This is a genomic window from Asticcacaulis sp. YBE204 (genome assembly GCF_000495855.1).
Lineage (GTDB): Bacteria > Pseudomonadota > Alphaproteobacteria > Caulobacterales > Caulobacteraceae > Asticcacaulis.
Genome location: NZ_AWGF01000010.1, coordinates 1 through 57671 on the forward strand (window position 1 = coordinate 1; position 57671 = coordinate 57671).

The following is a 57671-nucleotide window of genomic DNA, read 5'->3' on the forward strand; positions in this document are numbered from 1 at the left end:
CCGGGATTTTGAGGGAGTCCAATTCGATCTGCCCGAAACGGACGGAAGTCTTTCCTACCTCGATGCTATCGCAGCGTTGGAAGCCGCGCAAAATCGAGCGACTAGTTGACGGCATCTGCGATAGAAGCCAATTCGAAGTTGCAACCGATCTTAAGTCGTTAGGCTCAACGGTATGCGCAACCTTGCACTGTTTTTAGGGCAAGTGCTTTATCTAAAAGCTGGAATACGGCACACATATTCGAGAAATGTTTTACCCTCTTCTTAGGGAGACCTGAGAATCGTGCCGTCCATTTTTGATAGACATAAACCGATCCGCAACAAATTGAAGACGCTGGAACCAACCGCGTTTCTGGATGTGGCATTGTCTCGTTTACATCAATTTGTCGGTGCCGAAGAAGATGCTCGGAAATGGAACGGTCAGTGGCCTTGGGTGATCATGCTGTTGGTCAGGTGGGCATTATATTATTCCGAGCCTGCGCTTGGACTAAAAGTCGTAAATCAGGATGACTTCACGACCCTCCTCAACGATGCTTATCGCTTGAGCAACAATGGCTTAAAGCTAGAAGGGCAACTGGATGAAAATGTGGCACCAATCTTTATACGTAGGTTGTACGGGTTCCAGATGCCGTACCAAGTCCAAACCTATCGACTACGTGGTAGCTCGGGTCGGCAGCTCATTCTTTTTCAGGAGATGGGCGCAGCCTATGGTATGGACGAAATATTCATCAAGTTCTCCGGCCTCACGCTAAAGGAATATTTTGACATCTACCACGCGTGCCTGACCGCCGTCCTTGTAGGCGACTCTCAACGAATTTCGATAGCTTACTTTGGGCCGCAGTTTGCACGTGACAAACTTGAGTCTTTTTTTTCGCTACTATCGCTCGATTTGGATCAGGCGAAGCGGTTCATCCGCGACAATACGCATCCAAAGTCTGACATCGAATTTCAGGTAAACGAGCACACGCCGCTTGAGCGGAGGCCATTCTTCAGATCCGGTCACCGGTTCATCCCGTATTGCGGGCAATTGCTAAAATGCGCCTTTATGAACAATGTCTATGACCTGTTCAGGGAGAAAGACGATGAGTTCGCCGGCGATAGGTTTGGTCCTGTGTTTGAAGCTTACGTCGACAGGGGGCTTGTTTATGCGAAGCACGGTGATTTGTTGCGCGGCCCCCAAGTGCAGGCGCTGCTACCTTTAGGGTCAAAAGGTCCAGATTTTCTACTGCGTCATGAAAAAGATGCGGTTTTTATCGAAGCTAAATGCACTGAATTGCACCCAATTGCCCGTGTCATTCAAAGCCGCCAAACAATCCTGCGAAATACGCGCGATACAATCTTGAAAGCTGTGATTCAGATTATGACCGCCGCAGCTCATCTTCGGGCGAGCGGTGAGATTGCAGACGACGTCGAAGTATATGGGATCGTAGTTACCTATAGAGATCACCTGATTGGTGGAGGCGAAGAATTTTGGGATAATGTCTGCGGAGATTATGTGACACAGGCCCTGAAAGAGGTGGGGTTAGAACCGTCAGTGAAGCCGGCATATATTCTGTATCTTAGTATTGATGATTTTGATTGGCTAATGGCTGCGGTACGTGAAACGAGAATGTCCATTGCGTCGATCATTCGATCCATAGCAGACGCAGATGCAGACTTTTCAAGCAGATGCTTGGTTGCAGAAACTCACTTTACTAAAATTTTCGGAAAATATTATCAGCCAGACTACGTAATTAAGGCCTCAGAGGATTGCTTTGACGGTCTTGTTCAAAAGCTGGTGAAAAGTGGCCGTTAGGCGACATTATGTTTTTACCGTTCAGGACAGATCATTGAATAAAATGAATTGGGCAGGTGTTTTTCAACGCGCGGGTCCGACCATGATGTACTCTCCGAACCGACGCGAACCGTAGTTTGACTGCGAACGGGTGCTAAGAGGTTTGTCGCCGTTATTTTAATACTGACATTAAATTCACGCGCAGTCGTTCCGAAAAAAGTGATCAGAAATTGCTGCGGCACTCTCTCGTTTGCTCGAAACTCTTCGCAGATTAAACTTGCCGTTTTGTGACCGAACGAAGGTTTGACCTGCCAATAAAATCTAGTGGGATCTCGTGGTGGGGAATTCCGGTGTAGGTTGGCGAGCGACAAAGCTGGTCCGCGCGCAGTGAAATCAAACCGATCTCCTTCATAGGGTGACGTTGGTCGTTCAGGAGGCTGTGGTAAGTCAAGGCTGCCGCGATATCGTTTAGCTTCGGCTTTGTCCTTCAGAAATGAAACGCCGTTGTCGACAGATAGTTCAAGGAGCAGCTTATGGGCTGTATGCGGGGAATTGTTGAACAGCCGGATTGGAAAAGTAATTGTGTTCAAATAAGTCGCCGCCGCCGTGTGAGCATCGTCGAAAAAGCCCCTGACGCGCGAGCGGTAGGTTTCGTAGCTGGCGTTGTAAGCGTCGATGTCAGTTTGGAAAAATCCGTTATTAATTAGCCCTTTGAACCCCTGAGCTTCATTGCGTTTCGATGGCAAATAGGCTTGAGGATTATCCCTTATAACGTTCAGGGCAAGGTCGGCGGCGAACTCAGGCGCGAGGGGCGCCAGTTCAGGCACCAACCAATTGATTTCGGTTGGATGTTCGACTTCGATAATCGGTCTTTCGGATTTTAGTTGATTGAGTTGAAAGGTTAATTCGTTCAGCTTTTGAGCTTCAATGTCAGGTTCTTCCTTTAGGCGCCATTCGACAAGGGGTTCGATTACGTCGTGGATGTGCCCCATGTCGTAAGCGGTGAGGCGAGGGCCAGAATCGTCCGACATCAGCTTACAGGGACCGCGAGCCAAACCTTCAATGAAGGACGCGACCAGCCGATCATCGTTGTTCGATAGATCGAGTCCTTCGAATTTAGCTGCCTGCTTTGCACCACTCACAAATCGAAGGGTCAACTTGGGATTTTTCGCGCGTAGTTCAAGTGCTCCGTTCGCCGTTCGCGGTGCCTCGTTTATTCGCTTCAGGGCTGCCCTAGCCCGGTCCCTGCGTCGGCGGACCGAGCTATTTTTGTGGTTGTCGAGTTCTTCAACGACAACCTTTGCCACTATAATTTCTAGCCAGGTAACGCCAGGCAGTACGTCGTGCCATGGAAGATCCTTTAGGTCTCGATATTGAAGGAAAAGGTTTGTGTCGACGAAAACCGACATCTGGGGGCCGTCTTGGGGTGGTAGCGGCACAGGACTAGCCAGGGGTTCCAAGTCTAGGCCAGCTTTGCGAAAAACCCGCTTTAACCGTTGCGACGCATCAGTAGATGCAGCCGTCTCAGCCCTCATCACACCGTCGGCAAGAATGGATGCAACGTGACCGTCATCAAGGTTGCCCTGCCTGTGAAATGGTTCGTAGTATCGATATAATTCGTTACGGACGAACCCTATGGAATCTCGCAACGTTAATTGGTAAACGTCCCGGATCGTCAAAAGATCACCCTCTTTCAATGAGGGGATATGGTCAGTCATTTCGGTTGAAAGCGCCTCATAGATTTCATCAGCGCGCTCAAGAATTTCAACTGACGTGATATCCTTTGCAGTATTTGCAGTTATCACATCGTTTCTGTAATCGGCCACTTGAAGCAATTGGCCTAGTTTTGCCCGAATTTTAATGTTGCGTTTTAAATTTATCGCGTTTGCAGCGTCGCGAAAATTAGTAATTATATATTGGATCTTGGGCATAATGGTGTGGTGTCTCGAAGTATGATTAAAAGTAATGGCTGGTTATACATTTATTCCTTGCTAGTGTGATAACTTAATAATTGACTACGCTAAGAAGTTCCTCGTTTTTCATTCGAACGAAAGCCGATTGTGCGTCGACCAGCGCTCGATATCGGGCGTAGGCCTCAACGATATGATCATACTGCTTTCTCAATTCCGGTAGAAAGTCCGAAATTAGCAACGGGGCGTCACCGCCTATACCGATACAGGTTTTGCCAGTGAGGGGATGCTTTACCCTTTTTGCGGTCGAAGTAATGCCGAGTTCAATTCGCTGTGGGAATTGGTGCATAAACTTGTTTCTGAAATTATGCGTCGCCGCCCGATGCGCCGGACCGGCGATGGGATCTAAGGCCTGTCTGAACCGAGTGTAAGATTTCTTCCAGGGCTTACCAGCTTTGTCAGCGTGTAATTGCTGTATCTTGTCATCTTCGGGAAGATCGTCAATCCAGGCTGCGACCTTGTTCCTATTCGCCTCGTGGCAGAGATGCGCTGACGCAAACAAGAAGCGGTTTTGAATCACGTAGGGCGCGGTTAGGGCCGCATTGGCTATTGGTTCGACAAATTCGACGATCGCATGAAATTTTTCTGAAATCTCCAGTGGCAAGATGACGGTTTCCCATGCTTCGAGATTATCAATGTACCGGCGAAACTGGTTTCCGGCATTTGACAGTTCCATCGAAAACCCATCGACCATCTCGTTGTAAGGGATGAAGGCGGGATGGAGTTTCGATGGGAGATCAATCCAGCCATACGGTAACGGCGGTAGAATGCGGCCTGCGTGTGATCGCGCGCGAATGAACTTCTGAAAAAGATCTATCGAAAGTTGGTCGTAGTTCATTCCCCCCCCCTTGGTTGCGTCGGATATTGCAGAATTCTTAGGTGATCGCCTAGTGGAAGTTTCGAGATTTGCTAAACGACTGCGATCCACGCCGGTCGCTGCCTTTTGGCCCACTAGAGAATTCGTCCGCTCGACTGAGGCGGGGGTGTAACGGCCCTTCCATGCAGTCTATCTGGGATAGTTCCGGCGTCAGGTCGTGCAGGCTCCGGGCAATGAGGTGAACGACCTCGCCCTCTCGCTGGATAGTGCCGGACACTTGAAGGAAGCTTGCGCCCATAATTATGCGCCGATGCAGATCGAAAACTTTGGGCCAGACGATGACGTTGATAACGCCGGTTTCGTCCTCCATGGTGATGAACACGACGCCTGAAGCCGACCCTGGACGTTGGCGCACGAGAACGATGCCGGCCACTACCGCGTATTTTTCGTCTTTTTGATTATTGCCATCCGCACACGACAGAATTCTCCGTTCCGACAGGGCGGGGCGCAGGAAGGAAACCGGATGAGCGCGTAGGCTCAGGCCCAAGTGGTTGTAGTCCTGAACCACTTCGCCTCCCTTGGTCATGGCCTTGAGTTGAACCGGCGCTTCTTCGAATTCAGGGATATATTCGTCGTGTTGGGCGCGCGCCGCGGCCGCGAATAGCGGAAGTTCTTCGTCTCTGAGGCCCTTAATGGCCCACAACGCATCCCGCCGTGACAGACCGAGCGCACGGAAGACATCACCGTCGGCGAAGGTAGTGAGGATAGTGATGGGAAGTTTGGCCCGACGCCAGACATCGTCGACGGTGGTGAAGGGTGTGTTCATGCGACTGGCGACCAATGTCGCGGCCTGAGCGTTCTGCATACTTTTGATATTGCGGAAGCCCAGCCGGACGGCGAACCGGTCTTCGTTCTCGGTTGGCTCCAGCGTGTTGTCCCATCGCGACGCATTGATGCAGACCGGCCGAATTTCAACGCCGTGTTCTCGGGCATCTCTGACGATCTGCGCCGGCTGGTAGAACCCCATGGGGAGGCTGTTCAAAAGCGCTGCGCAGAACACATCGGGGTGCCAGCATTTGAGCCAGCAAGAGGCATAGGTGATCAGAGCGAAACTCGCGGCGTGGCTCTCAGGGAAACCGTAGGCGCCGAACCCCTCTAACTGGCCAAAGGTCTGTTCGGCGAAGTCAAGATCGTAGCCATTGGCCAACATGCCGTTGATCAGCTTTTCCTTGAATTTCGAGACGCCGCCGGTGTGTTTAAAGGTGGCCATCGCGCGTCTGAGCTGGTCGGCTTCGCCGGGGGTGAAGTTGGCGCAGACGACAGCCACCTTCATGGCCTGTTCTTGGAACAACGGCACACCGAGGGTTTTGCCGAGAACCTTTTCCAGTTCCGGCGACGGGTACTCGACCTTTTCCTTGCCTTCCCGGCGACGCAGATAGGGGTGGACCATATCTCCCTGGATCGGCCCGGGTCGAACAATAGCCACCTCAATGACGAGGTCGTAAAAGCTCCGTGGCTTCAGGCGCGGCAGCATGTTCATCTGCGCCCGGCTTTCGATCTGGAAGGTACCGAGCGTATCGGCCTTCCGGATCATGGCATAGGTCCGGGGGTCTTCCGCCGGGATGCTGGCCATGTTCAGGTCGATGTCTTTGGCCTTACAAAGAAGGTCGAGCGCTTTTTGGACACAGGTCAGCATGCCCAATGCGAGGATATCTACCTTCATAAATTTTAGAGCGTCGATATCATCCTTGTCCCATTCGACTACCTGCCGGTCTTCCATGGCGGCGGGCTCGATCGGGACCATTTCGTCCAGCCGGTCCTGAGTGAGGACGAAACCGCCCGGATGCTGGGACAGATGGCGCGGCGCGCCTTCCAGTTCCTGAGCCAGTTGGATCGTAAGCTTAACGCGCCGGTCGTTCAAATTAATGCCGAGGCCCTGCGTGTGTTTGGCCTCCAAGCCTTCGCTCGACCAGCCCCAAACCTGAGACGTCAAGGTTTCAATCAGGTCACGCGGTAAACCCAATGCCTTGCCAACATCATTGATAGCGCCTTTGGTGCGATAGCGGGAGACGACACAGCAGAGCGCCGCGCGGTCGCGGGCATAGGTCTCATAGATCCACTGGATGACCTCTTCTCGGCGCTCGTGTTCAAAATCAATATCGATATCAGGAGGTTCATTCCTTTCTGCGCTGATGAACCGCTCGAATAGAAGGTCGTTTCGCTCCGGGTCAATCGAGGTAACGCCAAGTACGTAGCAGACCGCGCTGTTGGCGGCGGAGCCTCGACCTTGGCAGAGGATACCCTGACTGCGGGCATAGCGGACGATCGCGTGGACGGTGAGAAAATAGGGGGCGTATTCCAGGTCTTCGATCAGCTTCAGTTCATGCCGCAGGCTATCCATAACTTTTTCCGGCACACCCTCCGGATAGCGCTGGCGAGCACCCTGCCATGTGTACCGCTTCAGCGCTTCAATCGCCGACATGTCCGTCAGCACCTTTTCCTCGGGGTATTGATAGACAAGTTCTGACATCGAGAATTTGCAACGGTCGACGATTTCCAGCGTCCGGCGCAGAGCCGCGGCATAGCCGGGGAACAGGCGCGTCATTTCTTCGGGCGGCTTCAGGTATCTGTCCGCAAAACGCTCCCGGTTAAAGCCCACATCATCGATGGTAGTCTTGTTCCGGATGCAACTGAGGACATCCTGAAGCTTCCGGCGGCTCCGATCATGAAACAGAACGTCGTTGGTGACGACGGTATCGACGCCGGCGCGGCTGGCGAGGTTTGATAGGTCCAGCAGCCTTACCTGATCATTTTGCCGGCGACGTAGTGTTAGCGCCATATAGGCGCGATCGCCAAAGATAGACTTCATTTTGCGCAGATTGGCAGCCGTGATCTCGTCGGGGGCATCAGGCACCAGCACCGCAATCAAGCCCTCATTCCAAAGGCGCACATCGTCCCATGTCAGGTCGCACGCCCCTTTGCCTGCGCGGCTTTTGCCAATCGTGAGCAAACGGCACATGCGGCCGTACCCCGCCCGATCAATCGGGTAGACGAGGAGGGAGGAACCGTCCCGCAGATCGAGCCGGCAACCCACAATTAGCCGGATACCGTGGGCCTGGGCTGCGACGTGAGCCCGTACGATGCCGGCGACGCTATGTCTATCGGCCACCCCCAGCGCTTCGATACCGAGGGCTTTGGCTGTGGCGAACAACTCATCAGCCGAAGACGCGCCGCGGAGGAACGAGAAATGCGTTGTCACCTGAAGCTCAGCATATTTCATGCGAACAGGCCGTGCATATACCACCCTTGTTTGCCGGTATCGTCGAACTCGCCGTCACCGTCACGAAAGACCCAGTACCTTTTACCGGTTTCGTCCACGAGGTAGAAATAGTCACGAACGCTTTCCAGTTCAGGATCGCGCTTCCACCACTCTCCGAACACCCGTTCAGGGCCATCGGCCTGCACAACGCGCCGACGCTGGCCGCGCCATTTGAACGTACGCGGTGGGCTATCCGGCAAGAGGGCCATAACCTCAATAGTTTCCGGCCGGGGGAGGAGGCGCGTCGGTCGCTTCCAATCATTCGACCACGGCGTCTTGACTTCAGTTTCCGGCGCGACCCATTGCACGCTGCGTTCCGGCAGATCGGACGCCGCCGGGCAGGGCCGGTCTATCGCCTTCTCACCAAGGCGGTTCGAGAGGATGTCGACCAAGGAACCAATCTCCGGCGTCTCTGCACCGATGAGGCCCGAAGCGAATTGCCGCGCTTCGAGTGGTTCCGCCAAGGTGGCCGACAGCGTAATGATCTCGATACCGAAGCCGGGGTTTATGGCATTGAATTTGTCTCCGACGAGCCGCATCAGTTGCTTGACGTCCCGCACGGGGCGAGCGGTGGCGATGCGTACACTTTCGATTTGATTGTCGACGCGGTGAAATAAGAGGTCCGCCAGACGCACGCCGAGCCCCGCCACTTCCAACGCGTCGCACAATTGGCCCAGCAGTTTGAGCGTATACCGACGAATGGTCTCGTCCGCCGATATCGGTTCGGCGAACACGCGCTGAACGCTGATCGTTTCCGGTTCGCGTGCGGCTTCAATCGGTTCGCGATCCTTGCCAAAAGCCTGATCCAGCCGACGGCCCAATTCCGGCCCGAAGCGCAGGATTAACGGCGCACGCGGTTGGTGGGCGATGTCGCGGATACGATCAAAGCCAAGGGTACGCAGGCTATCGACCAGTTTTTCCGGCAGCCGCAAGGCGGCAATGGGCAGATCGAGGAGTGTGGTTTCGGTTTCGCCGGCGGGGATGATGCCGCCAAACCGACCACCGAACCGGGCCAGCGCATGAGCACCACCCCACGTATCGGCGAGGGAGCCGATCGCCGTAAGGCCCGTTTCCTCCAGCCGTTGTAGAATGGTGTTCAACATGTTCGCCTCGCCGCCATGCAAATGGTCGGCGCCGGTGGTGTCGATCACTAGCCCATCAGGCGCGTCGGCGGCCACGATGGGGGACATGCGAAGTGCCCATATAGCCAGACGCTCCAGCGCGCGAGTATCCTCGACTGGATCGGCATCCATGAGAAAGAGGTCGTTGTAAAGCGCCTGGGCCTTCGTCACCGGCATGCCAGGCCGAACGCCCATTTTCAAAGCGAGGTCATCGACCGCGGTCACGATGCGCTTGCCGCGTTCAACGCCTTTCAGAACGAGTGGCACCTCACGCCCGGGCGCGCCAGATCCCGGTGTCCGGCGAAGCCGCTCCGTCGCCCAGAACGGCAGGTAAAGAGACAAGACCCTGCTCATCGCACGCTTCCAATACGAAATCAGCGCATTCGGCGCCTTGTACGCGTAGTAATTCCACCGCCCAGCGTGCCCGGGCGACCCCTGCCACGCTCAGCTTTTCCGGCAAGACTTCCGAGACACGCCACTTCGTGCGCGCCGCCGTCGGCTGTCCAAAATCTCCCGCTTCGGTTTCCCGTCGCCATCGTCGTAACGCCAGTGCCAGCGTGCCTGTGCTTTCGGCTGCAAGTTGGAGGCGTCGGGATGCAGTCATATCGAGTCTACCGACTTCAGCGACGACGGCGCTCAGACTGCCGTGCCGTAGGCCCTCTTCGAATGCCAACAGCACTGACTTTTCGTCATCTGCGGTGACGCGCATCAAGCGGTCCGGAGGTAATCCCGCCTGCGCAACGCCGGGCGGAAAGAGATCGCTGCGTGTTAAGCACCACAACACCTGACCGCCGGTACGTCCGGCAATTCCGGCGCAAAAGGCGGCAGCGGCGGCGCCGTCGATAGCTCCGGAACCGCCTCCTGCGACCTCATGCAGTGAGCCTAAAGCCAGGCCGCCCCCCGGCAGGCGTTGATCAACTTCCCGCACACCAAAGGGGAGATAGGTCCGTTCGCGACCGTCAACGGTCTCCAAGCGGCGGATGCGCGCCCTGAGATCGGCAAGGGTGGAGCGGGTAGGGGCGGGCACGGGGTGGGGTCCTTCTGACGCATCGGCTCTCAGTGAAAAATGATTATGTTCGCTTTTTGTTCTTAACTTCAGAAAAGAGTCAATAGGGCAAGTTTGGTCGGGCGAGGGAGTTGAAGGCACATGCTTGTGCGTAGCCTAGATCGAAATCCATGCTTGGACAGTGAGTTGCCAAGAAATTCTCATCCAATCTTGGTGTTTCGAAAATCGAGAATCTTTTTTGCCGCTAGTAAGTCACGCCCGCGCTGCGGGCAATTTTTGGCGTGTGACATTTTCACAACCATTAAGGGTATTTGTGGATAAGAGGGGCGGCCTGTGGATAAAATCATTTCGCAAATGCGGAAACGGCATTATCGTACTCATGGTAAATAAATTACCTTAACGCGGTCAATGCAGTAGGCATGGAGTTGCGGATGATAACGCACGCCGATCACTGGAGAGATGCGAGCAATTACCAATCGCTCGTGGAAATGGACAGGGTTGGCTGGGCGTGGGCTTGGCTCAGGCGCAACGCTCGTTATCGGGAACGACCGAGAGGCGAGAGCCCCCTGATTATTTCCCCCCAGCAGCGCGAGGTAAAGGTGGTCCAAGCGCGGTCGGCGTTAGATGCCGGCCATTGGGGGGTATCCTTTCGCACTGGATGAAGTTTCCTTGGGAGACAGAGCGCGTGTATTCTGGCGACCGGACTGGGATAAGTCGGTACTTTTGGTACGTACATTGCCAGCCTATAGCGTAGAGAATGCCTTTGACCTGCACCGGTACGGCGGCTTAGCGAACGTCCTTATCCTTGAAGAAGGTTTCGAGGTGGTGTTGTTGACCGATGGCGTTCGCCATCTTCAGCTATTTGTTCTCGAAGGATCGGTTTTATCAGGGCCCGTATACCTTCGCTACGCCCTTTCCGGGTTCAAGCATTTGGAAAGCCGGATAATGAGCTTGCGTCGATTGGTAGGATTACATCAGCAAGGCAGGTTCGTTCAGAAGCTATACCCCATAGAAACCAAGGCCGAGAGGTGGGTCTACGCTTTGCGCGCTTACGATGGATACGCCGCAGGTGCCAGTCAGCGGGATATCGCCATTGCTCTTTTCGGAGAAAGGGCCGCAGAAGAGTGGGCGGATGGTTCGGATTTCATGCGGCTAAAGGTGCGGCGATTGCTAGGCTATGCTCGGAGAATGGTTGAAGGAGCTTATGGCGATTTGATAAGTTAGCCCCTACGGAAAAATGTGCCGAGACGAAGGTGTGGCGAGTACACGAATGGCAATATCTAACCAAGAACTACAGAAAATAAGACATCTTGACGTGGAAAATATTAATGGGCGGGTGATCGCCACTTTAATGTTTTACATTGAAGATAGCTGGGAATGGTGGGTCGAAACGGAAATCGGCCTAATGAAGTTGCAGGGATGGCCAGCAGAAAGCGGTTACTTCGGAAATAAAGCTGAAAAGCAAACCGACATGAGCTTTTTGTTTTTAGATTTTTTAGTTCAACGCGCCAGTATTCCATCTATTTCCACGTACATCACCGGAATAACCGATGATATATTCAATTTGTCAGCTTCTCTTAAGAAAGTTGCGTTTCTACATCACAAACGAGACGAAATCGGTTACGGTTTAAGCCGAATGATAATTGGCGAAATTGAATATTTGATTTCGACATGCCGTGCCATTTATGATTTGCTTCAAGAATTGATCGCAAAGGTTTGGCATACGATAAAGTTACACGACGAAACCGCTCCCAAAAAGAAGCAATTGGTTGATCGTTTTTTCAAGATGGTTGCTAAGGGGACGCCTGCGATACCGTTGTCAGTTAATGAAATTGCTGAAACATATAAGATTCCAGCGCAACTCGCAGAATTTTATGTACGGCAATCGTCATATTTTTTGGCACTGAGGGATTTCCGTGATCGGATAATTCACAGCGGTAAAAGCGTCGATACAGTGTTTGTCGCAGATGACGATTTCCTTGTAAGAGAAGCTTTTGTTCCCTTGTAGGTTTTGGGCGAATATTTAGATTCTGATCGCCGTGACAATGGGTTGGTGGCATTGACGCCAACTCTAAATTCAATCGTTTGTCGGACAATACTTTCATTGAATGACTTCGCGGAGACTATCCAGTCATTCGTCGAGTTCCCTCCCCCGTTGGCACCCGGTATGCAGTATTACCTGCGCGGATATTTCGACGAGCATTTTTCTAATGCGATTGCAGAGTTTGAAGGGCGAATGAAACGGTAGTGGCGTCGAGAAGGCGTCGACGCGCTTTAGCCAGACTGCCTAGCGCTTTCGTTTCCCATGAACCGAAACCGACGTCTCGACTACATCCGGATCGCCCACGATATCGTTCGGTGCGCCATCTAATGAGAACAATTCACCTGGGTTGACGCCCAACACTCTTGCAAGGCGATAGATAGTACGACCAGTTGGATTTCGCCCGCCAGACTCTAGTTGGCTAATGTAGGCTTGGTCTACGCTTCCAAGTCGAAGGGCCATCTCCTCTTGCGAAAGGTTTTGCAACATCCGCAGCCTTCGAAAGTTCCAACCAATCAGTCTCTCAACATCCATGCCCTACAGCATGCCGGGGCGCCGGAAGCGCGCCATGGATCATGATCCAAGGTCTGCTGCTTAACCGCATTAGCTCCCATATTTTTCTTTGAGTTCATCAACAAGAGCTTGATACTCAGGCGGAAGGTTATCCGTATCAAATAATTCGCGCGGGTTGACGCCCACAGCAGCCGCCAATCTAAACGCTGTTCTCGACGTGATATTTTGAGCGCCATTCTCAATAAAGCTAATGTATTTTTGGTCGGCTGTGCCCATACGTAGGGCTATTTCTTGCTGCGTCAGGTTTTTTTCCTGCCGAATTCTCTTTAAATTCCAACCTAATATTGCTTCCGGTTTCATGCGTTAAGCGTCGAACATATGAGAGTTCGTCGCCATGGATCATGATCCATTTTTCACGTGAGTTTCATGGATCGTGATCCATACTTTGTTCCTTCTGACCTGCCGGTAACGAGCAATGGACAAAGTACCATTTAGTGAAAAATCCACATTGTTGAGGCGACGTATAGCGGGACGTCGGCAGGTATTGACGCGCCCGACTGAAACTCCTTGGGTTCGTGATGTTGACCGCTGGTTTGCCGACTATGTTGTTCCGTACGAGCGGCAGTATTTGTGGTTGGCGCGTCGGCTCACAGGGGAAGGTGACGCGGCCCGCGATCTGGTGCACGACGTCTATGCAGAATTGCTTGCCGGGGACGCATGGCGCTCGATAAAGACGCCGCACACTTGGGTCATGCGGGGAATAATGTCTCGTGGGGTGGACCGAATTCGGCGGTCCAAAGTGGTGTCTATGCGCGCCTTGCCTGACGTTGAAAGCTTGGAATTTGCAACACAGGAACTGAATGGGTTCGAAGCTGTGTCTGTCCGAGAACAGATGCGCGTGGGCCTGACTGCCATTAATGCCATGCCAGACATGACGCGGCGCGTGCTGATTATGCGGCGTCTCGACGGTCTGTCGATAAAAGAGATCGCATATCGTTTGAATATGACGGTCAAAGGCGTCGACTACCACATCGCTCGCGGAGCATTCCTCTTTAATCAGGCGATGGTAGAATCTGGCCTGGAAGGTGTGGAGGCCATGGGGGGAGGAGGCGTAGCCCTAAACGCCGCACGCCGAAAGGGCGTACGCGACGTTGATTAGACTACCGCTTTAAATTGAATTATGCTTCGGTGTACACACGGGAGCGTGTCCTTGGGCTGAGCGGGATGACGATCGCATGACATCGGAAGCTACCACGACGATCGACGAACTTTCGGAGATCGCCGCGCAGTGGTTTGCGCGGATGGACAGTGGTGAAGGAAATCACGCCGAATTTGAAGCGTGGCGCGCGGCCGATCCGCGCCATGCTGCCGCCTTCGCGCGCGTCTACGCCTCCATGCGTCAGATGGAGAAGCTTCGGGGATTGACCGCTCCTGTGGAGCCCTTGCCTAAACCCACGCGCCGGTCGTTTCTCACAACCGGGCGGTTGGCAGCGGGGGTCATCGCCGCCGTCGCCGTGGGCGCTATCGGCTATAATTTCGGCGGTGGCCGCGTTCGCGCGGAAACGGCCGTCGGAGAGCGTAAATCGGTCCGTTTCTCAGATGGCAGCCAACTCGAACTGAACACAAACACAAAGGCCGCTTGGCACGTAGAAGGCAACCACCGCGAGTTATGGCTGGAGCGCGGCGAAGTGGCGGTGCGTGTGGCGACCAACTCAGCCCCTCTACATCTACAGGCTGGCAAACATACGGCCGAACTGGCGCCGGGCGAATATATTGCGCGGTTACGTGACACCTCATTAGACCTAATCAGCCTGTCCGGTACAGCCACGGTTGGCAGTGGCCAATCAAATCCGATGACTGTTGCGCCCAATCAGGCGGCCATCCTAACGCAAGGTGCGGGGAGGGTGCGTTCGGTATCGTCGAATGACCTACACTTCCTTACCGGTTGGCGAAGCGACGAATTGGTGCTGAGCGGTCAGGTCCTGAGCGAGGTCATCGAGGAGTATAATCGATACCTCGACAAGAAAATCATCATTGCCGATCCCGACATTGGAGCTATTCCGATAGGAGGGCGATTTGCCAATCACGATCCGTCGAAGCTTTTGGCAGGATTGGAGTCCTCCTTTGATATTCACGTGGCACATGAAAGCAACAGCATCATTTTATCCCGATAATTCGGGTTTGTCCGACTAGGGATTAAATCTTACCCTCTCAACTATCGATGTAACGCCCCCGTTCGCCTAACGGCCGCCTGTCACGAAAGTGACGTACATCTGAGGGGATAATTTCATGTTTGTAAAACCGCGTTCCTATTGGGCCACCCGCACCTCGGCCTGGGCACTTGCCGCTGGAATGGTTGTGCTATCTGTGTCGTGCGTGGGAGCCGACGACGGCAAACGCGCCTATTATATCGAAGCCAGATCGACGGCAGCGGCATTAAATGAATATGCGCGTCAATCCGGCGTCGCCATTATGTTCGACTATGGTGAGGCAGCCAAAACCACCGCTCCGGCCTTGAACGGCGCTTTTACGCGCAAGGAAGCCTTGGCGGTTCTGTTGGCCAATACCCGGTTTGTGGTAGCCTCCGAGGGTAATGGTGCCATTTATCTAAAGGTGTCGGAGAGGCAAGGGGGACAAGGTAGCGCCAGCGCCGTCAACGAAGTCGAACCCACGGAAGTAGTCATCACGGGCACCCGCTTGCGTGAGGCGACCGCTTCCCCTGTCAAGCAGATCGGTCGCGCCGAAATCGAAGGATCGGGGTACGGCCAGACGGGCGACCTACTTCGTGCACAGCCGGAAATCTTCGCGGGCGGCCCGAACCCCGGCATCCAAGCGGGCAACTCCCGACAGGGGCAATCGAACATAACCAACGGGTCAACGATCGACCTGCGAGGCCTTGGCCCCGATGCAACCCTCGTCCTCCTTAACGGCAAACGCTTGCCCGCCAACGCCTATACACAGGCTCCCGATATCTCCGCCATTCCGCTGGCGGCTCTGTCACGCATCGAAATCCTGACCGACGGTGCCTCGGCCGTTTATGGCGCAGACGCCGTGGCAGGCGTCGTCAACTTCAAACTTCGCAAGGATTTCGACGGCGTGGAAACCGCGGTTCGCGTCGGTGGCGCGACCCAAGGCGGGGGCGGTGAGGAAGCTGCTGATATAACCGCCGGGAAGACCTGGTCTGCGGGGTACGGTCTCATCGGGGTCAGCTACCGGACCCAAGACCCGATCTTAGCCGGTCAGCGGGATTTCACGTCCGGCGTCGTGTCGGGCAACAGCCTCATTCGTGAAGATGAACGCAAGTCCGTGTTTCTGGCGGGCGAACATACCTTATCCGATAAGGTGACGGTGCGAACCCAAGGGCTTTTCTCTAAAGCGCAGTCGGCATCCTCCCAACGCAACAATCCGACGGCGATCCTCTACACCGATCGGACCGCCGTGCGGACAGCCAGTCTCGGTGTCGGCGCCGATTACAAGCTGACATCCGACTGGACCCTGGCGCTCGATTTGAACTATTCCGACGCCGCCGACGACCGTCAAACCTATTCGGCTACGAGCGCCTCACGTAACAACTGGACCAATCGCAGCGAGTCCGCCGAATTCGGGGCGACCGGCATTCTGTTCACTCTGCCCAGCGGCCCGGTCCGGGTGGCGACGGGACTTGGTTATCGCCGCGACACCTACGGCTTTGTGGGCAGCGTGCGAGAAGGGGCCAAGCGCCATATTCGTTTCGCCTATGTCGAAGCTGTCGCGCCGCTGGTGACGCCGTCGGATCGCCCCGGTATGAACCGTCTTGATCTCAATATCGCCGTCCGCACCGAAGCCTACAGCGATTTCGGCGACACCACGACGCCCAAGGTCGGCCTGCGCTACGTTCCCTTGCCGAACCTAACCCTGCGGGCGACCTGGGGCAAATCCTTCAAAGCCCCGAATTTCAACCAGACGGCCGCCGCCGGGAATATCTACTATTACCGCGCCACCAGCGTCGGCGGCACGGATGCCAATCAGGCGGCTCTCGTCGAATATGGCGGCAATCCCAATCTGAAACCGGAAAAAGCCACATCATGGACAGCCGGTCTCGACTGGACTGAGACAATCACGGGGATCAAGGTTACCTCGACCTATTTCCACATCGACTACACTGATCGGGTAGTGGTGCCGATCGCCGTCTTTGGCGCGGCCTTGTCGAACCCCGCCTATGCGGCCTTCGTCATCCGCAATCCGACCTCAGCCCAGCAGGCTGAGACCATGTCTTCGCTCTATAACGGTGGGCAGTTTTATAACTTCACGGGTGGGGCCTATTCGGAAGCCAAGACCATCGCCATCCTCAAGGACCGCTGGGTCAACGCCACAGCGCAGGAAATTTCGGGTGTGGACCTGCGGCTATCCAGACGCTTTATACTCCAAACGGGTAGTCTTGACGCTAGTCTGTCGGTGACCGACCTGACCATCAAGCAACAGACCATCCCCGGTGCGGCCGAACAGACCCTCACAGGGACCTTGTTCTATCCCGCCTCGACGCGTCTGGTGTCGGGCGTGGCCTGGCAAGGGGCGCGTCTACGCCTGAGCGGGACTGTGAACTATGTCTCCGGCGGCAGCGACACCGGTGTTACCCCGCGCGAACATATAGCGTCGTGGACGACGGCCGACCTGACCGCCAGTTGGAAACTGACCGCGAAGGGAAACAGCGAGTTACAACTGGCCGTCACCAACCTGTTCGACCGCGATCCGCCCTATGCGCGTGGGGCCGGCGCCACTTATCCGGGGCTATATTTCGACAGCTCGACGGCCTCGCCGGTCGGACGATTTACGGCCCTGACCCTGCGGCACCGCTTCTAAAGTCCAATGTCACCTTTAAACGTGACGCTGCACCGGCGGGCCTGGCTCGCCGGTGCAGGTGCGGCCCTATGCTTGCGTGATGCGGCCTGGGCAGCGGGTGCGGCCGGGCGTCCTTTCGATATCGACGACTATCTCAAGCGCGAATCCCTGATCGATATCGTTTTCAATTTGAAGGGTGATGTTTGGGCCGCACTGATTCAACGCCCTTTGACCGCCCGGGGTTTTTTCACGCAGAGCGACACGCAGGTAACGCCGCGGTGCGACGTCTGGCTGGCGAAGGCCGATGACCGTTTTGAGCGTGTGACCCATGGACCTGATTGGGCGCTGACACCTGTCTTTTCACCTTCCGGCGCGCGTCTGGCCGTGCCGCGCGTCGATCGGTCCGGTCGCGTTCGACTTGAGGTTTATAATGTCAAAACCCGTGCAAAAATATGGGGGTCCGATTTGCCCCAAAGCCTGGACGTCACAGCGCACCTTTTCCCTCATCAAGGGCGTGCAGCGTGCCTGTGCTGGCGGGATGACAATCGTATCCTGATCGTCGTGAACGGTGGCGCCTATCGCCCCCGTTCGCTTAATGGGCTCGACAGTTCTACCCGCAACGCAGCTTTATCCGAAAGAGCGATAGAGGGCGACTTATCTGTGCGCCGATGGCGCAGTGACGATACCGCAACCTGTGGCGCGGGTGCACAATTGGTCGAATTGAATCTGACGAGTTCGGCGCATCGCGTTCGGGCGACCGGCGATATTCGCGCGGTAGCCTTCGCGCCAGATCATAAGCGGCTGGCGGTCGTTCGCGCCGAAGGCAGGCCACCTTTACCGGCGGGGCGACCGATGCCCGCGCCGTTGGGTGAAACGGCGGGAGGTTATGAAGACACGCGGGTTGAGTTGCGCCTTGATCTGGTTTCGCTTGAAGATGGTGCCGTGCAAGGGACCAATTTTCGGGGGGTGGGGGGGCAGCCCGCAGCCTTTGCGCCCCTCTGGTCGTATGATGGGAAACGTCTCGCCGTGCCGCATCGCACGCGTTATTCGGATCAGCCGGGCGATAGTGCCGTGTGGTGTCGTGGTGCCGATGGTAATGTGAGAATTGAGGCGGCTCCGTCACCTCTCGACGCGATCGTGCGCGCCCATGCCTATGTGGCGGAGAGCGATGAGATGTTGTCGGGAGGACTTCCAGTCAATCGACCGACATTCGGAGACGCCCGTCGCCCCTTGGGCCGGTCGATTGGCGGACGGGTCGAGCGAAGCGGGGAGAAGGTGCTGGTGCTGGTCGGCACCCGTCTGACGGTGTGGTCACAGGCTTCGCCAGAGGTCATTACCGTCGATATGGTGGAACCTGATACCCTGGCCACCGGCGGCGGTGCCGTAGTGTTTGTAAGTGGCCACGGGGGCGCGCGCAAACGGTACTGCGTGACAGCGGGCGGTATGACGACTCAGCCGGAGCCGACCGCAGCGCGGCCTCTGGATATGACCTTTCGGCATCCGGCGTACGTCGGACTGCTTGGCTTCGAGGATGCGCACGACGCCACGCGCCTCATCGAATGGCCATCTTGTCGAGCGTTGCCCCGCACGCGCTATCTTTGCAATCAGCATGTGGCGGAGGTTCGGGAAGCGCGCCCGGAAGTCGTGTCTTATTCGGCTGTGGCGGGGTACGCTCGAACCGGCGTCCTTTATTGGCCGACCCATCCGGAGCTTCAGACGAAGCCGCCCGTTGTCGTTTACGCCTATCCGCAATATGCCCCCGACGTGCGATCCCGGCTCGGTCGCGTCAATAGTCGCTCGGCCTGGATGATACAGGCGCTGCTGGCCGAAGGCTTTGCGGTGTTTCACGCGGCGTTCCCGATCGAGAGCGCAGTTGAGTATAACGCGCCCTTCCGGCGGGTGGCTGACGAGGTGCTGCCGGCGCTGGACGCGCTTGACCGCCGCGAAGATATCAAGGCCGGGACTTACGGGTTTTATGGCCATTCCAATGGCGGCTATGCCGCCTTGGCGCTAGGGGCGCAGACCGATCGCTTCAAAGCGATTGTCGCCGCTGCGCCGTTTCCCGACAGCTTTGACACTGACCTTTCAGTAACCTCTGAAATCCAACGGCTAGACTGCGCGCCCGCCATAGTGCAGGCGCGACGGCATTATCTCGAAGCGCCGAATGTGCCATACGCCTATGGGGCTGATCCGATCAGTGGCGTCGGGCGCTTTACCGCCGACAGCCCCCTCTACAATCTGGCTAATTATAAGACACCGACCTTGATACTGTATGGTGAAAACGACGTTTCCCTTCCGGCAGTGGAGAAGATGTTCCTGGCCAAGCAGGCAGCGGGGGTGCCAACGGAACTCGACACCTATTGGGGCGACAGTCACGTCCTATCGAGCCCCGGCAATATCCGCGACGCCACCCGCCGTCAGGTGGCATGGTTCAAGCGCTGGCTGTGAAACTCACCACTGTCGGCACCAGGTCTCAACGCCCGCCAAATCGAGCAGTACGCAGAAGCCAATGTCGCGCGCGGGCGTGGGTGCAGTGAGATAAGCTTCTATGGCTTGGGTATCGATGAGGCGATGTTCCGCCAGCAATCCGCCCAGCAGGTAATGGCGCAGGAAGGGCTTATGGGTCTCGTAAACCTCACCACAGAAGCCGGTGAACTCCCCCTTCGTGCGTCTCCCGGCCACCAGAGGTGGGAGGCGATCAGCAAAGGCGTCGCGCGCCAGCGACCGGTTGCGGCCCTGATCGATCCACATCCAACTCGGTACCGCCAAACAGGCCTCCATCACAGGCTGCGACAAAAGGGGATAGCGGATCGGTCCGAGTTGCGTTCGCTCCTGAAGGTCGTACAGGTTCTGTGCGCGGATCAGCGCCAAGACGTGTTCAAACTTGCCTGGTAAAGCCGCTTTTGGAGCATCCATCCAAGGATGAACCTGAAACGCCGGCACTTCATCGGTGGCGAGAAAGCGTCCATTCGATTTCGGTACGCGCCGTGAGGATTTCAGGTGCTTTTTTGCCGCCAGACGCAGGGCCGTCCAGTAGGAACATTCGTGCAGGTGCGACAGATTCCGAACCGCTTGGAAGAAGGGGGCGCTTAGGCCGAAGGTGCGAAGGGCGTCGGTGGCGGGGGCCGCCGTATGCAGATAGCAAAACACGTTGTCGCCCCCACCGCCGGAGAAAAAGTCAGTCGCCCCAATACGCCGCGCCTCTGCTGCCAGCACGACGTCGACCGCTGATTGCAGTACGCCGACGCCCGGCAGTGGCAGCTTCACAGCCAAGGCATGTGGCAATTCCACTGGTTCCGATAAGAGTGGAAGCGTATGAAGCGCGACGCCAAGTGTATCGGCCATCGGTTGCGCATATCGCCGCTCATCAGCACCCCCGCCGGGGGTGACGAGGTTGGCGCAGTGCGGCTGGGGCTTCCGACCGATCAGGGACGCCGCTACGATCGAGGAGTCCAACCCTCCGGACAACTCAATAAGTATATTCTGACTGACGCGAGACCAGGCAGTGACGCTATGATCGACTGCCCGGCGGACCTGGGATTTCAGGCTGTCCGATGGATAGCTAGGTTGAAAACCCGTATAGTCCCAAGGGGTCCAAGCGGTGTGTGTGACGGATCGTTCCATCTCATGCTGGACGGCGCAACCCGGCAGAACTTCTTCGACGTCGGCTAGGGCCGTTCGTCGCGTGCGTACGCCGGAAAAATGCAGGCGATGGCAAAGTTGAGACCAGTCGATCCGAGGAGCGGTCGCCGTCGCGCCTGTCAATTCGTCAACACACGAAGCGTAGTAGAAGGCGTCCGCATCGGAGGTGGTGAAGCAGGCCAATCCGCCCCCTGGATCACGCAGAAGGGTGGGATGATGAACTGTGAAAAGCGCTATGTAACTGCCCCAATACCGCTCCAGCAGCGAAACTACATCCTTGGCGTTGGCGGGTGGTTCGGCCGGGGTACCAGTGGTCCGCCCGAACAGGTCACCGAGGACGAGGCCGTGATCTGAAATCAAGGGGCGAAAGGGGAGGTCTGGCGTGGCAAAAAGAAGGACATTGGCACGATCATAAACCAGATCCAGCGTTCTCGTAGCCATGCGGGCGATCTGCGCTTCACGGAATGCCGACGCGAAAGCCGTCCCCTTGGCGATGATGCAGAGGTATGTCCGCCTCATCAGATCGCCAGAAGTGGGGTGTGACGGATAGCGCGATCCAGAGTATCGTTCAGGACGGTCGACCCCGCCTGGAGCCAGCAATGGGCGGAAAACGGGTTAAGCGCTACGCCGAACACGAGAACCACGTCGAAGCCGCGCCGGCCCAAAAACCGCTTCATGGCCAGAGAATCGTGAAGGCAGACCCGGGGAAGAGGGACCAAGCGGCGCGTCGTATTAAATTGGGCCGCAGCGGTCGCCAGATCCGGGGTCTTTGTACGTTTGGGGAGGGACGTCCGCGCGCGCGATAGCAACTGGTGTAGGGGCGTCGTTTTGACGCCGATCATCGACGCAGCGGTAAGTAGACCGATTTCCGGAAGGTTAGGCCACGAGGGCGCAGCCGATGCCTTTGTCTCAACCACACTGTCTGTCGCCGTTGGCGGAAAATTACGTTGAGGCTGCGGGCCGTCATGGGTGCGCAACAGGTCGGCTGATATCAGGCGCGACAATGACACACCCGCCGCAGCGTGACCCGATAAGGCATCGAGGAATACGCCGCGCAACGGGTCGTTCAATTGAAAATACCGATCAGTGCGTACGTCCAGACAGATGACGCGGTCGCCGATGGTGCAGTGAAACAGGTGAGGGGAGGCGATATAAGACATGATCCACGCGCTGTTTAGAGCACGCAGGTGCTAAGCACCTGCGTGCGAGTGGGCTCAGTCTTCGGAAATACCCATGCGGTTCTGCTGGTCCGACGGCTCCGGGCCGCCTTGGGCGCCACCTTGCGTTTCGACGCTGGCGGTGCCCAGTTCGATGATGTCTTCGACCAGCGGAGCATAGTCGACGGGCTTGTCATTGGTACGCATCTTACTCTCCTATGTCAGAAAACCATGCAGTTCATGGCGTTATGAGCGTAGGATCGGAACGCGGGTATATGAATTTTATAATCCGATTATAATCCGATTATAATGGGGGCTAATCGTCGTCGTCAGGTACGGCGATGCCTGCTCGCCGATCCAGTTCCCTTTGCAGAAGGCGCATGTATTCTGGCACTTTCACGGAAAGCGCCTCGGGTAACGAGTTGGCGGGAATGTGGCTCAGCCGACGGGTTAGCTCGTTCAGGTCGAAAAGCTGGCTAACGTCTCGGACAGACAGTTCGGTGATGGCTGTTGACACGTGATCGCCCCACGTCTGCATATGACGTGTGTGTTCAAAGCCCTCCAACACCTTTACGAGATTTCTGTCCGTTTGGGTTACCTCGGCGAGCCACGATCTGACGACTTGTTCGTTTTCAAATTCCCGCCAACGAAATAGAAGGGAAACAAACTGCGGGTGACTTATAAGGGCTTCCACATCGGGTAGTTTCGCCTTCAGTTTAATGACCCATAATAACTCGGCACGAGCGCGCTGGGTGTCCGTCATCAATGTGCGCTCTGGCGGCGAGCGCTTTCCGTCACGGCCCGCGTCAATTGATATTAATGTGGCCGCGACTGAAAGTCCCTGGGCTCTAAGGAGGGCGTCGAGAAAGAACTGCCCTCGGGTTTCGAGATCGGAAGTTTGGAGCATGTACCAAAAAACGCTGCGCCAACCGGCCGTGTAGGGCGCCGCCCCGAAAAGCCCAGATGTGCGTTCCAGGGTTTCCGCGAGATCCATGATTGCGGGTGCCAGTGTTCCGATGTTCGCAAGCGGCAAACTGCTCCGGATTTCATCAAACCGGTTCATCAAGGCTGACAGGAGGCCACGCTCTTTCAAAGAGGCGAACAGGCTATCGAGCCTATCTCGGTCATGACTAGCAGCAAGCACTTCCGCGAATTCCGATTCGCTAATCATATCGTCCGGCAGGCGGAGGGTGAAATAGCGATCAAACATTCGGCGCGAACACACCCGCTTCTGTGCTGACCATTCTACTGCGAATTCACCATCATAGTGCATGCCGCCCTGAAAAGCCCAATCCGCCGAAGGGAAGAGCTCGCGCAGAAACGGTTCAATCGCCGCACGACGGTCAGCAGGCAGTTCGGCGGGAATTATATTTCGAATCCTTTCGGCATCCCCATTCACTTGAGCGTGGTGGGTTTTGGTGAGGAGATCTTTGTTCCGAGCGATCGCCTCGAAGACTTCCGGCTCAAAAAGGCGAAGCGTTTCAAGCGCCATCAGATCGACGACGTTGACCTCGAAGGTATGGCTGCCTTCATGCAGCTTAGCCTGAACCGCAGCCGCAGCCGTATATCGGTGAACGTCTCGCAAAGTGCGGAAATGCCGCTTCATACCTCCATGGTAGATATTACCCCATCGGACCTGTTCAAACCCGTTTTCGGTTGTCAGGACGTTTTCGAATATTCGATTTAGCGCATCAAACAGCACCTTCTCGACGCGCGCCCCCTCGACGGTCGGAATATCGAAACTGGCCTGCACGATTTTTTCGAGATATTGCCGCCCATTGTCTCCCGAAACCGGCGCGAGCGCATTCTCAACGATGTCCTTTTGAAACAGAAGGAGGTAACTGATATTGGGTAGGTCCGCGTTGACTTTCACATGGCGGAAGATCAGGCGAATAGATTCAGGCTCAAGTCTATCTATATCGTCAATGACGACGATCAGGGGCCGCTCAAGCTTTTTGAGAACCTTTTCCAGGTGTGTTCGCACCAAACGAATGGGCTTGTCAGGCTTCTCCGAACCGGCGAACGCTGTTAGCAGTTTGCCGATCAGCCAGCTTCCTCCGCCGAGGCATGTCAGAATGGTGGCGCCCAGCTTGAGCCAGCCTGGAGTGACGAATTGCAAAATTCCGACGGAAATTAATCCCGCGGCGGCCAGCCAACCGAACCATTTCAGAAGGTTTTCCGAAGCCTTTTTGAGAGGTGACGCAATGGCCGTGAAGTAGCTGGCATATTGTTTAAGCGCATGTCGGCGCTCCCACCCTTTCAACGGATCTTTGGTCTGACCGAGCGCGCTACCTATTTCCCGATAGAAGGCCGCAGTAATTGATGCGCCTTCGTCATATTGCCAAGGGTTGAAGTGCAGTACGGTTGTCGGAGGGGACTGAACCTCAATGACTTCTGTAATCAGATTTTTGACCGATGATTTTCCAGAACCCCACGGTCCGCGCAGAGCGACGACAAGGCTGTGATCGCCGGTCCAGTTCGACAACACTTTCGCAATAGATTCCGAAAAGGCTTTGCGGCCCAACAAATCCTGCGCAGCCGTTGTGATAGGCGCTTCCGCCGAGAACAGAGCAGCTTCATTGGTCAGAACGGTCTTTGGCTTGCCACTTAGAAATGGAATTTCAAACGTAATCTTCACGGTACCCCTCCCATGTGCGCGACTCGTTATCCAGCCGAACAGCATGGCCGACCTATAGTTGATTCCAAGGCAAAAATAATCGGGAGGTGGGCTAGGGATAATCGCCGTTGCAAACGCGAGTTATTTTTGCGCGAAGGCCGAACGAAGATGCAGAAGGCGAACGATTTCCGGAACGATCGCAAGACGCCTCTGAAAGTAGTCTGCCAGTGAAGTCTCAAATGCGAGAAGGGGGCCCGTTTGCCAAGTTCGGATAAGATTTTCGAGTTCAGCCGCCCGATCCGGAAGGAGCGTTTCCTTGAGTGTGCGAACAAGATGCAGGCAGTCGTTCGCGCGACGTACCGAGGCTTCCATACCGTCATTACCGGACGCAATCGCAATGGCCAGAAAGAACCGCGATGTAGCCTCCGCGATCGGTAGGGTGCGCATACCGTCAAAATCGATTTGCGCTAAAATATCAGGGCGCGGTGGTGTGCCTTTGCGAGCGGCGTAGAGGACTGAAACGTGCAGCCATTCGTAATGGCCTTCAAGACCAGGCTCAGTGACCGCAGGGACCGAAAACCCTTCGCGGCGATGGGCTTCCACTAACCCTTCAGCAGACAGGCGTCGCAGGGCTTCGCGTATCGGAATGTGGCTGGTGCCCACAAGCGCTTTAAGCCGGTCATTGTCGATACGCTGGGCCGGCCAGAACAGCCCCTCCATTAGGGCCTGTTTGATGATCGCGTACACCTTCTCAAACGCCAGCGGTTTACCCACCATGGGTTACACTCCTGTCGCCGCCCCGGCGTAGTTCAGGCCTGTAATTGGTCCGCCACGCGCCGGTTTCTGGCGAGGAGGAAAGTTTGTGTCAGTAATACCTTTAAATCAAGAGTTGTGGGGTGTGTGCCGCCGTAGATTTGGAAAAATGTATTTGGTTGCACTACGTTTTTTTCTAAAAATTGAATTATAATCCAATTATAACGCAACTGCGAGAAGGGGTTAACCACTACCGGTGCGAAAGTGTCACAATTGCGTGTGCATTTTCGGTTCACCCTTTTTAAGGGGTATAATAGGCGCGAAAAACGACCTCGGTCGGCAACCCACTTTAGGATGAGTCGATTGGCTTGCGCCGTTGCAGCACAAGATAGACGCCTAACGTCCCAATTGTCGGCGCTCAACCTGCTGTCGACGCCGATCCGCTCGATTCTGTATTCCCTCACTCTCAGGGTGCACGCCGCCGCCTTTCCATTCATCGGAAAACAGCCAGTCTTCGTAGTAGTGTAGCCAGAGGTCAGCCCAAGGCAGAATAGTCTCATCGAAAAAGGAGAGGGGCGTCCATTCACGCGAGGTAGGGAGATAAAGGCAGAGGCGGGCCGGGCGCTGTTCATACACATGAGGCAGATCACGACCGTCAGCGAGAAGGCGAAGGTCAGGATCGTCGACATAGATCTTCGGCGAGTCACCCCGGCGGTAATTCAAACGCATCTTGTACCAACGGCTAAAGATAGTTGGTTTTCGGTCGTATCGCCACGTAAGCACACTGTTTCGCACAGTACCTTCACCCACATAAATGGGACTGCGGCGCAGGCGAATGAGGTGCTGTGTGGGGGTTAGGGCCTTCATCCGTGCGCTATTTCCCGAAAAAGGTATTGGCGCGTACCGGCGTTGTGACGAGTGCTGGGGCTGTGACGGCGGCCAAGCCACCGACGCCGGCAACGAGGCGGCCTGACGTGCGGGCAGCCGAGACTTGCGACGTGACCGCGGCGACGGCTTTTTCGACGGTCTGGCGATCAAGAAAATCGCTCAACTCCGTACCCATGGCATCGAGGCCTTCGAATTCCAGCAACCGGGTAAAGTCGGCGAGCGCACGAGCGTGCCAAGCGTAGAACGACTGTGCCCGCGCGGGCTCCAGGTTCCATTTTTCGGCGAAATTCTCGCCATCCGTGGTTTCATTCATGACGAACCAATGCTGGCGGTCTTGAATGACCGGTGCATAGATATAGTGGGGCATCAGTCTGATCGTGTCGAGCAGAAGCCCGAAGTCATCGTCTTCGTCCCGGTCCTGCTGCACACACCACTCATAGCTTCTGGAGGCGAGCGTCGAGATTATGATCGACAGCGGCGCGAGGGAAAGATCGCGATTCTTGAAATACACGTCCCTGTGCCGCTTCAGCAGTTGAACCGTGCGGCGAAGGACACCCTTGATAGGACTGGTTTTGGGGAAAGGAACGATTTCCGCCGATGCCGCTACGCTGTCCGCCTTCCGCAGTCGGGAAACGGGGCGTAGGGCCGCTCGACGATTGAACAAGTCGCGGAAGCCTAACGGATTGGACGGCTTCCACTGACTCAGGTTTTTATCGGGAACCAGTTCCCCGCCATTGGCGCAATCCGGGTTTTTGATCGACGGCGTAATGTCGAGGTGGAATTCATTGGCGTAATTGATGCGCCAGCAACGGGCCATCTCCTGCAACTTGTCGCGATAGAGACCGTTGGAAGCCAAGCGGTCGCCGATCGCCTTTTTCACGTCAGCGGGCGGTGTAAACTTGGTGGCACCCTTCAGAAGGCTGATAAGGTCCACATCGTGTTCGTTTCCCTGTAGGGGTTTCACCATAGTGCCGGTAGACGCGGACCCTTGCGGGTAAATGAGCGTACAAGTCAGGACAGGATGGTCTGAGGTCGCCAGCCAGTCACCCACCGCCTCATAGCTTTCCTTAGCGCGCTTTTCCTGCGTCGCGCTCGGTTCGAGTTGTTGGCAATAGGTCTCAACCAAGCTGAAGGCGGCGGCCTTACGGATGCGAGCATCCTGAATTTGGCGAGCGAAATGACGATCATCCATAGATAGGTTCCTCCGTTTTCGGAATTGAGACGCCGCCGAGACTGTGGCGATGGAAAAAACCACCGGCCGTTCGGTTCTCGTCATAAATATGAAGGGGAAGATCGGCCTTAGGCATCCATATCCGGCCCAGTTCGATAGCCGTGGAGACCGGCATCGCGGGAAAAATATGAAGGTCGGTTGCGTCAGGGTGAGCAGCTTTAATCGCGTCGAATAGACGACGGCAGGTGGACCGGAAGGTTTGCAAATCCCCTTCGCTGTGAAGGATGTCGTTGTGCGCCCCCTCCGCTGACAACGACCAAATTGTCGTATCTTCGCCCAGACACCGCGTTATCCGTTCATCAACGATCGTGGCGCTGATGCCGATTTTCAGGGCGATCGTGCGGCCATGGCCTGTCCGGTCGGTCTTATAAACGACGGGAGGTCTCTCGTTTCGCCAGTCCCAACCTTTAGGTTCGCGATGCAACTGGTGAACGCGAACTTTCCGAAGGTCGGATAATAGCCGCCCCAGATGTATGAGCAGCGGCTGAGGGGCTAAGCCAAAAACGGACAGGTGATCGATGTGCCCGTCGGCAAGAAGAGGGCGAACTTTGCGCTCGAACTGTCGGTTCAGGTTTTCAATCTGAAACTGCCAGTATTGTGCCTCGTTGTCTGCATACTCACTGCGCGCTACGTCTAAGGCGATCGGGTGCCGATCTTTCGGATAGTAGGCGGGTAAGACTGCTGACCGCGCGTCCTGCGCCTGTATAGGGCAGTCGTGTTCTCCGATACGGGCGCTGTAGAACAGCATGTGCGTTCCACGATCCGCGGTGATCTCGGTGACGGCCTCCACGCGAGCCTCATGCGCACGCTTGATCTGTTGGAGACGAGGTTCGGAATATTCCGCTACCGCTTCGACATCGATCAAACGGTGATGCGCGTCGCACAACAGGATCAGATTTTCCACATCGTCGCAGAGCAGCGGTGAGCGGATCGGGTCGCCCCGTGGGCCGTCTATTTCGGCAGCGACAATGTGCGCGATGTAGCCCTTATTGAGCTTGTCTTTGCCTGAAATGAGGTCGCCCAGCAGCGCACAATTGCAGAGATAGCATCGACCACCGCCGCGCGTCCAAAGGATCAGCTTATTTCGTTGACTAACAGCCTTGCGCACCACTTCCCCCGGTAAACCAACCGTCTGAACGAGCCTTAATCATAAATGCGCTGATTTTTCCGAGAGTCAATATGTTGTGGGCGAATTTTCTGTTGACCTACTAAATATGGGAACGAGATGCGCCCGAATCGGGAACGATGCAGCAATCTCCGTGGATAGATTAACGATGAAAATGCCGATTCGCTAGGGCGCAACGAGAACAGAGCGTCAACACGTCGGTCAAAATATTGGGGCACATTCGAAAAAAATATCAGGTCTAAGGGCTCCGCCCTCGCGCGCCCAAGGGCAGGGGCCTCCGGCCCGGCCGGGCGGTCTCCCCGGCCTTCCGCGCGCTCAGTTTAGACATAGGACACAGCAGTCATCGCTTGTGCAGGTCGGGTGATCCCCCTCCGCCCGGCCGCCCTTGCGCTTGCTACCCCGGTCTCGCCGACGGGCAGGGTTTCAGCGGGGCCTCTTGCCCGCTGAAACCCTAGCCTACGAAAGGAACTGGCTATGTCCAAACTTGTCCTCAAGCCCGGCTCTACCGATCTGGTTCAGTCCGGCTTTCAAACCCTGATCCCGTTGGATCGTCTGATCAAATCCCCTGACAACGCCCGCAAGACCCCGCATAGCGCCGCATCGCTGGCCAGCTTGCGCGCCAGTATCGCCGCCAAGGGCATCCTGCAAAACCTGATCGTCAAACCCGAAGTGGGCGAGGACGGAACCGAAACTGGCTTCTATTTCGTCACGGCGGGCGAGGGGCGCAGACTGGCCCAAATCGCCCGCGCCAAGGATGCCGAAATCCCCCGCGACACGCCCATGCCCTGCGTCATCCGCGAAACCGATGACGCCCATGAGGTCAGTCTGGACGAAAACGTGACCCGCGAAGCCATGACCCCCGCCGATCAGTACGAGGCGTTCCGCGCCCTCAATATCGATCGCGGTATGGACGCCGCCGAGATCGCCGCGCGCTTTGGCGTGTCGGAGCATACCGTCAAGCAACGCCTGCGTTTGGGAGCCGTCTCACCCGTCCTGATGCAGGCCTACCGCGACGAAAAGCTGACCTTGACCCAACTGATGGCCTACGCCGTCACCGAAGACCACGCCCGTCAGGAAGCGGCCTTCGACCGACTGAAAGGCGTCTATAATGACGCTTTCCATATCAAACGCCTCCTGACCGAAGGGCAGGTGTCGCACACCGACCGCCGCGCCAAGCTGATCGGAATGCAGGCCTATGAAAGCGCCGGGGGCGTCATTGAGCGCGATCTGTTCACCGAAGACGGCGGCGGCTATTTCACCGATGCGGCGCTGCTCGACCAACTGGTGATGCAGCATCTGGCGCAGGTCGCCGCCGCGACCCGCCAAGCCGAAGGCTGGAAATGGGCCGAAGTCGCTATGGATTACCCCTATAGCAACGGATGGGGCCGCGTTTACAAGGAGACGCAAGACCTGTCCGCAGACGACAGTGCGGCGCTTTTAGCCGCGCAGGAAGCCCTTGAAGCACTGGTCGCCCCCTTCGAAGGGGCCGACGAGCTGCCCGATGACATAGACCGTCAGGCGGGTGAACTGGAAACCGAAATCGAGCGCCTCGAAGCGCTCGAAGACGCCTATCTCCCCGAAGATATCGCGCGCGGCGGTGTCTTTGTCAGTCTCGCCCATGACGGCACGATCAACCTCACACGAGGCCTGATCCGCCCCGAGGACGAGGTGCCAGAGCCCAAAGACGAACCCGAAGACGAAGACGCCGACGCGCCGGAGACCGACGACGAAACGGACGGCCTTGCCCGTGACGGCAACGAACCCGGCAGCGTCGCGGGTGAGGACGAAGAAGGGGAAGGCGACATAGCGGAGGACGTGCCGTTGTCCGACCTGCTTCTGCGCGACTTGACCACCCACCGAACGCTCGCCCTGCGCTATGCACTGGCCGAACAGCCGGAACTGGCCGCGCGCTTCCTCGTCCATAAACTGACGCTCGACACCTTCTATAATCAGCGCAGCGTCACCTGTCTCGACATCACCGCCCGCAGAGCCCCCATCGAACAGTATGCGGACGGTCTGGACGAGACGCCTACGGCAGCGGCGCTGAACACCCGTCACGAGGCATGGGCCGAAGGGCTTCCCGAAGACCCGCGCGACCTGTGGGCGCACATCCAGACACTCGACGCGGAAACCTTGGGCGCGCTCTTGGCCCATTGCACGGCCTCGACCGTCTTCGCCGTGGTGCAGCCCTACATGCCCAAGGCGGCCTATGCGGCGTCCGTCGAAATGGCGGCGCACATCGGTCTGGATATGACAGGCCACTGGCGTCCAACCGCGCGCAGCTATTTCAGCCGCGTGACCAAGGGCCAGATACTCGCTGCCGTGCGTCAAGCCGTTGGCGACGAAGCCGCCGTGCGCCTGACCAAGCTGAAAAAGCCCGAAATGGCCGCTGCCGCCGAGCAACTGGTGGCCGCGACGGGTTGGCTGCCTATGTGTCTGCGCACACCGGTACTGCCGGATCAGCAGGAGCCAGACGCGCCGTGCGCGCTGCCCGCACCGGAGGGAACGGACGGTCTGCCGGACCTGCCCGAAGCCGCAGAGTAGGGGGGACCGGGGCCGCTTGCGCGGTCCCGGTCTTTTCGTTTTATACGGTCCCGCGCCGGTGGCGCGGGGCTTTCTTATTTAGCCGCGCCGCCGCGAAAAGACCCCGCAGCGCTGCCCACGGGGGTGGGTTGAGGGGGCATTTCGACCGCTGGCAGGCCCCGCAATGGCAGCCGTTCGGGGCTTCGGTCGGGAACAGGCTGGCAGAGTTCGGATGCCGGAAAGGTGGCTCACCCACCTTGAGGGAGACGTAGTCGCGCCCGTTCTCCGTCTTGCGCTTCCTGTCGTCTGGCGTGACCCATCGACCCGATACAGGTGCGGCAACCGGAGGCGTTTTCGGAAGGGGGCTCGGTGTCGCCCCGCCGCGAGTTCCCTGTACTGAGCCCCGCCCCGATGGAGCCAGAGAAGCCGGTTTCGGCTGTCGCAACGGGCGAGGACGGCGCACGGTTTGCCCCTTTCTGGCCGAGCCGCAGCCAAGACGCGACCTCGACGATTAGAGGTCTGAACGTAACCGGCCCTAAGCGCGCAACCGGCGCTGTGGGCTTTTTTCCGCCGCCTTCGGCTTTGCATCACGAAGCAAAAAAGCCCCCATCGCCAGTCCTTCGGCCCTGCGGGTGCGCGCGGTCCGGCCCCGTTCGCACGACCCCCATCGAGGTCGCGATTGGCGCGGCCCGAGCGCAGAAAGGAACAAACCCATGTCCATCATCGGCACTTTTGTGAAATCCGAAACCGGCTTCTCTGGCTCCATCAAGACCGCGACCCTGAACTTCAAGGCCCGTCTGGTCGAAACCGAGCCCGCCTCCGAAAACGCCCCCGACTACCGTGTCTATACCGGGGCGGCTGAGATCGGGGCCGGCTGGAAGCGTAAGGCAGAAAACGGCCGCGACTACATCTCCCTCAAGCTGGACGATCCGAGCTTCTCGCATCCGATCTATGCCAGCCTGTTCCAGGACGAAGACCCGGACACCTACAATCTGCTGTGGACCCGCCCGCAGTCGAAATAACCCCTCAACCCGACCCCGTGGCCTTGGCTGCGGGGTCTTTTCGTGTGCGGGCTGTGTGAGGTTTGGGAGCGGCTTCGGAGGGCGAAGCCGCTCCGGTCATCGGAATCGAGGGGGGGGGGGATGAGCCCAATGACCATAAGGAAACCTATCGCCTGCGCCGCGTCGCCGCCACACACAAGGGTGTGAGGCAATCGAATGTCTTGGGAAACAAAGAGACCCCGCCGGGGGCAACGGCGGGGTCTGTCTTTAGCCTTGAGAGGGGGCGGACGGTCTTCAGGGGGGCTGAGGGGCGACCGTCCGCAAGCCACCGAAGTCCGGGTGAGGGCGTTCCGGCGACTTGAGGAGAAGATAGCGGACGAAAGCAGCGGAATTGAGATCGGAATAAGACAATTAAGGCTAAGGGCTCCGCCCTCGCGCGGGTCAAGGGATCGTCCCTGCGGTCCCGTTTCCGGCGGTCTCCCCGGCCTTCCTCCGCAAGGGCTCCGTGCAGGCCGGGTGATCCCCCTCCGCCGGAAACGCCCTTGACCCTTGCTACCCCAGCTCTCGCCGAGGGGCAGGGTTTCAGCGCGGTAAGTGCGCTGCAACCCAAGCCCAAAAGGAGAGTTTCAAATGTCCAATATCCCCTCTGACCCGACCGCTGTATCTGGAGCCTTCGCCGTCAATCCGTTTCTAGGTAGCCGCGACGGTCGCGTGTCCTCGCAGTGGTTTTCCCGCCCCGATGACGAGCGGTTTCTGAACCTCAATGACCTCTATGACGCCGTGAAAGGGCGGGCCGACAGCGCCCATGTCCGCACCGTGCCGAGTGATCAGGTGCGTGTGGAAGCCAGCTTCGAAGACGCCGAACGCCTGAGCCTTATCTGCCCCGGCAGACCCGATCCGATTGCCCCGACGCATTGGAGTTTCGGCCAGTTGTGCACCCTTGTCGGCGCCCCATCGGGATACCTGCGCCAACTGCCCGCGCCGCTATCAGGCATCAACCTGCAACACGGTCTGATGAACCACCGCGCCGAACAGATCAAGACGCTGGAAACGGCTGACGGCGGCATCGAATTGCGCGCCGTCACAGGGCCGGACTATGGCCGTATCTGGGATCATGAACTGGTCAATGCCGTGCGCAAGATCGCCGGGAACGGTCTCGGCGAAACCCGCTGGAAAGTCCCCGGTGTGATGGACTGGGGCACCCGCACCCATAACCCCTATGTTGACGTGACGAAGGAAACGACGACCCTTTACGCCTCTGACCGGGACGTGTTCCTGTTTTTGGTGGACGACACCCACCCCATCGAAGCGGGCCGTCTGCCCAATGGCGACCCCGATGTCTATTTCCGGGGCTTCTATTGCTGGAACTCCGAAGTCGGATCGCGCAGCCTCGGCATTGCCTCGTTTTACCTGCGCGGCGTCTGCCAGAACCGCAACATCTGGGGCGTGGAAAACTTCGAATCCATTACCATCCGGCATTCTAAATTCGCTGCCGGACGCTTCGCCTACGAGGCCGCACCCGCGCTGACCCGCTTCGCCAATTCGTCGCCAGCACCATTCATTGAAGGCATCAAGGCCGCGCGTGAAACCGTCGTGGCGAAGACCGATGACGAGCGCGCAGGCTTCCTGACCAAGCGCGGTTTCACCAAGCCAGAGACCGCTAAAATCATCGACACCGTGCTGAAAGAGGAAGGCAAAAAGCCCGAAAGCGTCTTCGATTTTGTGCAGGGCATCACAGCTTTAGCGCGTCAGAAACCCCACCAAGACAGCCGCCTCGACCTCGAAATGAAGGCCAAAAAGCTCATGGCGGCGGTTATCTGAAACCCCTTTGCCGCGCGGTTTGCATAGGCCGCGCGGTTTCCTTTTCTGAGCCCCGGACCGAGCCCTGTCCGGCGGCTCGCCATGCCTTCGGCATGGCTCGCGGGTCGATTATAGTCAGCGGGTCACAGGGGCAAAATCCGGCGCGCGGGAGGGACGGACGTTTTCGCGTCCCCCCGTTTTCGTCCCTGCCGTGTCTCGCGTTTCACGCCCAGTCTTGTCGGCAGGCCCGCTCATTTGCGCGCCGGTTTCCACCATCCGACAAGAGGCGCATTCCATGTCCAATGAACAAGATCGTGCGGCCGCCGCCAAGAAGGGCAGCCCGTTTCTGAACACCCGCCAAGCCGCATTCTATATCGGCTTGTCCCACCGCACACTGGAGAAGATGCGACCGAAAAAGCGCGGTCCGGCCTACCGGAAACACGGTCGCCATATCCGCTATCACATCGACGATCTCGATGCGTGGTCGAAGGCGCAAGGGGTGCAATTGCCGTCGACCGGGGGGACCGAATAATGTGGCAAAACCCGTCACCCCAACACCAGCGCCGCCGTCGTCATCGCCACCTGTGGCTGTCCGCGATCACCACCGCAGCGGTCCTCAGTCTGGCGTTCAATCAGTGGGGCCGGGAGACGCCGATCATCGTCTACAACGCCAGCGCCAGCGTCCCGAAAGGGTTTTACCGTGTGTCCGCCGTGAAGGGCCTGCACCGGGGCGATTTGGTACTGATGACCACGCCGGAAAGCGTGCGCGTATTGGCTGATCACCGCCGGTATCTGCCCAAATCGGTCCCCATGATCAAGACTGTTGCCGCGCTGCCCGGTGACGAAATCTGCGCGGTCGGCATGACGATTTTGATCAATAACCAAAGCATTGCCATACGCCAATCCCACGACGGACAGGGGCGTCCTATGCCGCAGTGGCACGGATGTCGAACCCTGAATCCGGGCGAGTTTTTCCCCCTCAATCCCGCCAGTCCGTACTCCTTCGACGGTCGCTATTTTGGGGCCGTGCCGACGGCTCTGATACGCGGCCAATTGGAGCCCTTATAGTGCGGCGGGCGTGGCTTTTGACGTGCCTGGCCACGGGCTTTGCCGCAGGACACATGCCTGCTTCGGCGCAACCCGGTGGCAGCTCATGGCGCACTTGCATTGTGCAAGCGAGTGCGGATTTCGGTATTGCCTCGCCATGGATCGAGGCCGTCATACAGGCGGAAAGCGGTGGGCGCACGCACCTGAACGGGCGGCCGATCACGTCGGAGGCGGGGGCAATGGGGCTGATGCAACTTATGCCCGGCACCTACCAGATGATGCGCGTGAAGCATGGTCTGGGTCCCGATCCGTACGCCCCCTGCGACAATATCCGGGCGGGCACTGCCTATTTGCGGGCGATGTACGATCGCTTCGGCTACCCCGGTCTGTTCGGCGCTTACAACGCGGGACCCGGACGGTACGCCGAGTGGCTTAAAGGCCGCCCCCTGCCTTTTGAGACGCGGCTGTACCTGCGAAAGGTCGTCCGCGCCGAGCCCACTCTGGCCTCGGGCTTGGCGCTTTTCGTGACGGCGGATACGGCCCCTGAACCTGTGCCCCCGGAAAACAGCAACGGCCTGTTCGTGCGGCTGGGTCAGACGGCGCGAACGGAGGGCGGGCCGTGAAGAGAAGAGAAGAGAAGAGGGAAGGCAAGATAAAACCACTGCCTCCTATGTCGGCTAAGTCATTGTCTGCACATCGGATTTTGTGGAGGTAAGGCGGGGCGCGCGGAGGCTCTTGTGTCTAATCTGCTGAAATGTAACAGGAAAGTTTGCCTCTATGGCCTCGAAGGATGATGAGTTCAAACCCCGGCTCGGGAAGATGCGCGCCAAGGGCAAAGGGAGCTTTCGCGGTCAGGTTTTGCACGCCGTTCACCGGGCCGGCGGCACCCGAAAGGGCGGTGCGCGCTTTGTCGCCAAGGCGCGTCTGGGGCGGGGGCGAGCGGTCGTCGGCATCCGGCCCAAAGGCAGCCGCCGCGTCGTCATCAAGGCCCGCTTCACCCGGCTGGCCGGTAAGGGCTTGGGCGCCGCACGCGCCCACCTGAAATACCTGCAACGCGACGGCACCACACGCGACGGACAGGCCGGGGCCTTGTATGACCGCGACAGTGACCGCGCGGACGGCAAGGCCTTTCTGGACACGTGCGCCGACGACCGGCACCTGTTTCGGATCATCGTGGCCCCCGAAGACAGCGATCAGTATGACGACCTGAAGGGGCTCACCCGACGCCTTATGACCCAGATGGAAAAGGACCTGGGCACGCGGCTGGAATGGGTGGCCGTCGATCACTTCAACACGGGCCATCCCCACACCCATATCGCCATCCGCGGGCGCGACGATCAGGGGCAAGATCTCATCATGGCCCGAGACTATATCAGCAATGGTATCCGAGCGCGGGCAGAAGCCCTGGTCACGCTCGATCTCGGACCGCAAACCGAACACGAAGTCACCGACAGTCTGCGCCGCGAAATCGACCAGCCGCGTCGGACCCGCATCGACCGTCAGCTTCTACGCGACAGAGGCGCGGATCAGACCGTTACCGTACGCCATGGCGACGCGTTTCAGCAAAGCCTCCGCGCCGGCCGTCTTCAGACCTTGGGCGCCTTCGGTTTGGCGGAAGACATGGGGGGCGGCCTGTGGCGTCTCAGCCCAGACATGGAGCCGACCCTACGACAGATGGGCGCGCGCGGCGATATCATCAAATCCCTGACCTACGACCTGAGCGGAACGGACCTCCGCCATGCGGCTCTCCATCTGGATATAAGAGGCGAGGCACCGACGATCATAGGTGAGGTCCTTCGCCGGGGAGAACTGGACGACTTCGGCGAGCGGCAGTATCTGGCTGTGGCCGCAACCGACGGGCGGGTCCACGTCTTCGACACCGGCCGCCCGGGGCCGTCGGATGGCACCGGCACCGGAACAGTTGTGCGGGTGGTCGCCGTGACACCGGAGCTGAAGCCTGCCGACCACACGATTTTCCGCGTGGCGGCGAGCAACGGCGGCATCTACGATATCGAAGCCCATTTGAGAGTCGATCCGTCCGCCACCGACACCTTCGCTCAGACCCATGTCCGCCGCCTGGAAGCCATCCGGCGAACGACCGGCGGTGTGCAGCGTTCGGAGACCGGCAGCTTCGTCATCTCCCCGTCTTATGGCGAAACCGCACTGAACTATGAGCGCCATCAGGCCCGCCTCAAACCCGTGCAGATCGAGCGGCTGTCATCCTTGCCCTTGGAGCGCTTGCCGCAACACCCTGGCCTGACCTGGCTAGATCGAGACCAAATGCCCAATGTCTCCGACGCGGGGTTCGGTGGCCGGGTGGGCCAAGCGCGTGTCGCGCGTGCGGCCTGGTTGGCGTCGGAGGGTTTAGGTGTCCCGGTCGATGGGCGGCAAGTGCTCTCACCCACGGAACGCGAGGGCCTGCGGCGTCGGGAATGGGAGGCGATTGCCGGCGGCGTCGCGACGGAGGTGGGAAAGCCCTACGTGGCGGCCCGCCAGGGCGAGCGCGTGGAGGGCAATCTGTCGGGCTATCGCGACACCGCCGAAGGGCGGCTGGCCGTCATCGAGCGCGCGCGGGATTTCACGCTCGTACCGTGGCGACCCGTGTTGGAGCCGCATGTGGGGAAGGTGGTGTCAGGCGTTCTCGATCGTGGCGCAATCAATTGGTCGATCGGACGAAGCCGGGGACGCGGTGTGGAATAAGTGCGACGGTCCCGCGCGCCAATAATCCACGCTCTGCAACAATTTGCGACATGGCGATTGCCGGGGAATTGGCAGATTTTAGGGGCAACAGCGGTGGCGCGATTGTCGCTGTAAACCAAGCGCTTACCCGTCCGATCTGATCCCTTGTCGAAGGACCTTCAACCATGACCCGCACGTTCGCGTCGACGCTACTCCTCACCGTCACCCTGCTGGCGTTCGCCAACACGTCAGCCGCTCAGGAGCGGTTTGTCCTCCCGGCAAAGAGCGCGAAGCTCGACAGTGAAAGTGTCATCGATCAAAAAATTATCGACACGAATGTACGGCTCAACGCCCGCATGGCAAAGGCACTGGACAGTGATCCGATTTTGAAGGCCGCGATCGAGAAAGACCTTCGGCCAATCCTCAATGAAAAGAACCCGGCAAAACGGCTCGCCTTGGCGAAAGCATTTCGCGCGGCACACGAGCGAGACATCCAACGGGTTTTGGCCAAGGGCGGATTCGATCTGAACAGTTCAGTCAAAGCGTTTGAAGGCATCGATCCAAGCGTGAGTGTGGCCGCGGTCAATGGGGCGCAGGTGCTGCGTCGTCGGGCGCCCGAAGCGTCGGCAGCGCAGACGCCCCCGCCGGCACCGGTCGGAGGGACAGTCAAGGAATTGGTCAGCGCAGACTTCCAGTTTGAGCAGTTCACCGATTGCGCGCCGGGGCAGGGTCGATCGGAGCGGTCCGGGGGCTATTTGATCAGTGAGACTGAGCGATGTTCAACATGGGGGCGCATGACGCATGAACTGGAGGTGCCTGCCGGATATCAGGCGCGCGTAGAGATGCGCGCGAACTTGTCGTCAGAGGCACACGCCATCATGTCGTTTGCCCATAGCTCTAGCCGGATATCAATTGTGCGTGGGACCGAAACGGTGGAGACGCGCGAATCCAATGCGGACCTCCCGAACACAACGGGCGACGACGCCGGGCATAGCCTGGACGGTGCGACGATTATCCGGCAGTTACCCCCGGGAAAGTATACCTTGGTGTCCAAGACCTCATCGATCACGTGCACCTTTCCGTTTGGGTGGGCCGTGGCCGAAGGGAAGGTGTCGGCGCTGCGCGTAAAGATCACGATGACGCCACAGTGATCTGGGCGAAGCGCAAGCACCTTCGGCATTGATACCTTGTGCACGTTCAAGCGTCCTTGTCGCGCGGGGGCACCCGGGCATTGAGGTTCGACAAGCGTGACGGTGAAACAGAAGAAATTGGCGTTGATACTCGGCACCTTGCTCCTCGGCATCGGCTTGCTCATAGCTGCCGGGCTGTGGGTGCGTGACGCGCCTGAGCGCCGGGCGAGAGAACAGACCGCGCATGAGGTGTCTTCCGCGAAGGCGCTCGTCAGGCGTCGTCTGCCAAATCCAGAAACAGCCACCTTCTGGAATGTACGCGCGGGATACGGAGAGGTCTGTGGCTACGTCCGTACCAAAGATACCTCAGGCGGGGAGACCCCCTACACCCATTTCAGAGTGGTCGAGGGACGGGCGGAGTTACGCAGCGATTTCGAGACGCAGCCAATAGAGGTGTTCGATCGTTGGGATAAGGCGCTGACCTCCTGCATCCTAATGGGCGAGGCGATCCCGGATGACGAATAGCGAACGGCCTAAAGGCCGGTGATCTTGATGGGCAGCACAATCGGACGGTTAACCATCATCTGGGGCTGAAATAGTCGCGTTATACGGGCAGTGTTGCGCTGCAACCAAAGGGGCGTTCATGCCGTCATCCGTACTGATCATTGAGGAGAGCGTCCGTCACGGGCAAATCCTGGCAGCCATCATGCGGACATCGGGTTTGACTCCGGTTCTGGCCCACAGCATCGATATAGCGCGTGATGCCTTGCGCATGCGCCAATGGAATTTGGTTGTGCTCAGTCTATACGGCCGACACACGAACGTCATGTCCCGACTGGCCGAAGTCAAGGCATTGGCCGGGCGGACGCCGCTGGCAATCGTCACTGCCACTGAGGAAGCCTCGCCCGACCATTTGACCGCCGCGCTGAACTATGCACGCCGCGGGCCGGTGCAACTGCTATTGCCTGGCCCCTTTCGCACGCGAGACGTCGAAGCGGGTATCCGGCAAGTTGACGCACGACTGGCTGCACGGAATCGCCGAGCCGCGCCTGAGTGCGTCTACGTCGAATAGACGAGGTGAACTCTGAACATACAAGGGCAATGGATTACGGTAGGGGCAGGGGTGGCACCTGGCCTCGACTGGGATGTCGCCGTCAGATTTATGATCGGCAGCCAGAAACACTCTTGACCCTCTAGTGGCTACAGACTGTATGGCCCGGCACGTATTCATTTGCCGAGGTCGATCGTGCGCACTTTCAAACAATTTCTCGCCCAAAGCACGGCGCTTGCCGCGCTCGTTGCTCTCTCGCTGCCGGCAGCGTCGTCAGTGTCCGCTCAGAGCCGCGAAGAAAATGAGGCACACGAAGAAGAAGAGGTGACGGAGGTCATCGTCCAGGCCACGCGCGCCGGGCGCAAGCTTCAGGACGAGCCGATCCGTGTCGAGGTCATCAACCGCGAAGAGATCGAAGAAAAGATCGCGATGATGCCGGGCAACATCGCTATGCTGGTCAGCGAAACGCCTGGTATCCGTGTGCAGGTGACGTCGCCGTCGCTGGGGGCATCCAATATCCGGATGCAGGGCATGAAGGGGCGCTACACGCTTCTGTTGACGGACGGACTGCCGATCTACGGCGGCCAATCCCTGGGCCTGTTGCAGACGCCGCCCACCGATCTGGGACAGGTCGAAGTCATTAAGGGCTCGGCCTCGGCGCTCTACGGCGGGTCTGCCCTGGCGGGCGTCATCAATCTGGTGTCGCGTCGCCCCAGCCCTGAACTTGAATCCGAGCTTCTGTTCAATGTCACCAGCCGCGGCGGTCAGGACCTGACGGCCTATAGCTCCGCCGCAATCAGCGAGCGCCTTAGCTATTCGATCACAGCCGGGTATCACCGGCAGGATCAGAACGACATCGACGGTGACGGCTGGATCGATATGGCGGGGTACGAGCGCTGGACCTTGCGTCCGCGTCTGTTCTGGTATGGGGACAATGGCGCCAAAGCCTTGCTGACGCTGGGCGCCATGACCGAACAGCGCGATGGCGGGAACGTCTCCGGTCGCACCGTGCCGGACGCCACCTTCTTCCGCGAGACACAGGACAGCCGTCGGATGGACGCTGGCCTGACCGCGCAAGCACCGGTCGAAGGCGTCGGCACGCTGCATGTTCGCGCTTCGACGCTCAGTCAACGCCACGATCATCGCTTTGGTGAGGCGATGGACCGCGACAATCACAATACGACGTTTGTCGAGACCTCCCTGACCGGGGAAAAAGGCGGCACATCATGGGTCGCGGGTCTGGCCTGGCAAGGCGATCGCTATCGTTCCAAGCGCTATAGCGGCTTCAATTACGACTACACCGTGCGGGGTGTATTCGGTCAGGTGGAACAGAAGATCGGCGATCTGACGCTGGCCGGCAGCGCGCGCGTGGACGATCATAGCGAATATGGTTCGCAATTCAGCCCACGCGTGTCGATGCTCTACCGTCCCGGCAATTGGACGGTGCGGGCTTCGGTCGGACGGGGCTATTACGCGCCGACGCCGTTTGTGGAGGAGATTGAAGCGGCCGGTCTGGCGCGTCTGTCACCGCTCGGGCGCCTGAAGGCCGAGGAAGCGCAGACGGCCTCTGTCGATCTGACCTATACGGCTGGCCCGGTTGAGGCGAACATGACGCTCTTCGCTTCTGACATCGACAATGCCGTCCAGCTTCAGGAGACCAGCGACACCAGCGTGCGGCTGATCAACGCGATCGGTGTCACCCGCACGCGCGGTTCGGAACTGCGCCTGCGCTATCGCCACGAAGGCTTCTCGCTAACCGGCAGCTATGTCATCGTCGATGCCACCGAGACTCATCCAGCCACCGGCCTGCGCCGCGACATGCCGGATACCCCGAAGCATACGGGGGGTCTGGTTGCCATGTGGGAAGAAGAAGGCAAGGGCCGTCTCGGCTTCGAGGCCTATTATACTGGGCGGCAGACTCTGGAAGACAATCCGTATCGGACGGAAGGTAAGCCCTACTGGGAACTGGGGGCCATGGGTGAGGTCAAGCTCGGTAAGGTCAGCCTGTTCCTGAACCTGGAGAACCTCCTCAATGTCCGCCAGACCAGGCACGATCCGCTGGTGCGGCCGCGTCGCGCCCCCGACGGCCGCTGGACCGTCGACGCCTGGCAGCCGACCGAGGGCTTTACCGCTAATGCCGGGGTTCGCCTTCGCTTCTGACGTGAATTGGTATCGCCTAGGGCGTGAAGCAGCGACACCTTCAGTCTGCCGCTTTGTGCCAAATCCAAAACGTCAGAAATGCACCGAACGTCAACCAGATCAACACGACCGCGACTAAGCCGGATCGACTGACTATGCGAGTTGTACGGTTAGACGCGGTCGTTCGGAACTCGCTCATGAGCGTGGCGGGAATGAGCCGCACTGCCCACAGGATACCAATAGGCACAATCAGCAGGTCATCGAAATATCCTAAGACAGGGATAAAGTCTGGGATTAGGTCGATCGGCGAAAGCGCGTATGCAGCGACGGCACCAGCTACCAATTTAGCGGAGATGGGTGTCCTTGGATCACGCGCAGCTATCCACAAGGCGATCACATCGCGTTTTATGGCTTTCGCCCATCTCTTAGCAACTTCCAGCCATTTCATGGTCAGTCTCCTGCCTATGTCCGCCGGCTCATTTCGGTCGCAGTCCCAGCAAACGTAACGCATTCAGGGTGACCAGCACAGTGGCCCCTGTATCTGCCAGGATCGCCATCCATAGCGTCGTAGCTCCCGTCAGTGTCGTGACAAGGAATATCGCCTTCAGCCCCAGAGCCAGAGCGATGTTCTGCCAGATGTTGCCCAGCGTCGCCCTGGACAAGGATATCAACTGGGGAACACCCGAGACGCGATCCTTCAGCAGCGCGGCGTCGGCGGTTTCCAGCGCCACATCGGTTCCGCCCCCCATGGCGATGCCGACCGAGGCAGCCGCCAGGGCGGGGGCGTCGTTAATCCCATCACCGACCATGGCAATCGGGCTGTCTTTAGCGATCTGCGCAATGCGGGCAAGTTTAGCCTCCGGTAGCAGCTCCGCCTCAGCCTCGACGCCGACCTGTGCGGCAATGGCGGTGGCCGTCCGGCGATTGTCGCCGGTCAGCATCAGTGTCTGTATGCCCCGCGCTTTCAGGGCCGCTACGGCGGATTTCGCGTCCTCGCGCAATTCATCGCGGATGGCGATCAGCCCTTCGGCGACCTTGCCTCCGTGGACAACCACGACCGTCTTGCCTTCCTGCTCCAGCGCGTTGATCCTGGCCGTCGTCTCGTCTGTTAGCGCCGCCTTGCTCGCTGCGAAGGATGGGGAGCCGACCGAGACAAAGCCTGATTTCAAACGTGCCGTCACGGCCTTGCCGGGTACGGCGGTCGAGCCGCCGAAGGCGGCGGGGATGTCCAACGCGCGGGTGCGGGCGGCGTCAACAATAGCCTTGCCCAGCGGATGGCTGGTATTGGCTTCGACGGCAGCGGCGCGCGCCAGCAAGTCATCCTCATTACCCGTCAGGGCTATGATGTCCGTTACCTGAGGCTTGCCGCGCGTCAACGTGCCGGTCTTGTCAAAGGCCACCGTCTTGATCTTGCCGAGCGTTTCCAGTGCCGCGCCGCCTTTGATCAGCAGACCTTGGCGTGCCCCGGCGGCCAGACCCGAGGCAATCGCTGTCGGGGTTGAGATGACCAACGCGCAGGGACACGCAATGAGCAGGGTCGCCAGTCCGCGATAAATCCACGTCGTCCAGTCCTGTGCAAAGAGCACGGGCGGAATGACGATGATCAGGGCGGCCACCAGCATCGCAGCCGGCGTGTACCACAGGCTGAACCTGTCGATGAAGCGTGCGGTGGGTGCCTTGCTCTCCTGCGCCTCTTCGACGAGGTGGATGATCCGGGCAATGGTGTTGTCGGCCGCCTTATGCGTGATACGCACTCGCAGAGCCCCATTGGCGTTGATACTGCCCGCAAACACGTCCGAGCCCGCTCCCTTGAACACGGGCACAGACTCGCCGGTCACGGGCGACTCGTCGACCTCGCTTTCACCTTCGACCACCTCACCATCGGACGGGATTCGATCGCCCGGCCGGACGATGGCAATATCGTCTATCTCCAGAGCTTCCGCCGGCACCTCTTCGACGCCGCCATTGCGTTCGATACGGGCGGTGCGAGGAACCAGTCCGATCAGGGCCTCGATACCCGCCCGAGCACGCCCCGCGGCAACGGTTTCAAGAACTTCACCGACAGCAAACAGGAAGACGACCGTCAGGGCCTCTTCACCTTCACCGATGAAGACCGCACCGATGGCGGCCACCGACATCAGGGTTTCGATGGAGAAGGGCGAGCCGGCCAGCGCGCCCGAAACCGCACGGCGTGCGAACGGAAACACGCTAATCAGGGCGGCGATGGAGGTGATGTAGAGCGCGTAGGAGGGGAGCAGGCGTTCCAATCCCAGCCCGATGGCCAACATCAGACCGGTCATCAAAACCAGTTTGCCCTTACCGGTTTTCCACCAGGGCACGGCGGTCTTTACCGCTGGAAGCGTACGCGTCTCTTCGGCCATTGCGGACGGTACATATCCGAGGCTGCGAATCTGGTCTTGGAGAATCGCCGCGGGGGTCAGGTCCTCATCCAGACTGAGAACGAGCGTCTCGTTCTGGTAGGACACGGCGACATCGCTGGCGCCCGGCAGTCGATTGACAGCGGTTTCAATTTTGAGCGCGCACGCGCCGCAGTCCATGCCTTCGACGCGTAGACGGATGGGGGAGGGAGACGCCATATCAAGACCTCGACGGAGGGAACGGGCTGGCATATATACACCCTGTAGTCGCTATAGGGTCAAGCCATGAGTTCCGCACATCTTTCGATCGGTGATCTGTCACGCGCCACGGGCACCAAGGTTGAAACCATCCGCTTTTATGAAAAGAACGGCCTTCTACCTGAACCCAGTCGAACCCAAGGTAACTACCGGGCCTATGAACCCGCGCATTTGAGCCGGCTAAGTTTCATCCGTCGGGCGCGCGATCTGGGCTTTTCGCTCGACCAGGTCCGCGCCTTGTTGACGCTCTCTGACGACCGGTCGCAGTCGTGTGCGGCCGTCGATGTGATCGCCCGTGCCCATCGGGACGAGGTGGAGCGAAAGATCAAAGACCTTCAGTCCCTAAAGACCGTGCTAGATCAGGTGATTGAAAGCTGCCACTGCAACATCGTGGCCGACTGCGCCATCATAGAGTCGCTGGCGCCCGCACCACAGGGCTCATAAAGTCCCGGTTGCCCTAAGACCGAAGCCCCTATACATTCGATTTCATGCACCGCTGTCTCCGCTTCAACGCTGTCTCGATGATCATGGGCCTGATGGCCATGATCCTGTGCGGCAGCACGCCAGCGGCCGCCGAGACAATGATGAGCCATCCTGCGACGGGGGCCGTTTCCGCGAATGAAATGCCCGAGATGCCTTGCTGTCCTGAAAAGGCGCCCGCAGTCTATAAGGCCTGTGGTCTTCAGTGTCCGGTCATCGCACCGGCGTCCTATGACTTCGTAGTGGTTATGAAGACGGATGCCCTGACCTTTACCGTCAATTCGGCCCACTATGGCGGGATTACCTTCGGCCCGCGTGCGCCGCCTCCGCGCTGATCCTCCGATAGATAAGACACCTTACATTCAATCTATCTAACGGAGTTATCCGATGAAACGTATCATCGTCACATCTGCTTTTGTTGCCCTGTTCGCCGCCGGTGCCGCCTATGCGGCCGCCCCGGAAGCGGTCAAGGACGCCGTCAAATCCTGTTGCGAAGCCATGGAAAAGTGCTGCTGCTGCGACAAGGAAAAGGCGGATCAGCCGGATGCCCATAAGGACCACAAGAACTAAGCTTCTTCCGGTCGATTAGACAGGTGCCCGCGGTGGAAACATCGCGGGCATTCTTGTTTTCGAGGCCAGCCGAATGCAAGGCCAGGCACTTGACATCTTATCCATATATCATTATAGCTCGATATATGGATAAAAAGGCAGCAACACAGGCATTCGCCGCCCTGAGCCAGGAAACCCGGCTCGACGTTCTTCGTTTGCTCGTTCAGGTGGGACCGGAAGGCCTGCCGGCAGGAGATATCGGCGAACGTCTGGGCGTGAAGCAAAACACCATGTCGGCCAACCTGTCAGTCTTGCAGCAGTCGGGTCTGCTGAGAAGCGAGCGGGAAGGGCGGTCGATCCGCTACTTCGCGGACTATGATGGTCTGCAAGGACTGTTGTCGTTCCTGTTGGAAGACTGCTGTGGCGGCCGCAAGGAGTTATGCGAGCCGCTGATCCAGAAAATCGTCTGCGCCTGTTAGGCGCATAAGCCAAAAAAGCGAGGTCAGTTTAACGCGCTGTGTGCCAGCGTGATTGCGCCCTCACGTCTGGAGCCAAGAGCCTGATGGGCAAATTTGAGCGCTATCTTTCAGTCTGGGTCGGGTTATCGATCCTCACCGGTGTGCTGTTGGGCCACCTGTTCCCGCCCGTGTTTCAGACGGTCGCACACCTGGAATACGCCCACGTCAATCTGGTGGTGGCCGTGCTGATCTGGGTGATGATCTTCCCCATGATGATCAGTATCGACTTCTCGACCATCGGCGAGGTTCGAAAAGAGCCCAAGGGCCTGATCATCACCTTCTTCATCAACTGGTTCGTCAAACCCTTCAGCATGGCCGCCCTGGGCGTGGTGTTTCTCCAGTATATCTTCGCGGGCTTTATCCCGGCAGAAGACGCCAAATCCTATATCGCCGGATTGATCCTGTTGGGGGCCGCACCCTGTACAGCGATGGTCTTTGTGTGGAGCCGGCTGGTCAAGGGTGACGCCAACTATACGCTGGTGCAGGTCTCGCTGAACGATCTGGTGATGATCGTGGCCTACGCCCCCATCGTCGCCCTGCTGCTCGGCGTGACCGATGTCGTGGTCCCATGGGACACCCTGATCCTGTCGGTCGTGCTCTATGTCGTCATTCCGATCGTTGCGGGCTATCTGACCCGCAAGGCGCTACCCGCCGCCAGGGTCGAAAGTTTGCTCGATGCCCTGAAGCCGTGGTCGATCATCGGCCTGCTGGCGACCGTCGTCCTGTTGTTCGGCTTTCAGGCGCAGGTCCTGCTGGAAAAGCCGCTGGTGATCCTGATGATCGCCGTGCCGATCCTTCTGCAAAGCATCCTGATGTTCTTCCTGACCTTCAAATGGATGTGCAAGGTCAAAATCCCGCACAACATCTCCGCACCCGCCGCCCTGATCGGTGGCTCCAACTTCTTCGAGCTGGCCGTCGCTGTCGCCATCAGCCTGTTCGGTCTGCACTCCGGCGCGGCCCTCGCCACCGTCGTCGGTGTTCTGGTCGAGGTGCCTGTCATGCTGTGGCTGGTGAAGGTCGCCAACAAACAAACGTACGAGGTCTAAGATGCAGCCCGTCATCTATCACAACCCGGACTGCGGCACCTCGCGCAACGTCCTGGCCGTAATCCAGGCCGCGGGCTACGAACCCGAGATCATCGAATATCTGAAGGTGGGCTGGAACGCCGACGAACTGCACAATCTGCTGGCCTATGCGGGCCTGACACCGCGGCAGGCGCTGCGGGAGACCAAGTCGCCCGCCAAGGAACTGGGCTTGCTCGATCCGGCCGTAACCGACGACGTGATCTTCGAGCAGATGCTGGTGCATCCGGTCCTTGTCAACCGGCCCATCGTCATCACCGACAAGGGCTCCAAGTTGTGCCGCCCGTCGGAGGCCGTGCTGGACCTGCTGGACACCTGGCCCAAGGGGCCGTTCCTCAAGGAAGACGGAACGGAGATGATCGACAGCGCCGGTATGCGCGTCGGTTTGCCGGGGATGCCCAATATAGACGCCGAGAGCTTTCAGGCAATAGACGAGACCAAGCTGCTCGCGCCCGAGCCGATGACCCACGCGCCGCGCATTTTGCTGCTCTATGGATCGGTGCGGTCGCGCTCGTTCAGCCGTCTGGTCTCCGAAGAAGCCGCGCGCATCCTCAACCGCTTCGGGGCGGAGACGCGGACCTTCAACCCGTCGGGCCTGCCGCTGCCGGACGACGCCGATGTCAGCCATCCCAAGGTGCAGGAACTGCGCGAACTGGTGCAATGGGCCGAAGGCATGGTCTGGTGTTCGCCCGAGCGGCATGGCGCCATGACAGGCGTCATGAAATCCCAGATCGACTGGATACCGCTGGCGCTGGGATCGGTTCGTCCCACCCAAGGCAAGACCCTAGCAGTCATGCAGGTCTCGGGCGGCTCGCAATCGTTCAATGCCGTCAACCAGCTACGCGTGCTGGGCCGCTGGATGCGCTGTATCACCATCCCCAATCAGTCGTCCGTCGCCAAGGCCTTCACCGAGTTCGACGAACACGATCGGATGAAACCGTCCTCCTATTACGACCGCATCGTCGATGTCATGGAGGAACTGGTGAAGTTCACCCTCCTGACCCGCGAACGGGCCGACTACCTCGTCGACCGCTATTCCGAGCGCAAGGAAAGCGCCGAAGAGCTATCGAAGCGCGTCAATCTCCGCTCTATCTAAGGCCGCCGCCATGAAGGTTCTTTTTCTCTGTACGGGTAACTCCTGCCGCTCGATTCTCGGAGAGTTCACCTTGAACCATCTCGCGCCGAGTGGCTGGCGTGCCATGAGCGCCGGCAGCCGCCCGACGGGGTATGTCCATCCGAGGTCACTGGCGTTGCTGGGAAGCGAAGGCATATCGACGCAAGGCGCGTCCAGCAAGTCGTGGGAAGACCTGCCGGAGGTGCCGGATATCGTCATCACTGTCTGCGGCAGCGCCGCAGGCGAGGAATGCCCCGCCTATATCGGCAATGTCCTGCGAACCCATTGGGGCGTCGAAGACCCGGCCCATGTGACCGGCACAGAGGCGCAGATCAATGCCGCCTTCCGCAAGGCCTATACGATCCTGCGGGCGCGTATTGAAGCCTTTCTAGCGCTTCCGCTCGATAGGCTGGCGTCCGACCGAGGAGCCTTCAAAACCGTGCTCGACGAGATTGGCCAGTTGATGCCGACAGACGAAGCGGGCGTGTTCACGCTGATCGATCCGCGCGACGGTGATCTGGTCGCGGCGCTGGCCGCTGCCGGATTGCCGACCACGGACCTAGGCACAGCACCGGGGCGTCCGTGAGCAATGGACAGGAGATTTTACTTATTGCGATACTCGGCTAGGGAATTTTCATTCACTTAACCAGCATCAAACCCTTTACGCGACAAGGCTCAGCCTATAGGTCCATTTACCCGATACGGATCGTTTCAATCGAGAACGGACCGCTCGCCACTAGGCGACGACGAGGGCAGCTATTACCGAATCGCAAGCCGATACTCGGCAACCCAATCCCATCGACGTCTATGTCGGTGAGCGCATTCGAATGCGGCGGAAGTTCCTCGGTCTCAGTCAGGAAGCTTTGGCCAACAGTCTAGGGCTCACCTTCCAGCAGGTCCAGAAGTACGAGCGCGGAAGCAATCGGATAAGCGCGTCGAAGCTGTACCAAACCGCACGTACCTTGCAGGCACCGATCTCGTACTTTTTCGAAGGGGTGGACGCGGAGGTACACGCGGAAACCTCCGTTGGCGAGGCGTCTGTGCATTCGTTTCTGGCGACCGGCGAAGGTATTGAACTGGCCGCCAGTTTTCCGCGCATCGAGTCGTCTCGGCATCGCCGGCGGGTTCTGGACCTGGTTAAGACGCTCGCGGACGAGTGACACCTGAAACACCAAGGGAATAAGGGGTAGAATGGGGTAGCCCGAGCGTACAGCCGGGCTATCTGAGATTCCACGGCGCGCCCCCATGCTCGCGCAGTTCATTTTCGGACTGCGCCATGACCCCCACCAAAATCCTTTTCGGCCAAATCCTGATCGTCTTCGCAATCGCCCTCCTAGGCGTGTGGACGGCGACGCAATGGGCCGCTGCGCAACTGGCCTATCAGCAGCAACTCGGACCGGCGTGGGCCGTTTGGTGGGGTGTGCCTGTCTACCGTCCGTGGCAACTCTTCATCTGGTGGTTCCATTACGAGGCCTATGCACCCGAGGTCTTTCACCGCGCGGGTCTATTGGCGGCATCGAGCGGGCTGATGGCCTGCGGGGCCGCGATTGCCGGCTCGGTCTGGCGCGCGCGTCAGGCGAAGTTCGTCACCACCTATGGCTCGGCGCGCTGGGCATCGCGCCCGGAAATCGAAGCGGCCGGTCTCTTCCGTGACCGTGGCGTGTTTCTGGGGCGGATCGGCGGCGACTATCTGCGCCACGACGGCCCCGAACACGTCATGGCCTTCGCGCCCACACGATCCGGTAAAGGGGTCGGCCTTGTGGTCCCGACCCTTCTGTCCTGGAACGGGTCGGCCGTCATCCACGACATCAAGGGCGAAAACTGGGAACTGACCGCCGGGTGGCGCTCGACCTTCTCGCATTGCCTCCTGTTCAATCCGACCGACCTGCGATCCGCGCGCTACAATCCCCTCCTCGAAGTCCGCAAAGGCCCCAACGAGGTGCGCGATGTGCAAAACATCGCTGACATTCTGGTCGATCCGGAAGGTTCGGTCGAGCACCGCAGTCACTGGGAAAAAACCAGTCATTCCTTGCTGGTAGGTGTCATACTTCATGTGCTGTACGCCGAAGAGGAAAAGACCCTCGCACGCGTGGCCACCTTCCTTTCGGACCCGCAGCGCACCTTTGACTACACCCTGCACCGGATGCTCAGCACCAACCATCTGGGCGACAAGACCCATCCCAAGGTCCATCCGGTCGTAGCCTCCGCCGCGCGCGAAATACTCAACAAGTCCGAAAATGAACGTTCCGGCGTCCTCTCGACCGCCATGTCCTTTCTGGGCCTCTACCGTGATCCCGTGGTGTCGCGTACGACGTCGCATTGCGATTGGCGCATCGCCGACCTGATGGACGCCGGGCACCCGGTTTCCCTCTATCTGGTCATTCCGCCGTCGGACCTGTCGCGCACCAAGCCGCTGGTGCGTCTGATCCTCAATCAGATCGGCCGTCGCCTGACCGAGCGCCTCGAAGGCGATCCTTCCAAGTCCCTCCGCCATCAACTGTTGATGATGCTCGACGAGTTTCCGGCCTTGGGGCGACTGGACTTTTTTGAGACGGCGCTCGCCTTCATGGCCGGGTACGGCGTCCGCGCTTTCTTAATCGCTCAAAGTCTCAACCAGATCAGCAAGGCGTACGGCGAAAACAATGCCATCCTCGATAACTGCCACGTGCGTGTGGCCTTCTCGACCAATGATGAGCGCACGGCCAAGCGTATTTCGGACGCGCTGGGGACCGCTACGGAATTGCGCGCGCAGCGGAACTACGCCGGTCACCGCCTGTCGCCCTGGCTCGCCCACGTCATGGTGTCCCGGCAGGAGACCGCCCGCCAGCTCCTGACGCCCGGTGAGGTGATGCAATTGCCGCCGCAGGATGAGCTGGTGCTGGTGTCGGGTCTGGCACCCGTCCGCGCCAAGAAGCTTCGTTATTTCGAAGACGCCAATTTCATGCGACGTCGCCTGCCGCCGCCCGTTCTGACCGAGGCGGGTTACGCCGATCGCCCCGCTGCGCGTCCTGACGACTGGGACGGTCGGATACGCGCCACCTCTCGCCAGCTCGCCGCCGCCTTGGAGGCCAAGGCCGAGGAGACGGAAGATGAGGGCGGGTTGCAACTCCAACGCCACCCCAGCCTCGGCGATGAAGCCGACGACGCCAAGCCGACCGTCGAAAGCGATCCTGAGCGGACGACTGAAGACGATACCGACCTGGCGGCGGACAAGCGGGCGCTGGACCGCGTGCGGACTTTGACGCCGGTGCAGCGCGCTGCCGCCCTCAACGTAGAGCGCGAATTCGGGGTGGACCGATGAAACCCCACCGCATCCGCCACCAGTTTCATCTCAATGCCGATCTGAGCCGCAAGCTCGATGCGCTGGCCACCGAGCCGGGCCGCACGAAATCCGCCGTGTTGGAGGCCGCCATTCTGGCCTGGATCGAGCGCCGCGGCGCCAACGAACTCGATGAACGCTTCGCCGTCCGCCTCAACCGGCTGAGCCGCCAGCTTGATCGGGTCGAGCGCGACCAGAAGATCATTCTCGAAAGCCTGGCGCTTTTCATCCGCCAGACGCTTCAACGCGACGCGCATCTCCCGGACCCCGATCCCGCCGCGCGCGCCCGGGGCCGCGAGCGGTTCGAAGCCTTCATCGAGCAGGTCGGCCGCAAGCTGGCGCAAGGCCGCTCGGAAATCAGCCCCTCAGAGGATCTACCGTCATGACGCCGTCTCAGTCCGCGCGCCGTCTGCGCGATATGTTGCGTACCGCCTTTGGCGACGCGATCAACGCCGCCCTCACAGATCCCGCTGTGATCGAAATCCTGGCCAACCCCGATGGCACGGTCTGGCTCGATCGGGCGGGCGAGGGGCGCGTGATAACCGATATCGTCCTGACGCCCGCCGACCGTGAACGCATCGTGCGTCTGGTCGCCAGCCATGTCGCCGTCGAGGTGCACGCGGACGCGCCGATCGTCTCGGCCGAACTCCCGACCTTCCTGCCCGACCGCCGGGGTGAACGCTTCGAAGGCCTGTTGCCGCCCGTAGTGGAGGGGGCCTGTTTCGCCATCCGAAAGCCGGCGTCCCGCGTTTTCACGCTGGGGGACTATGTCAGCGACGGCATGCTGTCGTCGGTGCAGGCGCGCCTTCTGCGCTCGGCCGTTCAGGATCGTCGCAACATACTGATCGCCGGCGGCACGTCGTCGGGCAAGACCACCTTCGCCAATGCCTTGCTGGCGGAGGTCGCAGCCCTGAACGACCGCGTCGTCCTGATCGAAGATACCCGCGAACTGCAATGCGCCGCGCGCGATGTGGTGGCCCTGCGCACTCGGGCAGGCGTCGCGTCCTTGAGCGAACTGGTGCGCTCGACGCTGCGTCTGCGGCCGGATCGCATCATTGTTGGCGAGGTGCGCGGCGGTGAAGCTTTGGAACTGCTAAAGGCCTGGAACACCGGGCATCCCGGCGGCGTCGCCACACTTCACGCCAATTCGGCCGTCGGTGCCCTCTATCGGCTCGAACAGCTCATTCAGGAGGCGGTCGTCCACGTCCCGCGCCGGCTGATCGCCGACGCCGTCGACGTCGTCGTCTTCATCCAGAACCACAACCCATTCACCCGGACGCCGCGTCGGGTCGAGGCCGTGATGGCGCTCGACGGCCTGACCGCTGAGGGCGATTACCGACTTCGACCGCTAGAGGCGGCGGAGACCTGACTTCAACCTCAACATGGAGATATCTGATGTATAAGTCTTTTTCGCATATGGACCGGACGCGTTACGCGCTTCCGTTGGCGCTCGGTCTGGCGCTCGCCCTGTCGACGTCCGGCGCGCTGGCCGCCGGTTCCGGTATGCCATGGGAGGAACCGCTTCAGCAGATCCTCGACAGCGTGCAGGGGCCGGTCGCCAAGATCGTGGCAGTTCTGGCCATCGTCATCACTGGTCTGGCTCTGGCTTTCGGTGAGACGAGCGGGGGCTTGCGTAAGCTGATCCAGATTGTGCTGGGCCTCTCGATCGCCTTTGCGGCGTCGAGCTTCTTCCTGACGTTCTTCTCCTTCGGCGGTGGGGCGCTGATCTGATGAGCGCGGCGGTCGAAGGCTACGAGGTGCCTCTGCATCAGGCGCTCACCCAATCCCTGCTCCTGGGCGGCGCGCCCCGCGGTCTGGCCCTGCTCAACGGCACACTCGCCGCGGCGCTGGGCCTGGGCCTGCAAATGTGGATTCCGGCCCTGCTCCTCTGGGTATCGGGCCACACCCTCGCGGTCTTCGCCGCCAAACACGACCCCCATTGCGTCGCCGTCACCCTGCGCCATCTGCGTCAGAAGGGCTATTTCTCATGCTGAACCTGCGTCAGTACCGCCAGACGATGGATCGTCTGGCCGATCACCTGCCCTGGGCCGTGCTGGCGGCCCCCGGCGTCGTCCTCAACAAGGACGGCAGCTTCCAGCGCACCGCCCGCTATGAAGGGCCGGACGTTGAGAGCGCCACGCCCGAAGAACTGGTGGCGCTGTCCGCCCGCCTCAACAACGTCTTCCGACGTTTGGGCTCCGGCTGGGCCGTCTTCTTCGAGGCGCGACGGGGGCGGGCGCAGGGCTATCCCGATACTGGTGCTGAAAGCGGTCTGGCCCGTCTGATCGACGAAGAACGCCGGGCGACCTTCGCGGGTGAGGAAGGCCAGCACTTTGAGTCGCGCTATCATCTGACCCTGGTCTTCATGCCCCCGGCGGATCAACTCGACGGCATGGGCGAAGCCTTCGTCGAGCGTGAAGAGAAGGTGACGGGTCGCGACTGGCACGACAGCTTACGCAAATTCATCGATCGGACCGATGCCGTCTTCGACCTGCTCGGAGCGGTCCTTCCGTCCATTCGCACGCTGGATGGCGCGGAGACGTTGACCTATCTGCACGCCTGCGTCTCGACCAAGGACCACCGCGTCGCCGTGCCGGACATCCCGGTCTATCTCGACGCCATCCTGACAGACACCTCCTTGTCCGGCGGCCTAGAGCCGCGCCTGGGCAATCAGTCCTTACGCACCCTGACGATCCTGGGCTTTCCCAACCACACGCGCCCCGCCTTGCTGGACGCGCTCAACCACCTCGATCTCGACTATCGCTGGTGCACGCGTTTTATCGCGCTGGATAAGCCCGAAGCGGTGAAGACCCTGACAAAACTGCGCAAGCAGTGGTTCGCCAAGCGCAAGTCGGTCGCCTCGCTCATGCGCGAAGTGCTCTATAAGGAGGCTTCGGCGCTTACCGACACCGATGCGGACAACAAGGTCGCCGATGTCGATCTCGCCTTGCAGGCCATCGGTGGCGACCATGTAGGCTTCGGCTATCTGACGACCACGCTTACGGTCATGGGACCGGACCGCGAAACCGCCGATGAACGGTTGCGCCAGATCGAGCGCGTGATCAACGGGCTGGGCTTCACCGCTATCGCCGAAAGTCTCAACGCAGTGGAAGCCTGGCTCGGCAGCCTGCCCGGACATCTCTACGCCAATGTGCGCCAGCCTCTGGTCCACACCCTGAACCTCGGTCATCTGGCGCCAATGTCGACCCTGTGGGCCGGACCGGAGCGAAATACCTACCTCGACGGTCCGGCGCTATTCCATGCGGTCAGCTCAGGCTCGACGCCGTTCCGGTTTTCGACCCATGTCGGCGATGTCGGCCATATGCTGGTGCTGGGCCCGACGGGGGCCGGCAAATCCGTGCTGCTCGCTTTCATGGCGGTATCCTTCCCGCGCTATGCCAACGCGCAAGTCTTCGTCTTCGACAAGGGCGGTTCGGCCCGGGCGGCCATCCTGGCCCTGAACGGCAGCCACCACGCCATCGGCCGGGACGGAGAAGTGGGGTTTCAGCCGCTGAGGCATATTGATGACCTATCCGAACGCACCTGGGCGCTCGACTGGCTTTCGGCCTTGCTCGACCAGCAGGGCTTCGATCTCTCGCTGGATGGACGCGATGCTCTTTGGGCGGCGCTGGAAGCGCTGGCCGGCGCACCGGTTGAGCAGCGCACACTGACCGGCCTATGCGCGGTCCTGTCCTTCAACGACATCAAGGTCGCGCTTCGACCGTTCACGCTCGACGGCCCCTATGGGCACATCCTCGATGCCGACCACGAGACGCTGGAACTGACAGCGATCCACGGCTTTGAAATGGAAAGCCTGATGAACGACCGGCAACTGGTGGCGCCGGTGCTGACCTATCTCTTCCATCGTCTTGAAGCCCGATTCGACGGCCGACCGACCCTGATGATCCTCGACGAGGCTTGGGTCTTCCTCGATCACCCGCTGTTCGCCGCCCGTATCCGGGAATGGCTGAAGGTCCTGCGCAAAAAGAATGTCAGCGTTCTGTTCGCTACGCAGAGCCTTGCCGACGTGGTCGATAGCCCCATCGCGCCGGTACTGATCGAATCCTGTCCGCAGCGTCTGTTCCTGCCCAACGAGCGCGCCGTCGAGCCCCAAAGCCGGGCGGCCTATCAGCGTCTCGGTCTGAACGACCGTCAGATCAGCCTTATCGGGCAGGCCACGCCGAAGCGGCATTATTACGTCCAAAGCCGGCGCGGCAACCGGCTATTCGACTTGCGCCTCGGGCCAGTAGCGCTGGCCGTATGCGCCGCCTCGAGCCCGGACGACCAGCGCCTGATCGATGCGGTGCTGGCCGATTGTCCACCGGATGCCTTCGCTGCTCGCTATCTCGTCGCACGCGGTCTGCCTTGGGCGGCAGACCTTTTGGCGGTCACTGATCCCCCGTCGGCCTCGGGTCAGTGAGCCGAATTAAAAATCTCAATCAATGGAGTAATTGGTCATGAAAAAGAGTGCCTTATTGGCTTTGGCTGTTGGACTGGTATCGACGGGTTCAACGACCTTACTTGTGTCGGCGGCACAGGCGCAGATGGTCGTTTACGACCCCAGTAATTACGTCCAGAGCGTCCTACAGGCCACCCGCGCCTTGCAGCAGATCAACAATCAGATCCTCAGCCTGCAAAATGAAGCGGTGATGCTTCAGAACATGGCGAAGAACCTCAATAAGTTCGACGTCAGCGCGCTCGCCGGTCTCAACAAGAATATCGCCGCCATCGACGCGCTCATGAAGGAGGCCAAGGGCATCGCCCTGAACCTCAACGCGACGCGTCAGGCCTTTTCCCTACAGTTCCCCGGGGCCTACGGGGGCAACCTGAAGATCAGCGATCTCCTGTCGGGTGCAGAAACGCGGTGGAAGTCCGCCATGGAGGCCTACGGTCAGACCCTGAACGTGCAGGCCCAGATTTCCGAGATGCTGGCTGACGACGCCGCTGCGCTGAACCGCATCGTCTCGGCCGCCGAACGCTCTGACGGTGCCCTGGAAGCGCAACAGGCAACCAACCAACTCCTCGCGCTGACCGCCAAGCAACAGATGCAGATTCAGGCCCTCCTGGCGGCGCAGGGCCGTGCCGAGGCGCTCGACGCCGCGCGCAAGGCGGAAGCGGAAGCCGCCGCCAAAGCCGCTACCCGCCGTTTCCTTGGGTCCGGCAAGGCCGGACAGTAGCTTCACTAAGGCCAACCGCCATGACCGACCTCAACATCATCGATACCTTCCTCGATACCTTTCTGGCCTATCTGGACTCCGGATTTGGCCTTCTAAGAGGCGATGTCGGTCATCTCGCGGCCATCCTCATCGCCATCGACGTGACGCTGGCCGCTCTGTTTTGGGTGATGGACGAAGAGGCGCACCTGTTCGGCCGCCTGATCCGCCAGGTGCTCTATGTCGGCGCGTTTGCCTTCATCATCACCCACTTCAGCTTTTTGGCCGAAGCGATCTACGACTCGTTTGCCGGTCTGGGCCTACGGGCGGGCGGTGGCGGCGTATCGGCGCACGACCTCCTGCGGCCAGGCAAACTGGCGGCAACCGGCTTTGAGGCCGCGCATCCCTTGCTGGAGCAGGTCGCCGACCTGCTGGGCCTCGATACGTTTTTCGGCAACCTGCTGACCATCGTCGTCCTGCTGGTCGCCTGGCTTCTGGTCATCCTCTCATTTTTCCTGCTCGCCGTTCAGCTTTTCATCTGCGTGCTGGAATTCAAGCTGACGACGCTCGCAGGCTTCGTGCTGGTGCCCTTCGCTCTTTGGAATAAGACAGCGTTCCTGGCCGAACGCGTCCTCGGCAATGTCGTGACCTCCGGTATCA

At 59.1% G+C, this 57671-nt stretch carries 51 protein-coding genes and 1 pseudogene (1 of these 52 running past the window's edge); 36 read left to right on the forward strand and 16 right to left on the reverse strand.

Annotated elements, in window-relative coordinates; all coding sequences use genetic code 11:
- Window positions 1-280: 280 nt before the first annotated feature.
- The gene (locus tag AEYBE204_RS32050; protein ID WP_155908393.1) at window positions 281-1792 is read left to right on the forward strand and encodes a hypothetical protein; all 1512 of its coding nucleotides are present in this window, start codon (window positions 281-283) and stop codon (window positions 1790-1792) included.
- Window positions 1793-1806: 14 nt separating this feature from the next.
- Here the strand turns inward: AEYBE204_RS32050 and AEYBE204_RS32055 are convergent, their stop codons facing one another.
- The 5 genes from AEYBE204_RS32055 to AEYBE204_RS32075 all read right to left on the reverse strand — a co-directional run bounded on the left by AEYBE204_RS32055 (window position 1807) and on the right by AEYBE204_RS32075 (window position 10025).
- On the reverse strand, window positions 1807-3702 hold the full coding sequence (locus tag AEYBE204_RS32055; RefSeq protein ID WP_023462653.1) for a PIN domain-containing protein: 1896 nt from the start codon (window positions 3700-3702) through the stop codon (window positions 1807-1809).
- A gap of 73 nt (window positions 3703-3775) precedes the next feature.
- Window positions 3776-4579 (reverse strand): hypothetical protein, encoded by an 804-nt coding sequence (locus AEYBE204_RS32060; protein WP_023462654.1) that lies wholly within the window; start codon window positions 4577-4579, stop codon window positions 3776-3778.
- 49 nt (window positions 4580-4628) lie between these two features.
- On the reverse strand, window positions 4629-7838 hold the full coding sequence (locus tag AEYBE204_RS32065; RefSeq protein WP_023462655.1) for an error-prone DNA polymerase: 3210 nt from the start codon (window positions 7836-7838) through the stop codon (window positions 4629-4631).
- On the reverse strand, window positions 7835-9265 hold the full coding sequence (locus tag AEYBE204_RS32070) for a hypothetical protein (protein ID WP_023462656.1): 1431 nt from the start codon (window positions 9263-9265) through the stop codon (window positions 7835-7837). Before AEYBE204_RS32070 ends, AEYBE204_RS32065 begins: the two co-directional genes overlap by 4 nt.
- A gap of 1 nt (window position 9266) precedes the next feature.
- Window positions 9267-10025 (reverse strand): ImuA family protein, encoded by a 759-nt coding sequence (locus AEYBE204_RS32075; protein WP_023462657.1) that lies wholly within the window; start codon window positions 10023-10025, stop codon window positions 9267-9269.
- A 467-nt stretch (window positions 10026-10492) separates the two neighbouring features.
- Here AEYBE204_RS32075 and AEYBE204_RS41110 point away from each other — a divergent pair, with 467 nt between their 5' ends.
- Genes AEYBE204_RS41110 through AEYBE204_RS32085 form a run of 3 tightly spaced genes read left to right on the forward strand, consistent with a single transcriptional unit; the run spans window position 10493 to window position 12012 of the window.
- Window positions 10493-10666: a transcriptional regulator domain-containing protein gene (locus AEYBE204_RS41110; RefSeq protein WP_369751900.1), complete on the forward strand. Its 174-nt coding sequence runs from the start codon at window positions 10493-10495 to the stop codon at window positions 10664-10666.
- A complete protein-coding gene (locus AEYBE204_RS32080; protein WP_023462658.1) occupies window positions 10629-11228 on the forward strand; it encodes a DUF2285 domain-containing protein in 600 nt (199 codons plus the stop codon). Before AEYBE204_RS41110 ends, AEYBE204_RS32080 begins: the two co-directional genes overlap by 38 nt.
- A 46-nt stretch (window positions 11229-11274) precedes the next feature.
- Window positions 11275-12012, forward strand: coding sequence for a hypothetical protein (locus tag AEYBE204_RS32085; RefSeq protein ID WP_023462659.1), 738 nt, complete (start codon window positions 11275-11277; stop codon window positions 12010-12012).
- A 279-nt stretch (window positions 12013-12291) separates the two neighbouring features.
- On the opposite strand, the gene AEYBE204_RS41115 is transcribed toward AEYBE204_RS32085, so the two are convergent.
- The gene (locus AEYBE204_RS41115) at window positions 12292-12579 is read right to left on the reverse strand and encodes a helix-turn-helix transcriptional regulator (RefSeq protein WP_081724688.1); all 288 of its coding nucleotides are present in this window, start codon (window positions 12577-12579) and stop codon (window positions 12292-12294) included.
- Between the two features lie 69 nt (window positions 12580-12648).
- Window positions 12649-12918 carry a helix-turn-helix domain-containing protein gene (locus AEYBE204_RS40050; protein WP_081724689.1) on the reverse strand — a complete coding sequence of 90 codons (270 nt, stop codon included), beginning with the start codon at window positions 12916-12918 and terminating at the stop codon, window positions 12649-12651.
- Between the two features lie 115 nt (window positions 12919-13033).
- Here AEYBE204_RS40050 and AEYBE204_RS32090 point away from each other — a divergent pair, with 115 nt between their 5' ends.
- The 4 genes from AEYBE204_RS32090 to AEYBE204_RS32110 all read left to right on the forward strand — a co-directional run bounded on the left by AEYBE204_RS32090 (window position 13034) and on the right by AEYBE204_RS32110 (window position 19824).
- A complete protein-coding gene (locus AEYBE204_RS32090) occupies window positions 13034-13717 on the forward strand; it encodes an RNA polymerase sigma factor (RefSeq protein ID WP_081724690.1) in 684 nt (227 codons plus the stop codon).
- Between the two features lie 76 nt (window positions 13718-13793).
- Complete coding sequence (locus AEYBE204_RS32095) at window positions 13794-14732, forward strand: FecR domain-containing protein (protein WP_023462662.1); 939 nt, start codon at window positions 13794-13796, stop codon at window positions 14730-14732.
- Window positions 14733-14847: 115 nt separating this feature from the next.
- On the forward strand, window positions 14848-17397 hold the full coding sequence (locus tag AEYBE204_RS32100) for a TonB-dependent siderophore receptor (RefSeq protein ID WP_023462663.1): 2550 nt from the start codon (window positions 14848-14850) through the stop codon (window positions 17395-17397).
- A gap of 72 nt (window positions 17398-17469) precedes the next feature.
- Window positions 17470-19824, forward strand: coding sequence for a prolyl oligopeptidase family serine peptidase (locus AEYBE204_RS32110; protein ID WP_162148409.1), 2355 nt, complete (start codon window positions 17470-17472; stop codon window positions 19822-19824).
- Between the two features lie 3 nt (window positions 19825-19827).
- Here the strand turns inward: AEYBE204_RS32110 and AEYBE204_RS0120410 are convergent, their stop codons facing one another.
- From AEYBE204_RS0120410 to AEYBE204_RS32135, 7 genes are all read right to left on the reverse strand, one after another.
- Window positions 19828-21537 carry an asparagine synthase C-terminal domain-containing protein gene (locus tag AEYBE204_RS0120410; RefSeq protein WP_023462666.1) on the reverse strand — a complete coding sequence of 570 codons (1710 nt, stop codon included), beginning with the start codon at window positions 21535-21537 and terminating at the stop codon, window positions 19828-19830.
- The gene (locus AEYBE204_RS39565; protein ID WP_023462667.1) at window positions 21537-22178 is read right to left on the reverse strand and encodes a lasso peptide biosynthesis B2 protein; all 642 of its coding nucleotides are present in this window, start codon (window positions 22176-22178) and stop codon (window positions 21537-21539) included. The genes AEYBE204_RS0120410 and AEYBE204_RS39565 overlap by 1 nt, the downstream gene beginning before the upstream one ends.
- A 54-nt stretch (window positions 22179-22232) precedes the next feature.
- Window positions 22233-22382, reverse strand: coding sequence for a benenodin family lasso peptide (locus AEYBE204_RS40360; protein ID WP_023462668.1), 150 nt, complete (start codon window positions 22380-22382; stop codon window positions 22233-22235).
- A gap of 109 nt (window positions 22383-22491) precedes the next feature.
- Entirely contained in the window at window positions 22492-24813 is a 2322-nt protein-coding gene (locus AEYBE204_RS32120) for a P-loop NTPase fold protein (RefSeq protein WP_162148410.1), read from the reverse strand.
- Window positions 24814-24933: 120 nt separating this feature from the next.
- Window positions 24934-25569 carry a GntR family transcriptional regulator gene (locus tag AEYBE204_RS32125; RefSeq protein WP_023462670.1) on the reverse strand — a complete coding sequence of 212 codons (636 nt, stop codon included), beginning with the start codon at window positions 25567-25569 and terminating at the stop codon, window positions 24934-24936.
- Between the two features lie 850 nt (window positions 25570-26419).
- Window positions 26420-27625, reverse strand: coding sequence for a nucleotidyltransferase (locus AEYBE204_RS32130; RefSeq protein WP_023462671.1), 1206 nt, complete (start codon window positions 27623-27625; stop codon window positions 26420-26422).
- Complete coding sequence (locus tag AEYBE204_RS32135; protein ID WP_023462672.1) at window positions 27618-28772, reverse strand: SAVED domain-containing protein; 1155 nt, start codon at window positions 28770-28772, stop codon at window positions 27618-27620. The genes AEYBE204_RS32130 and AEYBE204_RS32135 overlap by 8 nt, the downstream gene beginning before the upstream one ends.
- Before the next feature lie 492 nt (window positions 28773-29264).
- Between AEYBE204_RS32135 and AEYBE204_RS32140 the strand changes: the two genes are divergently transcribed.
- From AEYBE204_RS32140 to AEYBE204_RS32190, 11 genes are all read left to right on the forward strand, one after another.
- Window positions 29265-31334: a ParB/RepB/Spo0J family partition protein gene (locus tag AEYBE204_RS32140; protein ID WP_023462673.1), complete on the forward strand. Its 2070-nt coding sequence runs from the start codon at window positions 29265-29267 to the stop codon at window positions 31332-31334.
- Between the two features lie 692 nt (window positions 31335-32026).
- On the forward strand, window positions 32027-32335 hold the full coding sequence (locus AEYBE204_RS32145) for a DUF736 domain-containing protein (protein ID WP_023462674.1): 309 nt from the start codon (window positions 32027-32029) through the stop codon (window positions 32333-32335).
- Between the two features lie 609 nt (window positions 32336-32944).
- Window positions 32945-34135, forward strand: coding sequence for a hypothetical protein (locus AEYBE204_RS32150; RefSeq protein ID WP_023462675.1), 1191 nt, complete (start codon window positions 32945-32947; stop codon window positions 34133-34135).
- 274 nt (window positions 34136-34409) lie between these two features.
- Window positions 34410-34646: a helix-turn-helix domain-containing protein gene (locus AEYBE204_RS32155; protein WP_023462676.1), complete on the forward strand. Its 237-nt coding sequence runs from the start codon at window positions 34410-34412 to the stop codon at window positions 34644-34646.
- The gene (locus AEYBE204_RS32160; RefSeq protein WP_023462677.1) at window positions 34646-35182 is read left to right on the forward strand and encodes a S26 family signal peptidase; all 537 of its coding nucleotides are present in this window, start codon (window positions 34646-34648) and stop codon (window positions 35180-35182) included. The genes AEYBE204_RS32155 and AEYBE204_RS32160 overlap by 1 nt, the downstream gene beginning before the upstream one ends.
- Before the next feature lie 101 nt (window positions 35183-35283).
- Window positions 35284-35784, forward strand: coding sequence for a lytic transglycosylase domain-containing protein (locus tag AEYBE204_RS32165; protein WP_235068197.1), 501 nt, complete (start codon window positions 35284-35286; stop codon window positions 35782-35784).
- A 154-nt stretch (window positions 35785-35938) separates the two neighbouring features.
- Complete coding sequence (locus tag AEYBE204_RS32170; RefSeq protein ID WP_023462679.1) at window positions 35939-37861, forward strand: DUF3363 domain-containing protein; 1923 nt, start codon at window positions 35939-35941, stop codon at window positions 37859-37861.
- 164 nt (window positions 37862-38025) lie between these two features.
- On the forward strand, window positions 38026-38991 hold the full coding sequence (locus tag AEYBE204_RS32175) for a hypothetical protein (protein ID WP_023462680.1): 966 nt from the start codon (window positions 38026-38028) through the stop codon (window positions 38989-38991).
- 102 nt (window positions 38992-39093) lie between these two features.
- Window positions 39094-39495, forward strand: a complete 402-nt coding sequence (locus AEYBE204_RS32180; RefSeq protein ID WP_155908395.1) for a hypothetical protein — start codon at window positions 39094-39096, stop codon at window positions 39493-39495.
- 118 nt (window positions 39496-39613) lie between these two features.
- A complete protein-coding gene (locus tag AEYBE204_RS32185; RefSeq protein WP_023462682.1) occupies window positions 39614-40042 on the forward strand; it encodes a hypothetical protein in 429 nt (142 codons plus the stop codon).
- A 255-nt stretch (window positions 40043-40297) separates the two neighbouring features.
- Window positions 40298-42181 carry a TonB-dependent siderophore receptor gene (locus tag AEYBE204_RS32190; protein ID WP_235068199.1) on the forward strand — a complete coding sequence of 628 codons (1884 nt, stop codon included), beginning with the start codon at window positions 40298-40300 and terminating at the stop codon, window positions 42179-42181.
- Window positions 42182-42221: 40 nt separating this feature from the next.
- Here AEYBE204_RS32190 and AEYBE204_RS32195 read toward each other — a convergent pair whose 3' ends face one another.
- Together AEYBE204_RS32195 and AEYBE204_RS32200 are read right to left on the reverse strand one after the other, a co-directional pair.
- Window positions 42222-42608, reverse strand: a complete 387-nt coding sequence (locus tag AEYBE204_RS32195) for a YkvA family protein (protein WP_023462684.1) — start codon at window positions 42606-42608, stop codon at window positions 42222-42224.
- 28 nt (window positions 42609-42636) lie between these two features.
- Entirely contained in the window at window positions 42637-44757 is a 2121-nt protein-coding gene (locus tag AEYBE204_RS32200; protein ID WP_031230831.1) for a heavy metal translocating P-type ATPase, read from the reverse strand.
- A 66-nt stretch (window positions 44758-44823) separates the two neighbouring features.
- Between AEYBE204_RS32200 and AEYBE204_RS32205 the strand changes: the two genes are divergently transcribed.
- The 17 genes and pseudogenes from AEYBE204_RS32205 to trbL form a co-directional block, all read left to right on the forward strand.
- Window positions 44824-45240, forward strand: coding sequence for a helix-turn-helix domain-containing protein (locus tag AEYBE204_RS32205; RefSeq protein ID WP_023462686.1), 417 nt, complete (start codon window positions 44824-44826; stop codon window positions 45238-45240).
- Window positions 45241-45284: 44 nt separating this feature from the next.
- Complete coding sequence (locus AEYBE204_RS32210) at window positions 45285-45611, forward strand: hypothetical protein (RefSeq protein WP_023462687.1); 327 nt, start codon at window positions 45285-45287, stop codon at window positions 45609-45611.
- 52 nt (window positions 45612-45663) lie between these two features.
- Window positions 45664-45846, forward strand: a complete 183-nt coding sequence (locus tag AEYBE204_RS32215) for a hypothetical protein (protein ID WP_023462688.1) — start codon at window positions 45664-45666, stop codon at window positions 45844-45846.
- A 125-nt stretch (window positions 45847-45971) separates the two neighbouring features.
- Window positions 45972-46304, forward strand: a complete 333-nt coding sequence (locus AEYBE204_RS32220; protein ID WP_023462689.1) for a helix-turn-helix transcriptional regulator — start codon at window positions 45972-45974, stop codon at window positions 46302-46304.
- 83 nt (window positions 46305-46387) lie between these two features.
- Window positions 46388-47389, forward strand: coding sequence for an ACR3 family arsenite efflux transporter (arsB, locus tag AEYBE204_RS32225; RefSeq protein ID WP_023462690.1), 1002 nt, complete (start codon window positions 46388-46390; stop codon window positions 47387-47389).
- A gap of 1 nt (window position 47390) precedes the next feature.
- Window positions 47391-47723 (forward strand): annotated as a pseudogene (gene arsC, locus AEYBE204_RS40885) (arsenate reductase (glutaredoxin)); the annotation flags it as partial.
- Window positions 47724-47798: 75 nt separating this feature from the next.
- Window positions 47799-48521 (forward strand): arsenical resistance protein ArsH, encoded by a 723-nt coding sequence (gene arsH, locus AEYBE204_RS40890; protein ID WP_031230832.1) that lies wholly within the window; start codon window positions 47799-47801, stop codon window positions 48519-48521.
- Window positions 48522-48531: 10 nt separating this feature from the next.
- Window positions 48532-49125, forward strand: a complete 594-nt coding sequence (locus tag AEYBE204_RS0120430; RefSeq protein WP_235068201.1) for an arsenate reductase ArsC — start codon at window positions 48532-48534, stop codon at window positions 49123-49125.
- 172 nt (window positions 49126-49297) lie between these two features.
- On the forward strand, window positions 49298-49699 hold the full coding sequence (locus AEYBE204_RS32230) for a helix-turn-helix domain-containing protein (RefSeq protein WP_031230837.1): 402 nt from the start codon (window positions 49298-49300) through the stop codon (window positions 49697-49699).
- Window positions 49700-49815: 116 nt separating this feature from the next.
- Window positions 49816-51840: a conjugal transfer protein TraG gene (locus tag AEYBE204_RS32235; RefSeq protein WP_023462694.1), complete on the forward strand. Its 2025-nt coding sequence runs from the start codon at window positions 49816-49818 to the stop codon at window positions 51838-51840.
- A complete protein-coding gene (locus tag AEYBE204_RS32240) occupies window positions 51837-52244 on the forward strand; it encodes a ribbon-helix-helix protein, CopG family (RefSeq protein WP_023462695.1) in 408 nt (135 codons plus the stop codon). Before AEYBE204_RS32235 ends, AEYBE204_RS32240 begins: the two co-directional genes overlap by 4 nt.
- On the forward strand, window positions 52241-53227 hold the full coding sequence (gene trbB / locus AEYBE204_RS32245) for a P-type conjugative transfer ATPase TrbB (RefSeq protein WP_023462696.1): 987 nt from the start codon (window positions 52241-52243) through the stop codon (window positions 53225-53227). The genes AEYBE204_RS32240 and trbB overlap by 4 nt, the downstream gene beginning before the upstream one ends.
- 47 nt (window positions 53228-53274) lie before the next feature.
- A complete protein-coding gene (locus tag AEYBE204_RS32250; protein WP_035442096.1) occupies window positions 53275-53589 on the forward strand; it encodes a TrbC/VirB2 family protein in 315 nt (104 codons plus the stop codon).
- Window positions 53589-53852, forward strand: coding sequence for a VirB3 family type IV secretion system protein (locus AEYBE204_RS32255; RefSeq protein ID WP_023462698.1), 264 nt, complete (start codon window positions 53589-53591; stop codon window positions 53850-53852). Before AEYBE204_RS32250 ends, AEYBE204_RS32255 begins: the two co-directional genes overlap by 1 nt.
- Window positions 53846-56278, forward strand: coding sequence for a conjugal transfer protein TrbE (gene trbE, locus AEYBE204_RS32260; protein WP_023462699.1), 2433 nt, complete (start codon window positions 53846-53848; stop codon window positions 56276-56278). The genes AEYBE204_RS32255 and trbE overlap by 7 nt, the downstream gene beginning before the upstream one ends.
- Window positions 56279-56315: 37 nt before the next feature.
- Window positions 56316-57035, forward strand: a complete 720-nt coding sequence (gene trbJ, locus AEYBE204_RS32265) for a P-type conjugative transfer protein TrbJ (RefSeq protein ID WP_031230840.1) — start codon at window positions 56316-56318, stop codon at window positions 57033-57035.
- Window positions 57036-57055: 20 nt separating this feature from the next.
- Window positions 57056-57671 carry the 5' portion of a P-type conjugative transfer protein TrbL gene (trbL, locus tag AEYBE204_RS32270; RefSeq protein WP_023462701.1) on the forward strand. It continues 605 nt past the right edge of the window, so the window shows 616 of its 1221 coding nt (coding positions 1-616); its start codon is at window positions 57056-57058; its stop codon lies beyond the right edge, outside the window.

What these genes read in the sequence shown, in the direction of transcription:
- AEYBE204_RS32055 (WP_023462653.1), bottom strand. Translation starts at nt 3,702, where the DNA reads ATGCCCAAGATCCAATATATAATTACTAATTTTCGCGACGCTGCAAAC.
- AEYBE204_RS32060 (WP_023462654.1), bottom strand. Translation starts at nt 4,579, where the DNA reads ATGAACTACGACCAACTTTCGATAGATCTTTTTCAGAAGTTCATTCGC.
- AEYBE204_RS32065 (WP_023462655.1), bottom strand. Translation starts at nt 7,838, where the DNA reads ATGAAATATGCTGAGCTTCAGGTGACAACGCATTTCTCGTTCCTCCGC.
- AEYBE204_RS41110 (WP_369751900.1), top strand. Translation starts at nt 10,493, where the DNA reads ATGGACAGGGTTGGCTGGGCGTGGGCTTGGCTCAGGCGCAACGCTCGT.
- AEYBE204_RS32080 (WP_023462658.1), top strand. Translation starts at nt 10,629, where the DNA reads ATGCCGGCCATTGGGGGGTATCCTTTCGCACTGGATGAAGTTTCCTTG.
- AEYBE204_RS32085 (WP_023462659.1), top strand. Translation starts at nt 11,275, where the DNA reads ATGGCAATATCTAACCAAGAACTACAGAAAATAAGACATCTTGACGTG.
- AEYBE204_RS41115 (WP_081724688.1), bottom strand. Translation starts at nt 12,579, where the DNA reads ATGGATGTTGAGAGACTGATTGGTTGGAACTTTCGAAGGCTGCGGATG.
- AEYBE204_RS40050 (WP_081724689.1), bottom strand. Translation starts at nt 12,918, where the DNA reads ATGAAACCGGAAGCAATATTAGGTTGGAATTTAAAGAGAATTCGGCAG.
- AEYBE204_RS32090 (WP_081724690.1), top strand. Translation starts at nt 13,034, where the DNA reads ATGGACAAAGTACCATTTAGTGAAAAATCCACATTGTTGAGGCGACGT.
- AEYBE204_RS32095 (WP_023462662.1), top strand. Translation starts at nt 13,794, where the DNA reads ATGACATCGGAAGCTACCACGACGATCGACGAACTTTCGGAGATCGCC.
- AEYBE204_RS32100 (WP_023462663.1), top strand. Translation starts at nt 14,848, where the DNA reads ATGTTTGTAAAACCGCGTTCCTATTGGGCCACCCGCACCTCGGCCTGG.
- AEYBE204_RS0120410 (WP_023462666.1), bottom strand. Translation starts at nt 21,537, where the DNA reads ATGAGGCGGACATACCTCTGCATCATCGCCAAGGGGACGGCTTTCGCG.
- AEYBE204_RS39565 (WP_023462667.1), bottom strand. Translation starts at nt 22,178, where the DNA reads ATGTCTTATATCGCCTCCCCTCACCTGTTTCACTGCACCATCGGCGAC.
- AEYBE204_RS40360 (WP_023462668.1), bottom strand. Translation starts at nt 22,382, where the DNA reads ATGCGTACCAATGACAAGCCCGTCGACTATGCTCCGCTGGTCGAAGAC.
- AEYBE204_RS32125 (WP_023462670.1), bottom strand. Translation starts at nt 25,569, where the DNA reads ATGGTGGGTAAACCGCTGGCGTTTGAGAAGGTGTACGCGATCATCAAA.
- AEYBE204_RS32130 (WP_023462671.1), bottom strand. Translation starts at nt 27,625, where the DNA reads ATGGATGATCGTCATTTCGCTCGCCAAATTCAGGATGCTCGCATCCGT.
- AEYBE204_RS32140 (WP_023462673.1), top strand. Translation starts at nt 29,265, where the DNA reads ATGTCCAAACTTGTCCTCAAGCCCGGCTCTACCGATCTGGTTCAGTCC.
- AEYBE204_RS32145 (WP_023462674.1), top strand. Translation starts at nt 32,027, where the DNA reads ATGTCCATCATCGGCACTTTTGTGAAATCCGAAACCGGCTTCTCTGGC.
- AEYBE204_RS32150 (WP_023462675.1), top strand. Translation starts at nt 32,945, where the DNA reads ATGTCCAATATCCCCTCTGACCCGACCGCTGTATCTGGAGCCTTCGCC.
- AEYBE204_RS32155 (WP_023462676.1), top strand. Translation starts at nt 34,410, where the DNA reads ATGTCCAATGAACAAGATCGTGCGGCCGCCGCCAAGAAGGGCAGCCCG.
- AEYBE204_RS32160 (WP_023462677.1), top strand. Translation starts at nt 34,646, where the DNA reads ATGTGGCAAAACCCGTCACCCCAACACCAGCGCCGCCGTCGTCATCGC.
- AEYBE204_RS32170 (WP_023462679.1), top strand. Translation starts at nt 35,939, where the DNA reads ATGGCCTCGAAGGATGATGAGTTCAAACCCCGGCTCGGGAAGATGCGC.
- AEYBE204_RS32175 (WP_023462680.1), top strand. Translation starts at nt 38,026, where the DNA reads ATGACCCGCACGTTCGCGTCGACGCTACTCCTCACCGTCACCCTGCTG.
- AEYBE204_RS32185 (WP_023462682.1), top strand. Translation starts at nt 39,614, where the DNA reads ATGCCGTCATCCGTACTGATCATTGAGGAGAGCGTCCGTCACGGGCAA.
- AEYBE204_RS32195 (WP_023462684.1), bottom strand. Translation starts at nt 42,608, where the DNA reads ATGAAATGGCTGGAAGTTGCTAAGAGATGGGCGAAAGCCATAAAACGC.
- AEYBE204_RS32200 (WP_031230831.1), bottom strand. Translation starts at nt 44,757, where the DNA reads ATGGCGTCTCCCTCCCCCATCCGTCTACGCGTCGAAGGCATGGACTGC.
- AEYBE204_RS32205 (WP_023462686.1), top strand. Translation starts at nt 44,824, where the DNA reads ATGAGTTCCGCACATCTTTCGATCGGTGATCTGTCACGCGCCACGGGC.
- AEYBE204_RS32210 (WP_023462687.1), top strand. Translation starts at nt 45,285, where the DNA reads ATGCACCGCTGTCTCCGCTTCAACGCTGTCTCGATGATCATGGGCCTG.
- AEYBE204_RS32215 (WP_023462688.1), top strand. Translation starts at nt 45,664, where the DNA reads ATGAAACGTATCATCGTCACATCTGCTTTTGTTGCCCTGTTCGCCGCC.
- AEYBE204_RS32220 (WP_023462689.1), top strand. Translation starts at nt 45,972, where the DNA reads ATGGATAAAAAGGCAGCAACACAGGCATTCGCCGCCCTGAGCCAGGAA.
- arsB (WP_023462690.1), top strand. Translation starts at nt 46,388, where the DNA reads ATGGGCAAATTTGAGCGCTATCTTTCAGTCTGGGTCGGGTTATCGATC.
- arsH (WP_031230832.1), top strand. Translation starts at nt 47,799, where the DNA reads ATGCGCGTCGGTTTGCCGGGGATGCCCAATATAGACGCCGAGAGCTTT.
- AEYBE204_RS0120430 (WP_235068201.1), top strand. Translation starts at nt 48,532, where the DNA reads ATGAAGGTTCTTTTTCTCTGTACGGGTAACTCCTGCCGCTCGATTCTC.
- AEYBE204_RS32235 (WP_023462694.1), top strand. Translation starts at nt 49,816, where the DNA reads ATGACCCCCACCAAAATCCTTTTCGGCCAAATCCTGATCGTCTTCGCA.
- AEYBE204_RS32240 (WP_023462695.1), top strand. Translation starts at nt 51,837, where the DNA reads ATGAAACCCCACCGCATCCGCCACCAGTTTCATCTCAATGCCGATCTG.
- trbB (WP_023462696.1), top strand. Translation starts at nt 52,241, where the DNA reads ATGACGCCGTCTCAGTCCGCGCGCCGTCTGCGCGATATGTTGCGTACC.
- AEYBE204_RS32250 (WP_035442096.1), top strand. Translation starts at nt 53,275, where the DNA reads ATGGACCGGACGCGTTACGCGCTTCCGTTGGCGCTCGGTCTGGCGCTC.
- AEYBE204_RS32255 (WP_023462698.1), top strand. Translation starts at nt 53,589, where the DNA reads ATGAGCGCGGCGGTCGAAGGCTACGAGGTGCCTCTGCATCAGGCGCTC.
- trbE (WP_023462699.1), top strand. Translation starts at nt 53,846, where the DNA reads ATGCTGAACCTGCGTCAGTACCGCCAGACGATGGATCGTCTGGCCGAT.
- trbJ (WP_031230840.1), top strand. Translation starts at nt 56,316, where the DNA reads ATGAAAAAGAGTGCCTTATTGGCTTTGGCTGTTGGACTGGTATCGACG.